Raw genomic sequence first — 56133 nt, forward strand, 5'->3', positions numbered from 1 at the left:
AGGGTGTGGTCACTGGTCACAGGGTGCTCCCTCGACGGTTCACGCGGATGATGAGAAAGATCAGATACGGGGCCCCGAGCACGCCGGTGACCACGCCGACCGGGTAGCGGGTACCGGTGGCGTACTGGCCCAGCAGATCCGCGACGAGCACCAGCAGTGCGCCCACCAGAGCGGCGGGGACGAGCGGGGAGGAGCCCGGACCGACCAGTCGGGCGGCAATCGGACCGGACAGGAACGCGACGAAGGCGATCGGCCCGCAGGCGGCGGTGGCGAAGGAGATGAGCCCCACGGCGGCGACCACGACGATCAGCCGGGTGCGGCCCACGCGTACGCCGAGGGCCTGGGCGGCGTCGTCCCCGAGCTGGGTGGCGCGCAGATCGCCGGTGCGGGAGAGGAGCACCGGGGCCAGCACCGCGAGCGCGACCAGGACCGGCACCGTCTGCTGCCAGGAGGTGTTGTTCAGGCTGCCGGTGAGCCAGCGCAGCGCCTCCTGCAGGTCCCACTGGCCGGCACCGGTGAGCACCCAGTCGGTCAGGCTCTGGAGCATCGCCGCGACTCCGATGCCCACCAGGATCAGCCGCATCCCGGCCATGCCGCCCCGCGCGGCCAGCAGGTAGATCAGCACGGCGACGCCGAGGCCCGCGAGGATGGCCAGCAGCGAGACCGCGGGGCCGGACAGGCCGAGGACCACGATCCCGAAGGCCGCCGCGGCGCTGGCGCCCGAGGAGATGCCGATGATGTCGGGGCTCGCCAGCGGGTTGCGCAGCATGGTCTGGAAGGTGACGCCGCCGAGACCGAAGCACGCCCCGGCCAGGACCGCGAGCACGGCGCGGGGCAGCCGCAGCCTGCCCACGGTGAAGCTCGCCCCGGGCACCTCCTGGCCGGCGATGACGGCCAGCACCTCGGCGGGGGTGTAGAACGTCCGCCCCACCATCAGCGAGAGGCAGAAGACCAGCAGGATCGCCGTGGCGAGGACGATGATGGTCACGGCGGCGCGGGTGCGGCGCCGGCGCCGGGCCGCGGTGACCCGTGCCAGGGTGCCGGTCGTGGGCGCAGCGGTGCTGCTCGGAGCGTGCGTTCGCGTGCTCAGCGTGGCGCTCATAGGGAGGCCAGCCTCTGGCGTCGGACGATGGCGATGAAGACCGGCGCTCCCAGCAGAGCGGTGACGATGCCGACGTCCAGCTCGGAGGGGCGTGCGACGATGCGACCGAGGACGTCGGCCGCCGTCAGCAGGGCCGCCCCGGCCACCGCGCTGAAGGGCAGCAGCCAGCGGTGGTCCACGCCGATCAGGAGCCGGCACGCGTGAGGGACCACCAGGCCGACGAAGCCGATGGGGCCGGTCACCGCGGTCGCCGCTCCGCACAGCACGACGGCGCCGAGCGCGGCCACCGCCCGGGTCACGGCGACGCGCTCGCCGAGTCCGGCCGCCAGCTCGTCCCCGAGCGCCAGGGTGTTCAGCCCCCGTGCGGACAGGAGGCTGAGTACGAGACCGCCGAGGAGGAACGGGGCGACCTGCTGCAGGGAGGCGTAGGTGCCGCCGCCCACCCCGCCGATCTGCCAGGAGCGCACGCTGTCGCCGATGTCGGAGCGGGGCAGCACGACAGCGCTGATGAAGGAGGTCAGCGCCGCACCGGTGGCCGCCCCGGCGAGGGCGAGCTTCAGCGGGGTGGCTCCGCCCCGGCCGAGCGAGCCGAGCGTGTGGACGAGCACCGCGGTGGCGCCGGCGCCGACGATCGCCACCCAGATGTAGCTCGAGGCGGCGGTGAGGCCGAAGTGGGCGATGCCGATCACCACGGCCAGCGACGCACCGGTGTTGATCCCCAGGATGCCGGGGTCGGCGAGCGGGTTGCGGGTCACGCCCTGCATCACGGCACCGGAGACGCCGAGCGCGGCGCCCGCGGCGATGGCGAGCAGCGTGCGGGGGATGCGCGTGGCGACCGCGGCCGGCCCGAATCCGTCGGTCGATCCGCCGAGAGCCGCGAGGATGTCGGCCGCACCGACCTCGCGCGACCCGATGGTGACCGAGAGCGCCATCAGTGCCGTCAGCACCGCGAGCGTGACCAGCAGCCAGAGAGTGCGCGTGCGCGCCGACCGCCGCAGCGTGGCGGCGGTGCCTGCTGTGGCCGGGGCCGAGCTCGGGGCGGTCGCGGTCACGAGACGGCGCGGTCCAGCTCGGCCAGGTAGTCCTCGAGGATGTAGGAGATCGCCAGCGGGGTGGGGTTCGCCGCGGTGCCCAGCGGGCTGTCGCTGGGCAGGTTCACCACGGCACCGCTCTGGACGGCGGGGATCTGGGAGAGCAGCGGGTCGGCCTCGAGGGCCTCGATCAGGGTCTCGTCGCCGTAGGTCACGATCATGTCGACGTCGTGGAACACGTCGGCCTGCTCGGCGCTGATCGTCGCGGAGAACTCCGTGGCGTCCTCGGAGGCGGCGACCACGCTGGGGGCGATCGCCATCCCGAGATCCTCGAAGAACATCGTGCGGGTGTCGTGGGCCGTGTAGAAGCTGACCTCGGAGAGGTCGGTGGTGTCCACGTGGGTCAGGAACATGGCGTTCTTGCCGGCGATCGCGGGGTGCCCGGCGGCGGCGTCCTCGATCTCGGTCTCCAGCTCGGCGATCAGCGCCTCGCCCTCGGAGGCCATCCCCATCGCGGTGGAATTGACGGTGATCATCTCGCGCCAGGGCGTGCCCCAGGCGATCTCCGGGAACGGCACGGTCGGGGCGATCGCGGTGAGGGTGTCGTAGTCCTCCTGGGTCAGGCCCGAATAGGCCGCGAGGATCACGTCGGGCGCGGTATCGGCGACGCCCTCGAAGTCGATGCCGTCGGACTCGTCGAACAGCTCCGGGGTCTCGGCCCCCAGCTCCTCGAGCTTCTCGGCGACCCAGGGGAGGACCCCGTCCCCGTCGTCGTCACCGAAGTTGGCCGCGGCCATCCCCGCGGGCACCACACCGAGGGCCAGCGGCACCTCGTGGTTGGCCCACGCCACGGTGGTGATGACCTCGGGGGCCGCCGGGATGGCGGTGGTCCCGAAGGCGTGCTCGATCGTGATCTCGCCACCTCCGCCGGCGTCGGAGGAGCCGCCCTCCTCGGCCTGGCCGGAGGAGGAGCAGCCGGCGAGGGCGGCGGCCAGGACGGCGGCGGAACCGGCGAATGCGCGGCGGGACAGACGGGTCATGAGAGGCCTTTCGTCAGTGGCCGCGCGCGGAGGCGGGCGCCGGTCGGGCATGACACGGCCCGGTGAAGAACAGCTAAGGCTTGCCTCATCAAAATACGCAACAGCAGTGTTGCGTGCAACTGGGTGTCACTGGTCGTGCGGATCCTCGAGCGGGACTCCCGCGCGGCGGGCGACGTCCCGCCAGGTCGCCGCCAGCGATTCCACGGTCGCGTGAGCGTTCAGGCCGCTGGGCTGGGGCACCACCCACAGCGCCACCTCCGCCGGCCACCCGGCCAGACCTGCGGTCTCCTGCGGGCCCAGCTGCGCCCGCGGCACCGCGAACGCGGCGCGGAAGGCCGTGATCCCGGCGATGGCCACCAGGGCCGGCCGCAGCTCGGCGGCACGGCGGCCGAGCACCTCACCGGCCTCGCGCAGCTCTGCCCGGCCGAGCTCGTCGGCGCGCGCGGTGGCCCGACCGATCAGGTTCGTGATGCCGATGCCGCGCTCGCGCAGTGCCTGCTCGTCCTCGGCCCTCAGCCCGCGGGAGGCGTCGATCAGGTGCGGGGTGAGACCCGCGCGGTGCAGGGAGGGCCAGAAGCGGTTGCCCGGCCGGGCGAAGGGAGCGTTGACCGCGGCGGTCCACAGCCCCGGGTTGATGCCGACGATCAGCAGCCGCAGCTGCTCGCCGCGCGATGGGTCCGGGAGGACATCGTCCATGGCATCGCCCTCGAGGGCGGCGAAGCGGGCGAGATCCTCGCGGGTGGGCCTGCGGCCGGCCAGGGGAGAGGGGAGGCGCGTGCTCATCCGGGCACTGTACGTCGGCTCGGTATCCTGAGCCGATGGAGCTGCGGATCGCCCCCGGAGACATCACCACGACCGCCGCGGACGCCATCGTCAACGCGGCGAACTCCTCCCTGCTCGGTGGCGGAGGCGTCGACGGCGCCATCCACCGCCGCGGCGGGCCCGAGATCCTCGCCGAGTGCAGACGGCTGCGGGAGGACGAGCTGCCCGACGGCCTGCCCGCCGGTCGGGCGGTCGCCACCACAGCCGGTGACCTGCCGGCCCGCTGGGTGATCCACACGGTCGGCCCGGTGCACGCGACGAACGAGGACCGCTCGGAGACCCTGGCCTCCTGCTACCGCGAATCACTGCGCGTCGCGGCCGCGATCGGCGCTCGCAGCGTCGCCTTCCCCACCATCTCCGCCGGCGTCTACGGCTGGCCGCTCCCGGATGCGGCCCGGATCGCCGTCGAGACGGTCCGGTCGATGGACGACGAGGTCGGCGCCGACATCGCCGAGGTGCTGTTCGTGCCCTACGGCGAGGCGGCCGAGGCGGCGTTCCGCGGCGTACTGTGACCTCCATGCGCCGCCCCGAAGCAGCTCGGCTGACCGTGATCGCCGGCCCCATGTTCGCCGGCAAGACGGAGGAGCTGCTGCGACGCGTCCACCGCTCGCGGCTCGCCGGCCTGCGCGTCGACGTCATCGGCCATCGCCTGGACGACCGTGCCGGGCCCGGTCGCCTGAGCACCCACATCGGGCGCTCCACACCGGCCAGGATGCTCGGCGAGGCCCGCGACGTGCTGGAGGTCCTCGACGGGGAGCGTCCGGACAAGCTCGCGATCGACGAGGCGCAGTTCTTCGGCCCCTCGATCGTGCCGGTGATCGAGCAGCTGCTGGAGGCCGGCATCGACGTGGAGGTCGCCGGGCTCTGCGTCACCTACGACGGGGAGCCGTTCGACCCGGTCCCCGCCCTGATGGCCGTCGCCGAGGAGGCCGTGAAGCTGACCGCGGTGTGCGCGGTCTGCGGAGCCGACGCAGCCTTCCACGTGCGCCTGGCCGGGGAGGCGGGCGATGCGCTGCGGCCGACGGCCGAGCAGGTCGGGGGCAGCGAGTCCTACCAGGCACGCTGCCGCAGCCACCGGCTCCAGCGGCCGGACGGGGCCCGGATCAGGTGATGGGGTCGTCCCCGGGCTCGACCAGGCGGATCCCGTCCAGATCCCACTGGCCGTCGGTGCGGCGCACGAAGTACTGCAGCTGGACCTCGGTGTCCCGGCCGTCGACGGTGTACGTCTCGGTCACGTCGAAGATCGCGTAGCCCTGGCGGTTGGTGCGCTCGGTGACCTCGTAGTCGATCCCGGACATGCCGCCGACGGTCTCCTCGAAGACCTCGCACGAGGTCAGCCCCGTCGACTCGCGGTACTCCTGCGTCGTCGAGTCCTCGAACAGCTCGCAGTCGCCGGACTGGAGCGAGGAGTAGAAGTCCTCGAGCGTCGACTGCGGATTCCCGCGGGTGAGGAGCTGCCAGGCGATGATCACCGCGAACAGGCCCACGATCACGAGGCCGACCGCAGCGATGCCCGCGGCCAGCAGCCAATGCCACAGCGGGCGCCTGCGCGCGCTGCGCGGAAACTGTGCGTCGACCATGTCTTCCCCCCGAGGACCGGCAGCCGTGTCGTGACGCAGTATTCCGCACCGCGAGGCGATGTGCGATGCGCGAGCCGGTATCGATAGCCTTACGGCCATGATCGTCACCGCAGACCCGGGCCCCGTCGGATCTCCCACCAGCAAGGACGGCGCCGGCCTCCTCGCCGCCTCTGCCCTGCGGTACACCGTCGAGCCGGGGGAGCGGGCCGAGTCCCTGCTGCCGTCACTCGACGAGGTCGACGAGCCCGTCGGGCGCATCGTGCAGGACGATGACGTGCTGCGCGTGTTCGTGCACCCGCAGCTGGACGCAGCGCTCACCTGGGGCGCGACCTACGTCGCGGTCGACCTGATCTTCACCGACGGCGCCCGGCTCTCCGAGCTGGAGCCGCGCGACCAGTACGGCACCGAGGCCACCGCCCGGGGGATGGGCGAGGGAAAGATCCTGTACGCGGACCAGTGGAATGACGTGCAGGTCGCCCTGGGGGCCGCGGCCGGACGCACGATCGCGGAGGTCGTGCTGGTCGCCGACGCCCCGGCCGATCCCGAGGCCGACCTCGTGGACGCCGCCGAGGGCGACCTCGAGGGCGCCGGTCCCGCGGAGCCCGAGCGGCTGACGGGGTGGATCGACGGCCCCTACATCGGTCCGAGGCCCGCGGACCCGCCGGCCGGTGACCCCGTGGCCTGGGTGGACACCCGGCGCGGCACGCACGCCTCCGGTGACTTCTCCCGGGGCAACAACGTCCCGGCCACCGCCATGCCCAACGGGTTCGCGATGTTCACGCCCCTCACCGACACCCGGACCCGGCGCTGGCTGTACGAGTACCACCGCCGCAACGGCGCAGACAACCGCCCGCGCCTGCAGGGCCTGGCGGTCTCGCACCAGCCGAGCCCCTGGATGGGCGACCGCAACCAGTTCGTCCTCATGCCGCTGGCCGGTGAGGAGCCAGACGCTGATCCGGAGGCCCGTGCCCTGGGCTTCGATCATGCCGCCGAGACGGCGCGCCCGGACCTGTACGAGGTGGCCCTCGACGGCGGCACCTCGCTGCGTCTGGCGCCGAGCGACCACGGCGCGGTCTGCGAGATCGACTTCCCGGCCGAGCCCTCCCCGCGGCACCTGCTGCTCGAGGGGACCGACGAGCACGCCCGGATCGACGCCGCCGGTGCGGTCTTCGACGGGAGGCTGCGCGCGTGGGTGGACCCGGTGGCCGGCGAGGGGGCGACCCGTATGTTCGTCCTCGCCGAGGTCGAGCCCGCGCCGGTGGCCGTCGGCCCCTCGCGCGGCGGTTCGCCCGGCGCCAGCGTGCTGACCTTCGAACCCGGCACGCAGCGGGTCACCGTGCGTCTGGTCACCAGCTTCATCGGGCTCGAGCAGGGCCGACGCACCTTCGCCCACGAGGTCGAGGGGCGCAGCATCGCCCAGGTGCGCGCGGAAGCCCACGCCGCCTGGACCGAGCGCCTGCGCGTGATCGAACCGGCCGGAGCCACCCCGCCCCAGCTGCGGACCCTGTACGGCAACCTGTACCGCCTGAACCTCTACCCCAGCTCGCACTGGGAGAACGCCGGCAGCCCGGAGCGGCCCGAACCGGTGCACGCCAGCCCCGTGCTCGCGATCAAGGGCGAGGCCACCGACACCCGCACCAACGCCCAGGTGCTGCCCGGCAGGATGTACGTCAACCACGGCTTCTGGGACACGTACCGCACGGCCTGGCCCGCCTACGCGCTGCTGTACCCGGATCTCGCCGCAGAGCTCGCCGACGGCTTCGTCCAGCAGTACCGCGAGGGCGGGTGGATCGCGCGCTGGTCCTCGCCCGGCTACGCCGACTGCATGACCGGCACCAGCAGCGACATCGCCATCGCCGACCTCGCCGTCAAGGGCGTTGCGCTGCCGGACCCGCTCGCTGCCTACGAGGCCGGCCTGCGCAACGCCACCGTCGCCCCCACGCAGCCCGAGGTGGGCCGCAAGGGCAACGAGCGGGCCGTGTTCACCGGCTATGTCGACACCGACACCCCCGAATCCGTCTCCTGGGCACTGGAGGCCCACATCAACGATGCCGGGCTCGCCGCGCAGGCCGAGCTGCTCGCCGAGGAGACGGAGGCCGACGACGCCCGCCTCGCCGCCCGGCTGCGCGAGGAGGCGGAGTACCTGCGAGCCCGAGCCCGGAACTATCTGCTGCTGTTCGACCCCGGCGTCGGGTTCTTCCAGGGCCGACGGGCCGACGGCGGCTTCGCCCGGAGCCCCGAGGAGTTCGACCCGCGGGTATGGGGCGGGGACTTCACCGAGACCGACGGCTGGAACTTCGCCTTCCACGTCCCCCATGACGGCGAGGGCCTGGCCGCGCTGTACGGAGGCCGCGCCGGGCTGCGCGCCAAGCTGGAGGAGTTCTTCCACACCCCCGAGCGTGCCGACCTCAAGGGCACCTACGGGCACGTCATCCACGAGATGCTCGAGGCCCGCGCGGTACGGATGGGCCAGTTCGGCGTCTCGAACCAGCCCAGCCACCACATCCCCTTCCTCTTCCACCACGCGGGCGAGCCGCACCGCGCCTCTCAGGTGGTGCGCGAGGTCCAGCGCCGCCTGTTCGTCGGTGAGGAGATCGGCCAGGGCTATCCCGGCGACGAGGACAACGGCGAGATGAGCGCCTGGTGGCTGCTGACGGCGCTGGGTCTGTACCCGCTGCAGCTGGGCACCGGCCGCTACCACCTGGTGGCACCGCTGTTCGAGCGGGCGACGGTGCGGCCGCTGGGCGGTGAGCCGTTCACGATCACCGCCGAGGGGCAGGCTCCGGCCCACGACGTCATCACGGGTCTCAGCGTGGACGGCCGCGAGCACCGGGACTCCTGGATCGAGCACGGGGACCTGCGCGGAACGCTCCGCTTCCGCCTCGGCGCCGAGCCGACGGGCTGGGGCGAGGTGCCGCCCTCACCGACTCCGGCGGGGCACCGGCCGCAGCCGCTGCGGGACCTCTTCGCGGCCGATCCCACGGATCCGGTGCGGGACGACGACTCCCGCACCGAGCGCTCCTGGGAGACGGCCGACGCGGTGATCGAGCTGCCCGAGCTGGGCGAGCCCCTCCAGGCGCGGTTCCTCACTGTGACCTCCTCGGCGCAGGAGGGCGGGGACCCGATCGCCTTCCGGGTCGAGGGCTCGGTCGACGGCGAGAACTGGACGGTGCTGGACGAGCGCTCGAGGGAGTCGTTCCGCTGGCGCCGCCAGACACGTCCGTTCCGGATCGCGACGCCGCGGGCGTGCACCCATCACCGCCTGGTGATCACCACCGCGCAGGGGCCTCTGCGCCTGGCCGAGCTGGAGCTGCTGGGCTGAGATCTCCTCGCCGTCGCCGCAGCAGCCCGCCACGTCCCGTGGCGGGAGTGCCGCGGCGCCGATCGACCGCGGTGAAGGGCCAGGTCATGAGCGCCCACACGAGAGCGATCGCGATCGCTTCGACCAGCAGGTACTGCGGCCAGGGGCCCATGACGTCCAGAATGCTCGCGCCGTCCGGGGCGCGGTTGAGATAGCCGTAGTTGGCGCCCGTGAGTGCATTGCCGGTGAAGGCGATGAGCGCCCACGCCACCGTGGCGGCATACGTGAGCAGATATCCCGGCCACGTGGGGCGATATCCGAGCCCCCACACCAGCACCACCGGGGCCAGCACCCCGGTCGCGTGGGCGACCCAGTACTCCGAGAACTCCAGCGGGACCGAGACGAAGTAGTTCAGGTCCGGGGTCAGCACCGACTGCATGTTCAGCGTCAGTCCCCAGAAGTACGTGATCACGATCGCCCAGCGGGCCTGCGTGATCAGCGCGAGCGGGATCAGGAATCGCAGGACGTCCGAGTAGTGCAGGGGCAGCGACTCGTCGATGTTCCAGGACCAGGGCATGAAGCCCCACGCCGTCCAGAACACCGAGTTCGCCAGCAGCACCCAGCCGGCAGCGCGCAGCACCCGGTCCGCCGTGGCGGGCTCGACGCGCCGCGCCCAGACCACGAGGGCGATCGCCGCCAGCACGATGATCACGAGCACTCCGAGGTGCGTGCTCCCGTAGGCGGGCATGTACCCGATCCGGTCCGACTCCGGCATCGCTGATCCTCCCCGTCGGTGCGGTCCCGGCTCCGCCCGGCGCGGATCCGTCGAAGCGTCCCAGCAGAGCATACGAGGATGCCTGCCCGTCGGGGCCGCTATCGGCCCTTCGTCATCCGAGAGTCGGGAGGCTCCGCCCCGTGGCGGTGCGATGCGGTGCGGTGTGGTGCGGTGCCTACGGTACGGCGCCCCCGGCCGAGGGCCGATAGCATCGGGGGTCCCCGCGCCGAACACCCGAGGAGATGCGATGTCCCAGGCCTTTCACGCCGATTCGTCCGAGCTGGTGACCAAGGAGGTCCTCAGCTGGGAGCTGTTCGGCACCGCGTCGCGGGAGCTGGCACGAACGGTGGCCGATTCCGACTTCGCGCCGGAGATCATCATCGCCGTCGCCCGTGGCGGCCTGGTGCCGGCCGGCGCACTCGCCTACGCCCTGGGGCTGAAGCTCGCCGACGCGATCAACGTCGAGTTCTACACCGACGTGCACGAGACGCTGCCGGACCCGGTCCTGCTCGCGCCGATGCTCGACACCGAGTCGATCAGCGGCAAGCGGCTGCTGGTGGTCGATGACGTCGCCGACTCCGGGCGCACCCTCGCACTCGTGCTGGACCTGCTGCGCGAGCAGGGGGCCGACGCGCGCAGCGCCGTGCTGTACGCGAAGTCCGGTTCGGTGGTCGCTCCCGACTTCGTCTGGCGCCGCACCGACGAGTGGATCGTCTTCCCCTGGTCGGCGGAGCCCCCGGTCACCGCACAGGCAGGCTGACCACGAGGTCGGCGCGGGAGCCGCGCCGCGAGGTCCCCGCGGGGCCGCCCCTCGCGATCTCCCCGGCGGTGCTCCCAGCGGCTCAGTGCTCCGTCCGGGGCTTCTCGGTGGGGGCCGCCGCGTCGTCGCCGGGCTGGTCACCGGCGCCGTGTCCCTCGTCCCCGCCGTGGTGACCGAAGGGCAGGAAGTGCATGATCACCGCGAGGACGGCGCCGACGAGCAGACCGATCAGGAACGAGAAGAACGTGTTGATCAGCCAGCCCAGAACTCCACCGACGGCGGCGATCCCGGCGGCGGCCTCCTCGAGGTGATGGACGAAGCCGTAGGGCTGAGCGAGTCCCAGATCGTGGGTGCCGACCAGCAGGATGTGGCCGCCGACCCACAGCATCGCCACCATGCCGACATAGCTGATGATGTCCATGACCACTGGCATGGCCCGGACCAGAGAGTTGCCGATGCGCTGCTTGGCCGCCGAGTTCTCCTCGGCGGCCATGGCCAGGCCCACGTCGTCCATCTTCACCAGGATCCCGACCGTTCCGTAGACCAGGACGGTGATACCGAGCGCGATCACCACGAGCACCGCGGCGCGGGTCCAGATGTCGGGTGCTTCGACGGAGTTCAGCGAGATCACCATGATCTCGGCCGAGAGGATGAGGTCGGTGCGGACGGCGCTGGAGACGATCTTCTTCTCCGCGTCGGCGCCCTTCGCGGCGGCCGGGGCCTTCTTCGGCGTGCCGCTGACCAGCTCCCAGATCTTCTCGGCGCCCTCGAAGCTCAGATACAGGCCGCCGAGCATGAGTATCGGGGTGAGCAGGAAGTCCGCGAACGTGCTGAGCAGCAGCAGGACCGGCAGGATGAACACGAGCTTGTTGACCAGCGAACCCTTGGTGATCCGCCAGATGATCGGGAGCTCGCGCTTGGGCTTGATGCCCTGGACGTACTGCGGGGTCACGGCCGTGTCATCGATCACCACGCCGACGGCCTTGGATCCGGCCTTGGCGGAGGCGGCGGCGATGTCGTCCGTGCTTGCCGCGGCCAGCCTCGCCAGGGCGGCCACGTCATCGAGCAGTGCGGCGAGTCCACCGGCCATGCTGGTTCCTTCCCTGAGGGCGCGGCCGCCCCGGTGGCGACCCGGGTCAGGATACCGGGGATCGCTCCTTTGTCTGCCCGCAGCGGAATGAAGCTCGGGGTATCTCGACGCGGTCGTCGTCGCGGTGCCACAGTTGGTGCATGGATATCGCACTCATCGGAGGACATGGCAAGGTCGCGCTCCTGGCGGAGCCGCTGCTGTCGACGGCAGGACACACCGTCAACGCGGTGATCCGCGACCCGGATCAGAGCGCTGACGTCGAGGCGGCCGGTGCCCGGCCGGTCGTGGCCGACATCGAGACCCTCGACGCCTACGGCTGGGACGAGCTGCTGCGCGGCAACGACGCAGTGGTGTGGGCCGCCGGCGCCGGGGGCGGCAACCCCGAGCGCACGTGGGCCGTGGACCGCGGGGCCGCGATCGCCTCGATGGAGTCCGCCCGGCGCGTCGGTGCGACGCGCTACGTGATGATCAGCTACTTCGGAGCCGGGCCGGATCACGGCGTTTCCGAGGACGACCCGTTCTTCGCCTACGCCGAGTCCAAGGCCCAGGCCGATGCCCACCTCCAGGGCACCGAGCTGGACTGGACGATCCTCGCCCCGTCGGGTCTCACCCTCGACGAGCCCACCGGGCGGATCGAGGTGGGCGTCCCCGAGGGCGGTCACGTCTCGCGCGGGAACGTCGCCCGCACCATCGTGGCCGCTCTCGAGCGGCCCGCCACCATCGGGAAGTTCCTCGCCTTCAACGACGGCGACCAGGAGATCGGCGCCGCGCTCGACGCGGCGATCTGACCCCGCTCCGGTTCCCCGGCCCACGGCCCCGGCATCGCCCGATGCCGGGGCCGTCGTGCGTCCATGGGCCCCGGCATGCCCTGTCCTGCGCTGACCTGACCTGACCTGCACGAGTGCCGTACCGTGAGGGGGTTTGCTCGCAGAAGGAGGATGTGTGGACGTCGTACGGCGGTGGGCGGCGGTTCTCTCGCTCGCGATGGGGATCTTCGTCCTGATCACGATCGAGGAGCTGCCGATCGGGGTGCTCAGCGTGATGGCACCGGACCTCGGGGTCAGTGAGGGCGTCGGCGGCCTGGCCGTGACCGTCCCCGGCATCCTCGCCGGCGTCGTCGCCGTCGTGACCCCGGTGGTCGTGGGCACCCTGGACAGGCGGATCGTACTGGTGATCGCCCTGGTCTCGGTGGTGGTCTCCTGCGCTCTCAGCGTCATCGCCCCGAGCTTCACCATGCTCCTGCTCGCCCGGCTCTTCGCGGGCATCGCGATCGGCCTGTACTGGGCCGTGATGGCGGTCGTGGCCGTCGGCCAGGTGCCGCGAGAGCAGACCGCCCGGGCGCTGACCGTCGCGTTCGCGGGCTCCGGGAGCGCGCTGGTGATGGGCGTGCCGGTGGCCACGTGGATCGGCACCCACCTGGGCTGGCGGGAGGCCTTCGGCGTGGTCGGCGGCGTGGCCGCCCTGGTCGCCGTGGCGATCGCGGTGCTGGTGCGGCCGGTGCACTCCGCGGTCAAGGTCACCCCGGCGATGATGCTGGTCGCCGCGCGCACCCGTGGCGTCCGGTACGCCGTCGCGCTGACCGGGCTGGTGGTCATCGCCCAGTTCATCACCTACAGCTACGTCAGCCCCATCCTGCTGGAGCGGGCAGGGATCGCCGTCACCGACATCGGCCCGATGCTGCTGACCTTCGGCCTCGCCGGCCTGCTCGGGAACTTCGCCGTGGCGCCGGTGCTCAGGCGCAGTGCACCGCTGGGCGTGCTCGCCGTCTCGGCCGGGCTCGGCCTGTCGCTGCTGGCCGTGGTGGCGCTGATGCAGGGAACAGTCTCGGCATTGGCGATCATGCCGGTGTGGGGACTGTTCGCCGGCGCCGCCCCCGTCGCCATCCAGGCATTCGTCGGCACCGAGGCGCAGGACGTCATGGAGGAGGGGACCGCCCTGAACAGCGCCGTGTTCAACACGGCGATCGCCCTCGGCGCCCTGATCGGCGGGCTGATCATCGACGCCGCCGGCCAGACCACCATGATCCTGACCTCGGCCGTGATGGTCGGAGCCGGGGTGGCAGTGGCGGTGCGGTACCTCGTCAGCCGATGATGCGCATCGTCTCCGCGCCGCGGGGAGCGTCCTCGCGGACCTCGACGTCGGAGACCCGAGCGGCGGGTGGGCCCTGACGCAGCCAGTCGACCATCGCCTCGACCGCGTCCCCGGTGCCCTCCACGTCGGCCTCCACCGTGCCGTCCAGCAGGTTGCGCACCGTGCCGCCGACCCCGAGACGCTCCGCCTCGGCGGCGGCCGACATCCGGAAGCCGACGCCCTGGACCCTGCCGCTGACCCGCACGATCCGGCGGACGTCGTCAGCGCCTGCCATCACGCGTTGTCCCCTCCCGTGTCGGAGGCCTGGGGCGGCGCCTCCTCGCCGGCTGCGTCGGCATTGTCGTCCCACTGCCAGCCCGCGATCTCGGGGACGTCCTCCCCGTGCTCGTACGCATACGCCCGGGCGCGCACGCGGAGGTCGGACATCTGCTGGCGCAGCCCGGCGTAGCGGGTGGCCAGGCCGGCCCGGTCGATCACGTCCATGACCAGGTGGTAGCGGTCGGCATCGTTGCGCATCAGCATGTCGAACGGCGTCGTGGTGGTGCCCTCCTCCTTGTAGCCGCGCACGTGGATGCGGCCGGTGCGGTCGTGACGGTAGGCCAGGCGATGGATGAGCCAGGGGTATCCGTGGTACGCGAAGATCACGGGCACGTCCTCGCCGAAGATGCCCTGGAAGTCGCGCTCGGAGAGCCCGTGGGGATGCTCGCTGTCGTCCTGCAGGCGCATCAGGTCCACCACGTTGACCACCCGCACCTTCAGCCCCGGCACCTGCTCCCGCAGGATCTTCGCGGCCGCGAGCGTCTCGATGGTGGGGATGTCCCCGGCGCAGGCGAGCACCACGTCGGGGTCCTCCCCGGTGACCTCCGTGCCGGCCCACTCCCAGATGCCCAGCCCGCGGGCGCAGTGGACGATCGCCTCGTCCATGCTCAGCCAGTTCGGGTTCGGCTGCTTGCCGGCGACGACCACGTTGACGTACTGGCGGGAGCGCAGGCAGTGGTCGTAGGTCGACAGCAGGGTGTTGGCATCCGGCGGCAGGTAGACCCGCACGATCTCGGCCTTCTTGTTGACCATGTGGTCGATGAAGCCCGGATCCTGATGGGAGAAGCCGTTGTGGTCCTGCCGCCACACGTGCGAGCTGAGCAGGTAGTTCAGGGAGGCCAGCGGCCGCCGCCACTCCAGCTCATTGGTGACCTTCAGCCACTTGGCGTGCTGATTGACCATCGAGTCGACGATGTGGATGAAGGCCTCGTACGAGGAGAACATGCCGTGGCGGCCCGTGAGCAGATACCCCTCCAGCCAGCCCTGGCACTGGTGCTCGGAGAGCATCTCCATCACCCGGCCCGTCGGCGCCAGGTGCTCCTCGCGGTCGTGCGGCTCGAACTCGGCGTTCCACTGCTTGTCGGTGACGTCGTAGACCCCCTGGAGCCGGTTCGAGGCGGTCTCGTCGGGCCCGAAGATCCGGAAGCTGTGTGGGTTCTGGGCGATGACATCGGTCAGCCAGGTGCCCAGGACCCGGGTCGCCTCAGCGGTGGAGGCGCCGGGATAGGGGACCTCCACCGCGTAGTCGCGGAAATCGGGCAGCCGCAGGTCCTTCAGCACGGAGCCGCCGTTGGTGGCCGGGTTGGCGGACATCCGCAGTTCACCCTCCGGGGCCGCGGCGGCGATCTCGGCGCGCAGGGCGCCGGACTCGTCGAACAGCTCCTCGGGGCGATACGAGCGCAACCAGGAATCCAGGTCGGCCAGGTGCTCCTCGGTGTCGCGGGCGTTGGGCAGGGGCACCTGGTGGGAGCGCCACGAGCCCTCGGTCACCTTGCCGTCGATGGTCTTCGGTCCGGTCCAGCCCTTCGGCGAGCGGAAGATGATCATCGGCCAGGCCGGTCGCGTCGTCTCCCGCCCGGCCTCGGCGTCCTCGCGGGCCTGCTGCTTGATCTGCGCGATCTGGTCCAGGGCCGTATCGAGCACCTCGGCGAAGCGGCGGTGCGCGGCCATCGGATCCTCGTCGTCGAAGCCGCCGCGGAACAGCAGCGGGGTGTGCCCGTAGCCCCGCATCAGGTCCTCGAGCTCCTCGTCGCCGATACGGGCCAGGACGGTGGGGTTGGCGATCTTGTACCCGTTCAGGTGCAGGATCGGCAGCACCACTCCGTCGGTCAGCGGATTGAGGAACTTGTTGGAGTGCCACGAGGTGGCCAGCGGACCGGTCTCCGCCTCTCCGTCCCCCACCACGGTGAAGGCGATCTCGTCGGGCCGGTCGAACATGGCGCCGTAGGCGTGGGAGAGGGCGTAGCCCAGTTCTCCGCCCTCATGGATCGATCCCGGGGTCTCCGGGGCCACGTGCGAGGGGATCCCGCCGGGGAAGGAGAACTGGGTGAACAGGCGAGCCAGTCCTCGCTCGTCCCGGCTGACGGCGGGGTAGACGTCGGAGTAGGTGCCCTCGAGGTAGCTCGCGGCGACCAGTCCCGGACCGCCGTGCCCGGGGCCGGTGATGTACATGGCCTTCAGGCCGCGCTGGGAGATCGCCCGATTGGCGTGGGCGTACAGGAACGTCAGGCCCGGAGTGGTGCCCCAGTGCCCGAGCAGACGCGGCTTGACGTGCTCGCGCTGCAACGGGCGGCGCAGCAGCGGATTGTCCTTGAGGTAGATCTGCCCGACCGAGAGGTAGTTCGCTGCCCGCCACCACCCGTGGAGCCGCTCGAGCTCCTCGTCGGTGGGGGTCTCGGCGGGGGAGTTCGGCCAGCTGGCAACGGTGGTCATGGCGCCTTCCTGCAGCTCGGGCAACAGAGATCCCGGAGGGGATACGTTCACGGTACGACCCGGACCGGGCCGGCGGAAGGGACCACCGGCCCGCTCGTGCGATGGACCGGCCTCGCTACTGTGGGCCGACAGCGACGGAGCCGAGGAAGCCGAGGAATCGAGGGGAGTGTCGCATGAGCGTCGAGCGGGTCACGGTCGTGATCGCCACCCGCAATCGCGGCGACGAGCTCGTGGAGCACCTCGGCCACCACGAGGCGCCCGTGATCGTCCTGGACAACGCCTCCACGGACGGCACCGTCGCGGCGGTGCGCGGCGCCCATCCCCACGTGCGCCTCGTGACGCTGCCCGAGAACATCGGCGCGCAGGCGCGCACCATCGGAGCCGAACTGGCCACCACCGATTACGTCGCCTTCGCCGACGATGACTCCTGGTGGGCGCCCGGGGCGCTGGCACGAGCCGTCGACGTCTTCGATGCCCACCCGCGGCTCGGGCTGATCGCCGGCTCCATCGCCGTGGGGCCCGAGGAGCGCCCGGACCCGCTGAACGCCGTGCTCGCAGCCTCCCCGCTGGGCACTGCGGACGACGCGCCCGGCCCGCTGCTGCTCGGCTTCGTCGGCTGCGGGGCGATCGTGCGTCGGGACGCGTTCTTGGAGGCGGGCGGCTTCGACGACGTGATCCGCTTCCCCGGGGAGGAGGATCGGGTGGCGCTGGACCTGTTCGACGCCGGCTGGCAGCTGAGCTACGTGCCCGAGATCCGCGCCCACCACCACCCCTCGCCCCATCGCGAGTCCGCCCGGCGCCGTCAGACCGAGGCGATCCGCAGCCGGATCCTCACCGCCCTGCTGCGCCGTCCGTGGTCGGGAGTGCGGGCCGAGGTCGTCACGGCGCTGCGCTCGGGGACGCGCGGCCGACGGGGCCTGCTGGGTGCCCTGCGCCGCGCCCCGGCCGCCCTGCGGCGGCGTCGCCCGGTCTCACCCTCGACCGAGGCCGCCCTCGCCCTGGTGCGCTCCGGACCCGCTGCGCGCCCGGCCCGCTCGGCGTCGGACGAGGAGCGGCGATGAGTCCCGACGAGCGGGTGGCGGTCGTGATGATCACCTACAACCGGCGCGACGAGGCACTGCTGGCGATCTCGCGATTGCGGGAGCTGCCCGAGCAGCCGCACGTGGTGGTCGTGGACAACGGCTCCGAGGACGGCACCGCCGAAGCCGTCCGGGAGCGGTTCCCCGAGGTGGACCTGGTGGCCAGTGCAGTGAACCTGGGAGCTGTCGGGCGCAACGTGGGCCTCGAGCGGGTCGGGACGCCGTTCGTCGCCTTCTGCGATGACGACACCTGGTGGGAGCCGGGCTCCCTGCGCCGGGCGGCCGACGCGCTCGCCGAGCATCCCCGCCTCGGGGTGGTCACCGGCAGGATCCTGGTCGAGCCGGGCGGACGCGAGGACCCGATCAACGCCGAACTGCTCCATTCGCCGGTCGAGGGCCCGCCGTGGATGCCCGGCCCGACCCTCGGCAGCTTCCTCGCCGGTGCCTCGATGGTCCGCCGCAGCGCCTTCCTCGCGGCCGGCGGGTTCAGCGAACGGCTGTGGCTCGGCGGGGAGGAGGAGCTGCTGGCGGCCGACCTGGCGACCGCCGGCTGGGAGCTGGTCCACCTGCCGGGCGTGATCGTCCATCACCAGGCCTCCACGCAGCGCGACCCCCGGCTGCGCCTCCGGCACGGGCTGCGCAACACCCTATGGTTCATCTGGCTGCGCCGGCCGCTCGGTGCGGCGCTGCGCCGGACCCGCGACGTGCTGGCCACGGCACCGCGCGATCGGCTGACCGCACTGGCGCTCTGGGACGCGCTGCGCGGAGCCGGCTGGGTGCTGCGGCAGCGGCGCCCCCTGCCGGCCAGGATCGAGCGCCGCTTCCGGGCGCTGGAGGAGGCTCAGCGCCGCAGCACCGCCCGGCGCTACGGCAGACCCAGCGGGCCCCGACAGCGCCGCGGCGACCGGTAGTGCCGACGCGGCGCGCGACCCGCCGGCGGACGCGCGGCCCCGCCGGCGGTGGACCCGGTTTGTGCCCTCCGCCGCTGACCGTGAGGATGGGGGCATGGTTTCGATCACCTTCAAGAACACTCCCGTGACCACCGTCGGCGAGCTGCCCGCCCAGGGCTCCCCGCTCCCGGCCTTCGAGCTCGTCGGCCAGGACCTCGGGCCCGTCTCCAGTGCGGACCTCGCCGGCAAGCGCATCGTGCTGAACATCTTCCCCTCGCTCGACACGGGAACCTGCGCGACCTCCGTGCGAAAGTTCAACGAGCTCGCCGCCTCGCTCAAGAACACCGTGGTCGTGTGCGTGTCCAAGGACCTCCCCTTCGCCCAGGCCCGCTTCTGCGGCGCCGAGGGCATCGAGAACGTCGTCACCGGCTCCGCGTTCCGCTCCAGCTTCGGCGAGGACTACGGCGTGACCATGAGCGACGGCCCGCTGGCCGGCCTGCTCTCCCGCGCCGTCGTCGTCGCCGACGCCGACGGGAACGTCGTGCACACGCAGCAGGTGGCCGAGGTCGCCGAGGAGCCGGACTACGACGCCGCGGTCGCCTCCCTGAGCTGACCGTCCTGGCCCCGACCGTCCCGGCCGAGCTCCCGCTCCTGACGCGACCCGCGCGCGGGGCCCGGGTGCCCGGACCATGCCCGCGCGGCAGTAGGCTCGGATGTCGTGGAACCCGTCTCGCTGATCGTCCTGCTGGTGATGGGCACCCTCGCCGGAGCGATCAACGCGGCGGTGGGCTCGGGGTCGCTCCTGACGCTGCCGGTGCTGCTCGCCCTCGGCATGCCACCGGGGACCGCCGTGCGCACCAACACGGTCGGCATCCTGTTCTCCACGATCGGCTCGACCCTCGGCTACCGCCGGGAGATCGCCGAGGAGAAGGGCAATCTGGCGCCGCTGGTCCTGGTCACGGCGCTGTGCGCGGGCCTCGGCTCGATCCTCCTGCTGCTCTCGCCCGCCGAGGCGCTGGACGTGGTCGTGCCGGTGCTGATCGTCGTCGCCCTCGCTCTGGTGATCTTCCAGAAGCGGCTCACCGCCGCGATCCGCGCGCGGCAGGATCGGCGGGCCGCGCGCGCGGCGTCGGCTCCGCAGCGCAGCCCGTACCGGTCACCCGGTCTCGTCGGCGCGATGGGCGCCGCCTCCGTCTACGGCGGGTACTTCACCGCTGCCCAGGGCATCCTCTACCTGGGGATCCTCGGTGCCCTGACGGGGCGCACGATGGGGTCGGTCAACAGCATCAAGAATCTGATGAGCCTGGTGGTCAACGTCGCGGCCGCGACCGTCTACGTGCTCGCGCACTTCCTGATCGGCTCCGAGATCGTGTGGCCGGCGACCGCGGCGATCGCCGTCGGCGCCCTGCTGGGCGGCTACTTCGGTGCGCACCTGGCCAAGAAGCTGCCCGACTGGCTGCTGCGCGGGATCATCGTGGTCGTCGCGCTGGTCGCGATCGTCCGCCAGATCACCGGCTGAGGAACGGCCGGACGCGTGCGAGCACGTCGTCGGGCGGGGACAGGGTCCCGCCGTGGTCCCGGCCGGGCAGGGGGACGAAGGCGGCGCCCGGCATCGTCTCCGCCGCGTGCCGGGACTCCTCGAACCGGGGATGGTCCTCGGTCCCGGTCATCCACAGCGTCGGGACCTCACAGGCGGCCAGCGCCGTCTCGGAGACGCCGGGGGTGGCGTCCGTGGCGGTCATCAGGGCCGCCATCGCCAGCGGGTCCGCGGCCAGGAACGCCTCGCGGGTGGCGCGGGCCCGGCGCGAGCTGACGTCCGGCCCCAGTCCCTGGCCGGCGCAGAACGCCTCCATCCCGCCCTCGCGCACCGCGTCGATGACGCCCGGGAAGAACACGGAGTCCACGGCCCCGCGCTGCGCTGCGGCGGAGCCGCCCAGGCACACCAGATGGGTGACCCGCTCGGGATGCTCGAGCGTCGCGGCGAGGGCCACGCGCGCCCCCAGCGAGTAGCCCATCAGGCCGGCCCGGTCCACGTCCTCCGCCTCCAGCACGGCCAGCAGGTCCGCGACGAACCGATCCTGGGCGTAGCTCGAGCTCTCGTGCGGCTTCTCGGAGCCTCCGTGACCGCGCAGGTCCACCCGGATCACGGTGTGCTCGGCCGCCAGCGGCGCGAGGTAGCCCAGCCCGCGCCAGATCGCCCGCGACAGCACCGACCCGTGCAGGAGCACCAGGGCCGGCCCGGACCCGGAGACGTCGTAGCGCAGCCGGACCCCGTCGGCAGGGGAGTGGACGAGGGGCACGGGATCCTTCCGGCGGTGAGAGTGTGCGGGGCCGGACTCCAGGACGCTCAGGGGAGAGGAGGCCTCACAGGGCCGCCGAGATCTCCTCGAGGATCCGGTTGAACGTCGGCGAGGGGCGCATCACCGATGCGGACTTCTCCAGATCCGGGCGGTAGTAGCCGCCGATGTCCGCCGGGGAGCCCTGCACCGCGATCAGCTCCTCGGTGATGGTGTCCTCGGCATCGACGAGCTCCGTGGCGATGGGCTCGAAGGCGGCCTTCAGCTCGGTGTCCTCGCTCTGCTGGGCCAGTTCCTGCGCCCAGTACAGGGCGAGGTAGAAGTGGCTGCCGCGGTTGTCGATGGTGCCGAGCTTGCGCTGCGGGGACTTGCCCTCGTGCAGCAGCGTCTCGGTGGCCCGATCCAGCGCGTCGGCCAGCACCCGCGCCCGGTCGTTGCCGGCGGTGCGGGCCAGGTGCCGCAGCGACTCGGCCAGGGCCAGGAACTCGCCGAGCGAGTCCCACCGCAGGTAGTTCTCCTCGACCAGCTGCTGGACGTGCTTGGGGGCGGAACCTCCGGCGCCCGTCTCGAACAGACCGCCGCCGTTCATCAGCGGCACCACCGAGAGCATCTTGGCGCTGGTGCCCAGCTCCAGGATCGGGAACAGGTCGGTGAGGTAGTCACGCAGCACGTTGCCGGTCACCGAGATGGTGTCCTCGCCGCGGCGCACGCGCGCCAGGGTGTGCCTGGTCGCCTCGATCGGAGCCATGATCCGGATGTCCAGGCCCTCGGTGTCCTCCTCGGCCAGGTACGCCTCGACCTTGCCGATGAGGTTGCGGTCGTGCGCCCGCGTCTCGTCGAGCCAGAACACGGCGGGCATCCCGGACTCGCTCGAGCGGCGCACGGCGAGCTGGACCCAGTCACGGATGGGGGCGTCCTTGGTCTGGCAGGCGCGGAAGATGTCGCCCGCGGCGACCCCGTGGCTCATGAGCACGGCGCCGGAGGAGTCGCGCACCTCGACCTGCCCATCGGCGGCGATCTCGAAGGTCTTGTCGTGCGAGCCGTACTCCTCGGCCTTCTGCGCCATCAGACCGACGTTGGGCACGGTGCCCATCGTGGTGGGATCGAAGGCGCCGTGGGCCTGGCAGTCCTCGATGGTGGCCTGGTAGACGCCCGCGTAGGACGAATCGGGGATCACCGCGAGGGTGTCCTGCTCCTGGTCGTCCTTGTTCCACATGTGGCCCGAGGTGCGGATCATCGCGGGCATCGACGCGTCGACGATGACGTCGGAGGGGACGTGGAGGTTGCTGATGCCCTTGTGGGAGTTGACCATCGCCAGATCCGGGCCGTCGGCCAGGTCCTGCTCGATGGCGGCCTTGATCCCGGCCCGCACCGACTCCTCGAGGTCCTCCGCACCGGCGAGGATGCCCCCGAGGCCGTTGTTCGGGGAGAGCCCCGCGGCCTCGAGCTGGTCGCCGAACTGGGTGAACAGCGTCGGGAAGAAGGCGCGCACGGCGTGGCCGAACAGGATCGGATCGGAGACCTTCATCATGGTCGCCTTCAGGTGCAGGGAGAACAGCACACCCTGCTCCTTGGCGGCGGCGATCTGCTCGCGCAGGAACGCATCGAGCGCCTCGGCGCTCATCACGGAGGAGTCGACGACCTCACCGGCCAGCACCGGCACGGAGGGCTTCAGCACGGTCTCGGTGCCGTCGGCGCCGACGTGCACGATCGAGAGGGTGTCCTCGCCCTCGAGCACGACGGACTGCTCACGGGAGCGGAAGTCGTCCTGGCCCATGGTCGCCACGGCGGTCTTGGAGTCCTCGCTCCACTGGCCCATCCGGTGCGGGTGGGCCTTGGCGAAGTTCTTGACCGCGGCGGGAGCGCGCCGGTCGGAGTTGCCCTCGCGCAGCACGGGGTTCACGGCCGAGCCCTTGACCGAGTCGTACCGGGCGCGGATGTCCTTCTCCTCATCCGTGGAGGGGGACTCGGGATAGTCCGGCAGGGCGACGCCCTGATCCTGCAGCTCCTTCACGGCGGCCTTCAGCTGGGGGACCGAGGCGGAGATGTTGGGCAGCTTGATGATGTTCGCCTCGGGCGTCTTGGCCAGCTCGCCCAGCTCGGCCAGGGAGTCGGGGACCCGCTGGTCCTCGGGCAGCAGATCCGAGAAGGCGGCGATGATGCGGCCGGCCAGGGAGATGTCACGCGTGGTGACGTCGATCCCGGCGGTGTCCGAGAAGGCGTCGAGGATGGGCAGGAACGATGCGGTGGCCAGCATCGGTGCCTCGTCGGTGTGGGTGTAGATGATGCGCGCCATGTGTCGCGGGGCTCCCTCGGGTCGGTGCGTCATGTGTCTTGACGTCAAGACTAATCGACGGCGGAACGGGGCCGGCGGCGTCGATCCGGTCGCCTCCACGGTACGGGACGCACCCGCCGGCACGCTCCTGGGGAGGACGGTCAGGACCCTGCGTCCGCCTCGGCCACCTCGACCGTCCACGGGTCGGAGAGGACGACGTGGGTGGCGCCCTCCTCATCCACCGTGACCGCGAAGGCGTGCGCGTCGTACGGGCCGGCCTGCAGGGCGGAGCGGGTGCAGGTCATGCGCGTGGTCCAGGCCGTCTCGGACGTGGTCACGCCCTCCTCGCCGATCCATTGCAGGCCGATGTCGCCGGCGTTGCGTGCGCCGGCGACGACCGTGCCGGACTCGGGGGCGGTGAGCACCACTCCCTGGAGCAGGGCGCGGGTGCCGAGGTCCTCGGACCTGACCGTGACCTCGGCGTCGACCCCCGCGCCGAGCTGATCCTCGGGGACGGCAGCAGGGACGCTGGTCTCCTGGTCGCTCACGGTGACGCTGAGCCCGTCCCCGTCGCCGACGGGCTCCAGCGGGGAACGGCAGCCCAGAGAGGAGAGATCGGCGGGGATCTCGCCCTCGGGAGCGGTGGCCGCCCCGGGGACCGGCTGCGGCGAGCCGTCGACGACGTCGAACAGGACGTCATCGGACGTGCTCCAGCCGGCGTCGTCCTCGCCGCGGTCGGGCCCGTCGATCCCGCCGCCCGAGAGGGCGAGCAGATACTGCCCGTCCGGCAGCGGGGCGTCGTCGCAGGTGCCCAGTGTCAGCCGGGCCGTCACGGCCGACGGTGCCGCGCCCTCGCCCGGGATCTCGACGCGCTCGCGCGCCACGATCGGCGGAGTCGGGGCTCCGTCGGTCCCCATCTCGTCGTACCCCTCGGCCGGCGCACCCCGGTTCGCCGGGTCGGCGGGGACGACGACGGCCTCGGGGACGAACCCGCCATAGCTGTAGCCGTCCTGGAGCTGGAACGGGCCGCTGACCACGATGTCGTTGCCGTCGGTCCGGACCGACTCCGCGGAGAGCACTCCGGGGCCGGCGGCGTGCTCGGGTGCGTCGGACTCCCCGCCCGGGTCGCACAGCCAGGAAGGGTCCACCGCGGTGGTCTCGGCCTCGGCCACCGCGGTGGGATCTATCGGCTCCGCGGAGGGGGCGGGCTCGGCGGCCCGGTCTCCCGGCAGGGCGTCGCAGGCACCGAGCGCGAGCACCACAGCGGCGGCCGCCATCAGTCGCGCCGCTCGGGTCCCGACCCGGTGCGCACTATGCCCGGTCCTCTCGTGCCGGATCCCCACGTTCTCGTCCATCTCGCCCCTTCTCCGTCCTCCGGCTCGCTCCCCGGATTCCCCGCGCCTGCCCGCGTGCCGCTCACAGCACCAGCAGCGTCACCGCCATGATCGCCATACCCGCGATCAGCGAGTAGATCACCGTGTGGTGCTCGCCGGTCTCCTCGGCCGCGGGGAGCAGTTCATCCAGCGAGACGAAGACCATCACCCCGGCCACGCCGGCGAGTATCGCTCCCATCGCGCCGCCGGTCAGCAGCGGGGCCAGCAGCAGGAACCCGATGACCGCGCCCGCGGGTTCCGCCAGGCCCGTCATCGTCGCCAACCAGAACGCCGTCCTCCGGGACCCGGTCGCACGGCGCACGGGCACCGCGACCGCGAGACCCTCGGGAATATTGTGCAGCGCGATCGCGGCGACCACGGGGATGGCGACCTCCGGGGCCTGCAGGGCGGCGACGAAGGTCGCGAAGCCCTCGGGCACGTTGTGCAGGGCCAGCGCGGCGGCGGTCACCACGCCGGTGCGCATCAGCCGTGCCTTCAGCGCCCGGTCAGCGACCTGCTCCTCGGGCTCGCGCACCTCGGCCCGCCCGGCGGTGCCGGCCATGCGGCCGGAGAACTCGTGCGGATTGACGGGCTGCGGCACCAGCCGGTCCAGCACGGCGATCAGGCCGATGCCGACGAAGAAGGAGAGCACGGCCACGCTGGTGCCGCGCCCCGTGACCTCTCCGCCGGCCGGCTCGCCGGAGAGGATCCGGGCTCCCTCGGGCATGAGCTCGACGAAGGAGACGTAGAGCATCACGCCCGCGGACAGCCCCAGCCCGCCGGCCAGCATCTTCGGGCTCGTCCCGCGCCCCATCACCCCGAGCGCCGCCCCGATGCTGGTGGCCGCGCCCGCGACGAGGGTGAGCAGGAGGGCGACGAGCACGACTCGACCTTAACCGCCCGCGGCGCCCGTGCCGTGGCGCCGAGCCGTCAGCGCGGTGGGACCGGCGCGCCGTCGTCCCGCCGCTCTTCGTAGACTGCTCCCATGCCTGATCCCGCCCCCTTCCTCGCCGTGACCGATCTCCGCGGGCGCACGCTCACCGCCTCGGAGCTGACGGCGGCCCTGCCGCGCGCCGAGCTGGACGTCGAGTCCGCGGCCCGGGCCGTCCGCCCCGTGGTCGAGGACGTCGCCGCGCGGGGCGCCGATGCCGTCCTGGACGCATCCGAGCGGTTCGACGGGGTGCGTCCCGAGCATCTCCGCGTGCCGCAGGCCGAGCTGGACAGAGCTCTCGATGAGCTCGATCCGCAGATCCGGGACGCGCTGGAGCAGTCCGCGGCCCGGGTGCGGGCCGTCGACGGTGCGCAGCAGCGCCCCGAGGAGACCGTGCAGGTCGTGCCCGGGGGCACCGTCTCCCAGCGGTGGGTGCCGGTGCGGCGCGTGGGCCTGTACGTGCCCGGTGGTCGTGCCGTGCTGCCCAGCTCCGTGGTGATGAACGTCGTTCCCGCCCAGGTCGCGGGTGTCGGCGAGATCGTGCTGGCCTCGCCGCCGCAGAAGGAGTTCGGGGGCCTGCCGCACCCGACGATCCTCGCGGCCTGCGCTCTGCTCGGCGTCACCGAGGTGATCGCCGCCGGCGGCGCCCAGGCGGTCGCACTGCTGGCCCACGGCGCCGAGGACGTCGACGGCGACGGCCCGCTCGAGCCGGTCGACCTGGTCACCGGCCCCGGCAACGTGTACGTCGTCGCCGCCAAGCGCCTGGTGCGGGGCACGGTGGGGATCGACGCCGAGGCCGGTCCCACCGAGATCGCGATCCTCGCGGACCGAGCCGCCGAGCCCGCCTACCTCGCCGCCGATCTCATCTCCCAGGCGGAGCACGATCCGGCGGCCGCGAGCATCCTGGTCACCGACGCGCCCGAGCTCGTGGGCGAGGTCGAGGCGGAGCTCGCCCGGCAGGTGCCGCTCGCGCTCCACCGCGAGCGCATCGAGCAGGCACTGCGAGGGCCCCAGAGCGGGGCCGTCCTGGTCGAGGACATCGGTCGCGGGCTCGAGGTCGTCGACGCCTATGGCGCGGAGCACCTGGAGATCCACACCGCCGACGCCGCAGAGGTCGCCGCGCGCGTCACCAACGCCGGCGCGGTCTTCGTCGGCCCGCACAGCCCGGTCAGCCTCGGCGACTACGCCGCGGGCTCGAACCATGTCCTGCCCACCGGCGGCAGCTCTCGCTACAGCGGCGGCCTCGGCGTGCAGACGTTCCTGCGCGGGATCCACGTCGTGGACTACGACCGCGATGCCCTCGCCACGGCCCGCCCGGCGGCGACCACGCTCGCCGCCGCCGAAGGGCTGCCCGCGCACGGCACGGCGATCGACATCCGCTTCGAGCGCTGAACCGGGCGGCGGCCCCGCCCGGCAGGTGATCGCCATGCGGTGGACGTCAGCGCCGAGTCATCCCCTCCTGAGGGCGTGAGAGCGCGCCTGCGTCCCGATTCCTGCGCTGCCGCGGTCCCGGACGGGCTCAGGGCGAAGAGCGCCGGCTTCCGTCGTCCTCGGTGTCGACGGCGGCGGGGGAGGCCTCCTCGGAGTCGGCGTTCGCCGACGCCGCGGCGCTCGCGGCGCCGGCCGCGACGACCTCGACCCGTTCGCCGCGGGTGAGGTAGAGAGCCACGGCTCGCCAGCCGAGCATGCCGATCGCGGTGACCACGCCGGTGACGATGACGAAGGATGTCTCCGTGCCACCGCCGAAGAGGGTGCGGATCGCCATGGCCGTCGCGAGCATGATCGCCCACACGAACAGCCCGTGCGGCCACAGCCGGAACGGTGCACGCCAGGCACGGATCGCCAGGTGGCCCAGCAGCACGCCGACGGCGAACGGCCACCCCACCAGGAAGAGGTTCTGCGAGGTCAGCGGCGTGCCGTGCTGCACGAAACCGATCGCGACGAAGAGGATCACGACCAGCAGGTCACCGACCAGAGCACCCAGGGAGCGGAACATGCCCCCAGGGTAAGGGCGGCTCCCGCAGGGTCCTGACCGAGGAGAGGGCACGCGTGAGGCGGGCCACGACGGCCCTCGCAGCCCGGACGGCAGGCTCGCCCCCGCCGCCGGCGTTCTACCATGGAGACCATGCCTGCGAACTCCGCTCCGACCACCGCCACCGCCGCGCTGCCCGTGCCGCGCGACGGGATCGTGGGCGCCGCACCCTACGGCGCCCCGCAGCTCCCGGTCGAGCACGCGCTCAACGTCAACGAGAACCCGTACGGGCCCTCGCCGGAGCTGGCCGAGCACATCGGCCGTGCCGCTGCAGAGGCCGCGCGGGGCCTGAACAGGTACCCGGACCGCGAGGCGCTCGCCCTGCGCGGCGAGCTCGGCGAGTACCTCGCCGCCGAATCCGGCATCCCGGCACCGGCTCCCGAGGCGGTGTGGGCCGCCAACGGGTCCAACGAGGTCATGCACCAGCTGCTGCTGGCCTACGGCGGCCCCGGCCGCACCGCGCTCGGGTTCACCCCGCACTACTCGATGTACCCGGAGTACGCGCGCGACACCTACACCGGGTGGGTCACCGTCGAGCGCGGGCCGGCTCCGGAGTTCGCCCTGACCCCGCAGGCCGTGCAAGAGGCCATCGCCGTGCACCAGCCCAGCATCGTGGTGCTGACCAGCCCGAACAACCCCACCGGCACCGCGCTGACGCTCGACGTCGTCGAGGCGGCGGCCGCGGCGCTCGCCCCCGCGCGAGGTCTGCTCGTGGTCGACGAGGCCTACGGCGAGTTCCGCCGCGACGGGGTGGCCAGTGCCCTCACCGTGCTCGAGGACCACCCGAACCTGGTCGTCACCCGCACCATGTCCAAAGCGTTCGCCCTGGCCGGAGCACGCCTGGGATACTTCGTCGCCGACCCGGCAATCGTGGACGCCGTGCGGGTGGTGCGCCTGCCCTACCACCTCTCCGCCGTCACGCAGGCAGTGGCCCGCGCCGCCCTCGCCCACCGTGAGGAGCTGCTGGGCAAGGTCGCGCTGCTGCGCACCGAGCGCGACGCCTTGGCCGAGCACCTGATCGCCCGGGGCCACAGCGTGGCTCCGTCGGACGCGAACTTCCTCCTCATGCGCACCTTCGCCGACCGCGACGACGTGTTCGAGGCGCTGCTGCGGCGCGGCGTGCTCGTGCGCGCCGTCGGCCCCGCCGGCTGGCTGCGCGTCTCGGTCGGCACGCCCGAGAACAACGCCGCATTCCGCACCGCCCTCGAGGAGGCCGACCCCCGATGACCGACACCGCCGCTCCCCGCTCGCCCCGCACCGCGAGCATCTCGCGCACCACCCGCGAGTCCTCCGTCGAGGTCACGCTCGACGTCGACGGAACCGGTCAGGTCGACGTCTCGACCACCGTCCCCTTCTTCGACCACATGCTGACCGCACTGGGCACCCACGCCCGCTTCGACCTCACCGTCCAGGCGAGCGGGGATACCGACATCGACGCCCATCACACCGTCGAGGACACCGCGATCGTGCTCGGTCGCGCGCTGCGCGAAGCCCTCGGCGACAAGCAGGGCATCTCCCGTTTCGGAGACGCCCTGGTCCCGCTGGACGAGGCGCTCGCACAGGCCGTGGTCGACCTCTCCGGCCGCCCGTACTGCGTCCACAGCGGTGAGAGCGAGGCCCAGGCCCACCACCTGATCGGCGGGCACTTCACCGGCTCGCTGACCCGGCACGTCTTCGAGTCCATCGCCCATCACGCCGCGATCTGCCTGCACATCCGTGTGCTCGACGGCCGCGACCCCCACCACATCGTCGAGGCTCAGTTCAAGGCGCTCGCCCGCGCGCTGCGCACCGCCTGCGCCCGCGACGAGCGCGTCCTCGACGTGCCCTCCACGAAGGGAGCCCTGTGAGCACTCCTGACCGCCCCGACCCCACCGAGGACCCGGGCGGCTCCGGCGACATCGACGCCGAGTTCGCCCGCCTGACCGAAGGCCTCTCCCTCGACGAGGAGGCGCCCCTGACCGTCGACGACGTGCTGTCCGACGGTGAGGACGACCAGGAGCCGACCCTCGCCGTCGTCGCCACGTCCGTGGCGTCGGCGAAGGCCCTGGCCGGTGCGATCCGCCTGGGCCGAGAGGCACGCACCGACGGGATCGACATCCCCGCCGCCACCCGCACCCTGGACACCCGCACGGGGGCCATCGCCGTGGGCGCCCTGCCCGAGAACACCGCCCACGATCTCGCGGCGATCGCCTCGACGGCACTGCAGCGCAACGGCATCGTGCTGTTCTGGCGCCGCGGCGACCGCATGACCGCCACTCGCTACCGCAACGGCGAGCGCGGCGAGGACGTCTCCCCGGCGATCGTGCTCGGCGCGGTCGACGACATCGTCGAGCAGCTCCTGCTGGGCGCGACGGGCCTGGACGAGCTGGACGAGGGGATCGACCCCGCGACGATCACCCGCACCGAGGCCCTGAAGTGGATCGCCTCCGGGAAGAAGCGCTCATGAGCGCGACCGGAGCCGAGTCCGCGGGGAGCGGTGCGGCGCAGCAGGACGCACCCCACGTGGTCGTCCTCGATCACGGCTCGGGCAACGTGCGCTCCGTGGTGCGCGCCCTCGAGGCGGCCGGTGCCCAGGTCGAGCTGACCGCCGAGCGGGACCGGGCCCTCGCGGCCGACGGACTCGTCGTCCCCGGCGTCGGCGCCTTCGAGGCGACCGTCGAGCAGATCCTCGGCGTCGGCGGCGACCGCATCATCGAGCAGCGTCTGGCCGGGGGCCGCCCCGTGCTCGGCATCTGCGTCGGTCTCCAGGTCATGTTCGACGCCGGCACCGAGCACGGCCGGCGCAGCACCGGCCTGGGCCAGTGGCCCGGCGAGGTGACCCGTCTGGAGGCGCCGGTGGTGCCCCACATGGGCTGGAACACCGTTAAGGCGGCAGAGGGGACGCAGCTGTTCGACGGCATCGGCGACGAGCGCTTCTACTTCGTCCACTCCTACGCGGCCCGGAGCTGGGTGATGGAGCAGATCGGCTCCCTCCCCGCACCGAAGGTGACCTGGGCCGAGCACCATGGCGACCGGTTCATCGCCGCGGTCGAGAACGGCGCCCTGGCGGCCACCCAGTTCCACCCCGAGAAGTCCGGCGAGGCAGGGGCCAGGATGCTGGCGAACTGGCTGCGGACCCTGCCGCGCCGGGCGGCGGCGGGCAGCGGCGATGAGCACGCGCGATGATCGGCGCGTTCCTCATGCTGTTCGCCGGCGGCATGCTGCTCGGCGGCGCCTGGTCCTTCTTCCGGGCCAGGAAACCGTGGTGGGCGACCGTGGGATTCGCTCTGGCCGGTCTGGTCTGCTTCGCGGTCTCGATCTGGAGGATCCAGACCGGCTGAGCCGGCTCCATCCCCTCTCCCACAGCTCGACCCCCACCCCGCGGCACCGACCCCGGGACCACCCCGCCCCTCAGGAGGCCACTATGACCGCTCCCGTGCTCGAGCTGCTCCCTGCCGTCGACGTGCAGGGCGGCCAGGCCGTCCGCCTCGTCCAGGGTGAGGCAGGCACCGAGACCGCCTACGGCGCACCCCAGGACGCCGCGCTCTCGTTCCAGGCAGGTGGGGCGAGCTGGCTGCACCTCGTCGACCTCGATGCCGCCTTCGGACGCGGCAGCAACGCGTCCCTGCTGGCCGAGGTCGTGGCCGCCGTCGATCTGAACGTCGAACTCTCCGGCGGGATCCGCGACGACGAGACCCTGGCCGCTGCGCTCGCCACCGGCTGCCGGCGGGTCAACCTCGGCACCGCCGCCCTGGAGAACCCGGAATGGACCGCCGAGGTGCTCGCCGAGCACGGGGACCGCATCGCCGTCGGCCTCGACGTGCGCGGCACCACGCTGGCGGCGCGGGGCTGGACGCGCGAGGGCGGCGACCTCTGGGAGACGCTCGAGCATCTCGACGAGGCCGGCTGCCAGCGCTATGTGGTCACCGACGTCGCCAAGGACGGCACCCTGCGCGGCCCCAACGTCGACCTGCTGCGCCAGGTGTGCTCGCGCACCGACGCGGCCGTGGTCGCCTCCGGTGGGGTCTCCTCCCTGGAGGACCTGCGGGTGCTGCGCGAGCTGGTTCCCGAGGGCATCGAGGGCGCCATCGTCGGCAAGGCCCTGTACGCCGGGGCATTCACCATGGGCGAGGCACTGGACGTCGCGGGGCGTGCATGAGCAGTGCCGCCTCCGGGACCGGTGAGCAGGACTCGAGCGGGGACCGGGCACGGCGCGTGCTGCCGTCCCATTTCCGCGAGAAGTCCGCACTGACCGACACCGCCGGGGTGCCGTGGGCCGGGCGCGACCATACGGCCAGCCCCTTCCCGGGCGATGACGGCACGACTCCGCCGGAGCTCGCCCGGGCGCTGGCCGCCCATCGCGCGGGATCGGACCCGCATCGTCAGGCCCTGGTCGCCGCTCTCGCCGCCGCCCGCGTGCTGGTGCCGATCATGGCGGTCGCCGCCGGCACGGAGACCACCGCGCACGGCGTCCACGGCGACAACGGGGCGGATATGGCGATGGTCTCCCTCACCGCCCCCGACGGTGCCCGCGTGCTGCCGGTGTTCACCTCGGTCGCGGCGCTGTCCGCCTGGCGCACCGATGCCCGCCCGGTGCCCGTGATCGCTCCTCAGGCCGCCCAGGCGGCAGTGCAGGAGGGCTGCACCTCCCTGCTGCTGGATGCTGCGGCCCCGGCCGACGAGGGCGGCCCGATCCTGCTGCCGCGCTCGGTGCTGTGGGCCCTGGCCCAGGGCCGCACCTGGATCCCCCCGCACGCCGACCCGGAGGTCACCGCGGCCCTGACGCGCATCGCCGGAGCGACCGAGCACGTCAGGGCGCTGGACGCCCACGCGGGGGAGCGCAGCGAGGTCGACCTCCGGCTGCGGCTGCGACCCGGCCTGACCGAGACCCAGGTGCGCGCGGTCGTCGACGAGGTCTCCGCTCGCCTGGGCGCCGAGGAGCTCGTCGCCGAGCGCATCAGCTCATTGCGGCTCGTCCTCGGCTCCTGAGCTGCCGAGCTCCGCCTTCCCCGGTCCCTCCGGGCCCGGCCCGCCCGGTCCGGGCCGCGAGGTCAGGAGACGCGGCCCGTGTACTTCTCCCCGGGAGCTTCACCGGGAGCGTCGGGGAACGGCAGCGCCTCGGCGAAGGCCAGCTGCAGCGACCGCAGCCCGTCGCGCAGCGACCGGGCGTGCTCGTTGCCGATCTCGGGCGCTGCCGCGGTGACCAGACCGGCCAGCGCGGTGATCAGCTTCCGGGCCTCGGAGAGGTCCTGGTACTGCCCGGTCTCCTCGTCCTCGGCGAGTCCGACCTTCACCGCGGCGGCGCTCATCAGATGCACGCAGGCGGAGGTGATGATCTCCACCGCCGCCACCTCGGAGATGTCGCGCAGCGCCTCCGCGGAGAGGTCCTCGTCCAGTGGCGCGGGCGCGAGGGCGGCGTTGTGGTTCTGGGTCTCGTTCTGGTTCTCGTTCACGATGTCCTTCGGGGGTCGGGAGATGCGATGCCCTCATCCTCCCAGGGGGAGGGTCCCGGTTCCGGCATCGGTGTTCATGGACAGGTCGAATTGCACACCGGCCGGTTCGGCACCGACGGGCACGTCGTAGACGGCGTGCATCGTGGCCCTCTGCTCGGGACCGACGAGCCCGAGAGCATCCGTATCGGCCACGTACTCCCGGGAGGCCTCCTCGTCCACGGGGACGACCGTCCCGTCGGCGGTCTGCAGGGCGGCATTGTCGACGAGGTACAGGGCCTGGGTCGACGCATTCACGATCTCGAACGTGACGATGACGAACTCGCCATCGGGTTCCACGGTCTCGGCCCTGTCCCCGACCTGGCGCACTCCGACCTCGGTCCCCAGCTCCCGCACGGTGACGTCGCCGATCGCGACCTCACCGGTCGCCGATGCCCCGCCGGGCGCCGGGTCGGCCGGATCGGCATCCGAGGCCGCGGGGGCCACCGGCGTCTCGGGAGCCAGCGCGCGGTAGGCGAGGATGCTGCCGCCTACGGCCACCACCAGGACGAGCACTGCCACGACGGCGAGCGAGGCGATCAGCGGGCCGCGCCGCGGGCCACCGGGCGCCGCGTCGCCCGGAGCCGGCGACGGCGCCGGACGGCGATTGGGCCGGGCGGGACGCGGGGGAGGGGTCGGGAAACCCTCCGGGACCGGGCGCAGCACGGCCCGGGGAGCAGTTCCCTCGCGCAGGGCCGTCACCGGCTGCATCCCGGTGGCAGGCTGCACGCCGGTGTCCTCGCCGGCGGACCCGGCCTCGGGGGCACCGGACTCCTCGGGGGCGCCGGACTCCTCGGCGGCGCCGGACTCGTCGGACCCGGTAGTGACCGGGCCCGCCTCCGTCTCGGAGGATGACGACGGATCCGACGGATCCGACGGAGCAGAGTCGGCCGGTGCGCCGTATCCGTACTCCTGCGCCGCGGAGCCGGGACCCTGCTGCGGGGGCGACCCACCGACCTCGGTGGGCTCCTCGGGGGTCTCGCGGTCGATCTCCACCACAACTCCTCGCTGGTCGCAGGTCGCGGACGCGACGGACATCACCTGGACTGCCCGGATGGCCCTGCTAGAATAGACGACTGGAACAGGTCGAAAACCCTCGTCAGTCGTTCCTCAAGTGGAGTCCCTTCCCACCTCGTGGCACTCAGCCCCGGGCCTGCCGGTCCTGGGCGAACAGTCACCAGGTCAGTATCGCAGTCGGGCAGCAATGTCCGATCGGCGCCGCGGCGCCGCGCACCTTGGGGCCTCCGCATGAAGCGGGGGCCTTTCGTCGTGTTCGAGTCGAACCAAGGTGAGGAGCCAACATCAGCGAACAGCGCATCAATGGTCAGATCAGGGTCCCCAAGGTCCTCCTGGTCGGGCCCGCCGGCGAGCAGGTCGGTGAGGTCCGCGTCGAGGACGCCCTGCGTCTCGCCGCAGAAGCCGATCTCGACCTCGTCGAGGTCGCCCCCGGCGCGAACCCGCCGGTCGCCCGTCTCATGGACTACGGCAAGTACAAGTACGAAGCCAACCTGAAGGCGCGCGAGTCGCGGAAGAATCAGGCCAATACGGTCCAGAAGGAAATCCGTATGGGTCTGAAGATCGACACCCATGACTACGAGACCAAGCGCCGCAACGTTGAGAAGTTCCTGGCCGGCGGTGACAAGGTCAAGGTCATCATCCGTTTCCGTGGTCGTGAGCAGTCCCGCCCCGAGATGGGTGTGCGACTGCTCAGCCGGATGGCCGAGGACGTCTCCGAGTACGGTTTCGTCGAGTCGCACCCGCGGCAGGACGGCCGCAACATGGTGATGGTCTTCGGGCCTCACAAGAAGAAGGCCCAGGCCATGGCCGAGGCCCGCAAGCGCAAGACCGATGCCGAGAAGGCCGCTGCCCGCGGTGGGGACGACTCGTCCTCGGCCGGGGCGGACGCCGAGTCCGGCTCCGAGTCCTGAGAACGTACGAAGGAGAACAGGCACCATGCCCAAGAACAAGACCCATTCGGGGACCAAGAAGCGCGTCCGTACGACCGGCTCCGGCAAGCTCATGCGCGAGAAGGCCAACGCCCGCCACCTGCTGGAGCACAAGTCCTCCACGCGCAAGCGCCGCCTGGGCACCGACACCAACGTCGCCAAGTCCGACGTCAAGCGCATCAAGAAGCTGCTGGGCCGCTGATCGCCCGCGCGGGAGCCCGCCTCCCGCCCCCTGAACATCACGATCGAAGGAGTATCACGTGGCACGCGTGAAGCGGGCGGTCAACGCCCAGAAGAAGCGTCGGGAGATCCTCGAGCAGGCCAGCGGCTACCGCGGTCAGCGCTCCCGTCTGTACCGCAAGGCCAAGGAGCAGGTGCTCCACTCGGCCACCTACAACTACCGCGACCGCAAGGCGCGCAAGGGCGACTTCCGTCGCCTGTGGATCCAGCGCATCAACGCTGCGGCCCGCGCCAACGGCCTGACCTACAACCGCTTCGTCCAGGGCCTCGGCCTCGCGGGCGTCGAGGTCGACCGCCGCATGCTCGCCGAGCTCGCGGTCAACGATGCCCCGGCATTCGCCGCCCTGGTCGAGGTCGCCAAGAACGCCCTGCCCAAGGACGTCAACGCGCCGGCAGCCTGACATCGCTCCCTCTGCGATGACCGAGCGCTCGGATCAGTCCCCGATCACCTCGCCCCGCTCCGAGCGAGTGCGGAAGGTGGCGGCACTGACCGGGCGCTCTGCACGTCGCAAGCAGGGCCGCTTTCGCATCGAAGGACCGCAGGCGATCCGCTCCCTGCTCGTCCACCGCCCGGACCTCGCTCTCGAGCTCTTCGTGACCCCGCGGGCACTGACCGCTCATCCGGAGCTCGCCGACCTCGCGCAGGACGCCGGTGTGGCGGCGCGCGAGGTCCCGGGCGAGGTCATCCGTGCCATGGTCCGCGACCCCGGCCCCGGCCACGACGGCGAGCTCGACACGGAGGCGGCCACCGGCTCCCGCGCCGGGGCGCTGATGAGTCCTCAGGGCGTCGTCGCGATCGGTCGGCTGCCCGCCGAGGAGTCGTCGGCCGCGCCTGCCGCGATCCAGGCCCTTCCTGGCACCGCGCCGGTCACCGTCGTCGTGCTCCATGAGGTGCGCGACCCCGGCAACGTCGGCACCCTGATCCGCACAGCCGACGCCGCCGGCGCCGACCTCGTGGTCCTGACCCGCACCAGCGCCGACCCCTTCTCCCCGAAGGCGGTGCGAGCCGCCGCAGGCAGCCTCTTCCACCTCCCCGTGGTCGCCGGAGCGGACATCGACGAGACGCTCGGGAGCCTGGCCCCCGCTGGCATCACGGCGGCGGCCACCAGCGGCCGCGCCGAACAGGACCTGTTCGCTGCGGACCTGCCCGCGCGCGTGGCCTGGATACTGGGCAACGAGGCCCACGGACTGGACGAGAGCACGCTCGCCGCCGCACCGTTGGCCGTGCGCATCCCGCTCGCCGGCCACGCCGAATCCCTGAACGTCCACACCGCGGCGACCGTCTGCCTGTTCGAGACCCTCCGCCGCAGGCAGGCAGGGGTATGACGCGCCGATCCGTGAAGCTCGGTGCCCTCGCCGTCCCGGCCCTGCTGGCCCTGACCATCGCCTCCGCACTGGCCGGCCTGTTCGCCACCGGCGCCGCCGCACCGGCCACCCTGGTCCCGGCCTCACCGCTGGTCACCTGGGGGATCCCGGTGGTGCGGGCCCTTCACCACCTCGGGCTGCTGCTCGCCGTCGGCGCCGGGGGAACCGCCGTGCTCCTGCTCCCGGGGCCGTCCCGGCGGGAGGTCACCACGCTCGACCCGGTCCGGCGCCGCACAGTCCGGATCGGCGCCGCCGGAGCCGCGCTGTGGGCCGTGGCCTCCGCAGCTCTGGTCCCGCTCGGGGGGCTCGAGGCCGCCGGGGCCGATTCGGGGCTCGACGTCTGGGATATCGCACTGGCCAGCGATCTCGGCAGGCTGCAGCTGACCGTCGCCGTCGCCGCTGCGCTGTCCGCGCTCGCCTATGCGCGGGCGCGCTCCACGGTCCTGGCGTGCTGGGCGCTGGCCTTCTTCGGGATCGGAGTCGGCGCGCTGGGTCTCGCCGGCCACGCCGGAGCCAGCCTGGACCACGTCAACGCCGTCAACGCCATGGCCCTGCACCTGATCTCGGTCTCGGTGTGGGCCGGAGGTCTGCTGGTGATCGGCCTGATCGCCCCCTGGCTCGAGGACGACCGGCTGGCCACGACGGTGCGGCGGTTCTCGCCCTGGGCGCTGACCGCGATCATCGCTCTGGCGATCAGCGGCCTGGTCAGCGCCACGATCCGCATGTCCGGCTGGGGGCAGCTGGTGACCACCGGGTACGGCCGCATCGTGCTGCTGAAGGCCACCGGTCTCGTGGTCCTCGCCGGCATCGGCGCGCTGCAGCGTCGCCGGCTGGGGGAGCGGCTGCGCTTCCGGCACCTGGTCGTCACCGAGGGTGTGGTGATGGCCGGCGTGATCGGGGCCTCGATCGCTCTGGGACGCTCCGCGCCACCGGTGCCGCAGGAGATTCCGGCAGTGGGTGACCTGCGGGTCCTCTCGCTCGTGGGGTACCTGCCGCCCGAGCAGGAGTTCAGCCCCACCTCGATGTTCACACTGTTCGAGCCGGACTGGATCGCGCTGCTCCTGGCCGTGGTCATGGCCGGGGTCTACGTGGCCGGCGTGGCCCGGCTGCGGCGTCGGGGCGACGCCTGGCCGTGGCACCGCACCGTCGTGTTCGTGCTGGGCTGCCTGGCCTTCGCCTGGGTCATGAACGGCGGCGCCTCCGCGTGGGGGAAGATGCGCTTCGACGCCCACATGGTCCAGCACATGGCGATGATGATGATCGTGCCACCGCTGTGGGTCCTCGGAGCCCCGGTCACGCTGCTCTCACGCGCCGTCCCCCCGCGCACCGACGGGTCGCGCGGCATCCGCGAATGGGTCCTGGCCGCACTGCACTCCGGCTTCGCGCGGCTGGTCTCCTCGCCGCCTCTGGCCGGAGCCCTGTTCGCGGGGTCGCTGGTGGTCTTCTACTTCACGCCGCTGTTCGAGCTGGCGATGTACACCCACCTCGGCCACGTGCTGATGACCGTGCACTTCCTGGCCTCGGGCTACCTGTTCGCGTGGGTCCTGATCGGCATCGACCCGGCGCCGAGGCCGATCAACCCCATCCTGAAGCTGATCACCCTGCTGGTCACCTTGGCCTTCCACGCCTTCTTCGGCGTCGCCCTGGTCTCGGCGACCTGGCTCATCGCGGAGCACTGGTACACCGACCTCGGCATGTACTCCCTCCAGCGCCTGGAGCTGATCCAGGTCCGCGGAGGCACCATCATGTGGGCCATCTCGGAACTGCCCACCGTGGGCTACGCGATCCTCGTCGCCGTGCTGTGGATGAAGTCCGAGGACCGGCGGGCACGGCAGTTCGACCGCAAGGCCGACCGCGACGGCGGCGCGGAGCTGGCCGCCTACAACGCCTACCTCGCCAGGCTGCGGGGAGAGCCGACGGGGCCGGCGGAGGCTGCGGCATCCAGTCAGGAGCCCGCGAGGCACGAGGCCCCGGCCGCCCGCGACGACGCCGCCCGCGACGACGACGCCCGCGACGACGACGCCGTCGCCGACGACGCCGTCGCCGAGGACGATGTCCCGGGCGGCCCGGCGCAGCGGTAGCCCGACCGCCGGCCCCGGCTCACAGCCACTCGCCGCGGGCAGCCTCCTTCTCGGCACCGATGGTCGTGTCCGGGCCGTGCCCGGTGTGGACCACCGTCTCGTCGGGCAGAGCGAACAGACGCTCCCGGATCGACTCCTCGATCGTCTCCCGCGAGGAGAAGGAACGACCCGTCGCCCCGGGGCCGCCCTGGAACAGGGTGTCACCGCTGAAGAGAGCTCCCAGCGCCTCGGCGTAGTAGCAGGTCGCCCCGGGGGAGTGGCCAGGGGTGTGCAGAGCTTCGAGATCCACGCCGGCGATGGTGAACATGTCCCCGTCGCTGACGTCGTCGTCCCAGGGCAGGTCGCCGTGGGTCAGCTGCCACACCTCCCGATCGGCGGGATTCAGCAGGACCGGCGCCTCGAGCTCCTCGGACAGCTCCGGCGCCATCCGCGCGTGGTCGTCGTGGGAGTGCGTGAGGAGGATGCCGACGCATTCGCGATCCCCGACGAGCTCGAGGACCGTCTTGACGTCGTGCGGGGCGTCGACGACGACGCACTGCTGGTCGTCGCCGAGGACCCACACGTTGTTCTCGACGTCGAAGGTCTCCCCGTCCAGGCTGAACGTGCCGGAGGTGACGGCGTGAGCAAGTCGCGCGTTCATCGGCCGATCACCGCCACGGTGCGCAGGGTGTTTCCCTCGTGCAGGGCGTCCAGTGCCTCGTCGACGCCGGCCAGATCGGTGCGGCCGGTCACGAAGCGGTCCAGCGGCAGCCGCCCCTGCAGGAACAGGTCCGTGAGGTAGGGGAAGTCCCGCTCGGGCAGGCAGTCGCCGTACCAGGACGACTTCAGCGAGCCGCCGCGGCCGAACACGTCCAGCAGCGGCAGGGTGAGCGTCGCGTCCGGATGCGGAACGCCGACGAGGACGACGCGGCCGGCCAGGTCCCGCGAGTAGAAGGCCGTCTCGTACGTCTGCGGGATGCCGACCGCGTCGATGACGACGTCGGCCCCGAAGCTGTCGGTGAGCTCCTGGACCTTCTCGGCCACCTGCTGCGGCGAGAGGCCCCCGGTGTTCACCGTGTGGGTCGCCCCGAGCTCCTCGGCCGCGGGGAGCTTCTTCTCGTCCACGTCCAGGCCGATGATGGTCGTGGCCCCGGCGAGCTTCGCCCCGGCGATCGCGGCGCATCCCACGCCGCCCAGCCCGATCACGGCCACGGATTCGCCGCGCTGGATGGCACCGGTGTTCACGGCAGCGCCGATCCCGGCCATCACGCCGCAGCCGAGCAGGCCTGCGACCTCGGCCGGGGCCTCCTCGGAGACCTTCGTGCACTGGCCCTCGTGCACCAGCGTCTGCTCGGCGAACGCGCCGATGCCGAGCGCGGGCTCGAGCTCGGTGCCATCGGTCAGCGTCATGGACTGCGAAGCATTGTGGGTGTCGAAGCAGTACTGCAGGGCGCCCTTGGTGCAGGCGCGGCACTGCCCGCACACGGCGCGCCAGTTCAGGACGACGAAATCGCCGACGGCGACGTGGGTGACGGAATCGCCGATCTCCACGACCCTGCCGGCGGCCTCATGCCCCAGCAGGAAGGGGAACTGGTCGTTGATCCCGCCGTCGCGGTAGGCGAGATCGGTGTGGCAGACGCCGCAGGCCTCGATGTCGACGACGACGTCATGCGGTCCGGGGTCCGGGATGACGATGTCGACCAGCTCGGCCGGCTGTTTCTCGGTGCGGGCGATGACGCCCTTGACGGTCCGGGGCATGAGCTGCTCCTGACTTCCGGTGACGGGGATGTTCCTGCCCCCAGCCTAAGCGGTCGGTGCTGGTCGCACCGCCGATCCGGCGGACGGGCGAGGCCGCGCGCCCGCCGGGTCAGCCGACGACCATCCCCGGGCCCTCGATCTCCGGGTGGACGCGCTCGGCGCTGTGCCAGTTGCCGGCCTCGACGGGGCGGTAGTTGTAGTCGCGCACCATCTCCTCGACGGTCTGGCGCGGACCGTGATGGCTGTCCGAGGCGACGACACCGGTGAGGTAGTCCGTCTCGTTCTGGTACTGCTCCGGGTTGCCGTGCCACGCGGCGCGGTTGTCCGCCATGACCGACAGCTCCTCCTTGGACATCGAGATCGAGAGGTCGTCGCCGCGCTGGAACTGGCCGTACGTCTGGCCGAGCAGATCCGTCATGGCCGGCGTGCGCTCGACGTCGCCGAGCGTCATGGTGTACGAGGTCTGCTTGCCGGTCCCACCCTCGACCATCACGGAGTTGTTCTCGGCCTCCCCGTGCGGAAGGATCTGCTGGGCGAACTCCTGCGACCCGTCGGGGTAGTCGCGCACGATGAGCTCGTCCGAGAATCCCTCGTGCTTGCGGCCGAGCGTCAGCACGTCCTCGTGACCGATCTCGAAGCCGCTCTCGATCACGGTGGACGTGTGCGTCTGCCGGTAGCGGTCCTCGACCCCGGCGCCCGACGCATCCTCGGGCATCCCCTGGTTCATCGCCCGCATGTACGCCTCGGTGCCCGCGGCGTCGTCGCTGAACTCCGAGTACTCCAGGACCTTCGTCTTCTCGATGGTCTCCTGGCCCATGGAGAGCTTCAGGTCACCGTGGCCGAGATCCACGGTGGAGCCGTGGGCGGTCATCTCGGTGGGGCCCTCGAGCATCGAGAGGTGGCCGGTGTCCTCGTCCCGGGAGATCTTCAGCGACTGGGAGTTGCCCTCCTTGACCGATCCGCCGAGACCGAGCTCGAAGCCGCGGTACTCGCCGCTGACCGACAGCGAGCTCTTCTCCTCCACGCCCGTGCCGGTGGTCACGGAGGCGCCGGGCGGGATCGACGAGGGGTCGAAGGGATTGATCTTCATCGCCTCGGCGGCGTCCGTGCCCTTGGGGACCTCGACGCTGTAGACCTGCTCGACCTTGCTGCTGGTGCTTCCCTCGGCCCCGATGACCTTGCCGTCGAACTCGCCCGAGCCGCTGAATTCCGCCAGGCCGGTGAAGGTGTACTTGAGCTTGCCGTCGGCGGTCTCGGTGACCTCCATCGTGTCGCCCACCCGCACCGATGTCGTCACCGTACCGTTCGGCGTCTGGACCTCGGTCTCCACCGTCGTCGTCCCGTCGAGCTTGACCGTCTGGGACCCGTCATCGCCCAGCGTGATCTTCGAGCCGTCGGGCAGCGTGATCGTGGTCTTCGACCCCTCGCCGCGCTTCTGGTCGAAGTCGTCCTCGGCGATCCGGGCACCCATGAGCGTCGAGCTGTCGCCGCCGTGGCCCAGCAGATCGCTCCACCACGTCCCGGTGCCCAGCTGATCGCCGCCCTGACCGAGCAGAGCGGCCAGGGTCCGGCCGATGCTCGAGCCCAGCAGCGCGGTCAGGCCCTCGGGCGCGGAGGCCCGGTCCTGCTGGTCCGCCTCCTCGGTCAGGGTCGTGGACGCCTCGCTCAGGCGGTTCCCGGCCGAGCTCATCAGCCCGGCAGTGCGATGCCAGTCCGTGCGGAACGTCTCCGCGTCGCGGCCCTCCCACGAGCACGAGGCGACCAGCGGTGTCAGGGTCGCGAGGAGATCGTCGAGCCGGCGGGCGCCACGGGCAGTGGCCAGGGCGTGGGCTCGCAGCGCTTCGGTGTCGGCGCCATGGGTGATCGCGTCGGCCATCGTTCTCCTCGTCGTCCGCTCGGTCCCTCGTCCGGGCATCGTCGGATCGGTCGCTATCGGTCGCTATCGGTCGCTATCGGTCGCTCCGGGAGGTCGGTCCCGACGCTACGGGAACCGGGCGGCCGCTTCCATGGGGAGAACTCCCCGTCCTGCCCTCCCCGCCGGCGACGGCCGGACGGGCGGGGAAGGGCTCGGCCCGTCGTCCGTAGAATGGCCCGGGCCGCCGCCATGGCGCCGCCCCGATCAGCCCGCCGGACGAAAGCGAATCCTGTGTCCGATTCATCCCCCGCGCCCGAGCCGCCCGTCATCGACGAGGCGAGCATCGGCGCCGCCGTGGACGCCGCCCTGGCCGCGATCGCCGCGGCCGCGACCACCGACGAGCTCAAGCAGGTGCGCATCGAGCATGTCGGCGACCACAGTGTCCTGACCAGTGCGAACCGCTCCCTCAAGGAACTGCCCAAGGATCAGCGCGCTGCGGCCGGCAAGCTGGTCGGTCAGGGCAAGGGCCGGGTGCAGAAGGAACTCGCCGCCCGGCAGCAGGAGCTGGCCGCCGCCGAGGAGGAGGCGGCGCTCGCCGCCGAGACGGTCGACGTCACCCTGCCCACCGACCGTCGCCCGCGCGGCGCCGCGCACCCCCTGACCACGCTGACCGATCGCATCAACGACTTCTTCATCGGGATCGGCTGGGAGATCGCCGAGGGCCCCGAGATCGACGCGGAGTGGCTGAACTTCGACGCCCTGAACGCGGACCCGGAGCACCCCTCGCGCTCGCTGCAGGACACGCTGTACGTCGCGCCCGAGGGGTCCGGGATGCTGCTGCGCACCCAGACCTCCCCGGTCCAGATCCGCGCGATGCTCGAGCGCGGCGCCCCCCTGTACGTCGCGTGCCCCGGCACCGTGTACCGCGCCGACGAGATGGACGCGACGCACTCGCCGATGTTCCATCAGGTCGAAGGCCTCGCAGTCGACAAGGACCTCACCATGGCCAACCTGGTGGGCACGCTGGACGCCTTCGCGGCGCACCTGTTCGGTGGCCGGCCCATCACGCGGCTGCGTCCCAACCACTTCCCCTTCACCGAGCCCAGTGCGGAGATGGACTTCCGCTGCTTCCGGTGCGAGGCCCGCCTCGGGCTGGACCATGACGCGGACCCTGCCTGCCGCGTGTGCGGCGGCACGGGGTGGATCGAGATGGGCGGCTGCGGCATGGTCCATCCGAACGTGCTGCGTGCGGCCGGGGTGGATCCGGAGGAGTACCAGGGCTTCGCCTTCGGCCTGGGGATCGAGCGCATTCTGATGCTCCGCAACGGAGTGGCCGACATGCGCGACATGGTGGAGGGCGATGTCCGCTTCTCCCAGCACTACGGGACGGAGATCTGAGATGCCTCGCATTCCCCTGACCTGGCTCGCCGAGCACGTCACCCTACCCGAGGACGCCTCGGCGCTGCAGGTGGCCACCGACCTCTCCCGCGTCGGCCTCGAGGAGGAGGCGATCCACGGTGCCCAGGTGACCGGCCCGCTGGTCGTCGGCCGTGTGCTCGAGCTCGTCGGCGAGCCGCAGAAGAACGGCAAGACCATCAACTGGGTGCGGGTGGACGTCGGGCCCGAGCACAATGAGGCCGCCGACGACCCGAAGGATCCGCAGCCCGGCGAGGAACGGCCCAGCCGCGGCATCGTCTGCGGCGCCCACAACTTCGTCGCGGGTGACCTCGTCATCGTCTCGCTGCCCGGCACCGTGCTGCCCGGGGACTTCGCCATCGCCGCCCGGCGCACCTACGGCCACACCTCCGACGGCATGATCTGCTCCGGCGAGGAGCTGGGTCTCGGCCCGGACCCCGCGGGGGAGGACGGCATCATCGTCCTGGGCCGCGGCCACGCCGAAGGGCTGAGCGCCGAGCCCGGGGACGACGCGATCTCCCTGCTGGGCCTGGCCGACGAGGTCGTCGAGATCAACGTGACCCCGGACCGCGGCTACTGCTTCTCGATGCGGGGCGTGGCCCGCGAGTACTCCCACGCCACCGGCGCCGCGTTCACCGACCCGGCCGCCACCGTCGAGGTGCCCGAGCCCGCCGGGGAGGGGCCCGCGGTGCAGCTGCGCGACGACGCCCCGATCCGCGGCGGCCAGGGCTACTCCCGGTTCGTCGCGCTCGAGGTCAGCGGCGTGGATCCCACGGCGCAGACCCCGCGCTGGATGGCGCGCCGGCTCACCCAGGCGGGCATGCGCCCGATCTCCCTGATCGTGGACGTCACCAACTACGTGATGCTCGACCTCGGCCAGCCGCTGCACGCCTACGACGCCGAGAAGGTCGTCGCCCCGATCGTGGTCCGCCGCGCTCGGGCCGGGGAGCAGCTCACCACTCTCGATGACGTCACGCGGACGCTCGATGGCGAGGACCTCCTGATCACCGACAGCGAAGGCGGCGAGGGCGAGCGCGTGCTCGGGATTGCCGGGGTGATGGGCGGTGCCGACACCGAGGTCGGTGAGGGCACGAGCAGCATCGTGCTCGAGGCGGCGACGTTCCAGCCGGTCACGGTGGCGCGCTCCGCGCGCCGGCACCGCCTGCCCTCGGAAGCCTCCAAACGCTTCGAGCGCGGTGTGGATCCGCACCTGCCTGTGGTGGCGGCACGCCGCGCCGCCGAACTCATCACCCGCTTCGGCGGCGGACGGATCAGCGACCGCCTCACGGATGTGGGCGGCGTCGGCGAACCGGTCCAGATCAGTCTGCCCGTGGATCATCCCGAGCGCGTCGTCGGGATCCCGTACACCCCGCAGCAGGTGCGCGGCACGCTGGAGATGATCGGCTGCACCGTCGAGGACGGCGCCCAGGGCGCCTTCGGTGTGAGGCCGCCCAGCTGGCGCGGCGATCTCACCCTCAAGGAGGATCTGGTCGAGGAGGTGGCGCGGCTCGTCGGCTACGAGAAGATCCCCTCCGTCCTGCCGACGGCGCCCGGCGGGCGCGGGCTCACCGTCGCCCAGCGCGCCCGTCGCAGCGCCAACCGGGCGCTGGTCGAGGCCGGTCTCACCGAGGTCGCCTCCTCGCCGTTCGTCGGCGAAGGCATCTTCGACCAGCTGCGCTACGGGGCCGACGACGAGCGCCGCGGCGCCGTGCGGCTGCTGAACCCGCTGGCCGAGGACGAGCCGCTGATGCGTTCCGAGCTGCTGCAGACTCTGCTGCCGGTGGCTCGCCGCAATCTCGGCCGCGGCGAGGAGTCCGTGGCGATCTTCCAGCTCGGCACCGTCTCCCGCTCCCGCGGGGAGGGGGTCCGCTCCCCGGTCCCGGCACCTGCGCAGCGACCCACCGACGCGGAGCTCGAGGAGATCCTCGGTGCCCTGCCCGCCCAGACCCGTGCGCTGGCCGCCGTCGTCGGCGGTGCCTCCGGGCCCGGCTCGTGGCAGGGGGATCCCGCGCCGTGGGGATGGGGCGATGCCTTCGACCTGGCCCGCCGGGTCGCCGCCGCCGTCGGTGGCGAGCTCGAGGTGCGCCAGGTCGAGCGTGCGCCCTTCCACCCCGGACGGGCGGGGCAGCTGCGTGTGACCACGGCCGACGGGGAGTCCGCGGTGGTCGGCTACGCGGGCGAGCTGCACCCGGCGGTGGTCACGGAGTTCGGGCTCCCGGCCCGCACCAGCGCCTTCGAACTGGATCTGGAGGCCGTGATCGCCTCCGCCCCGGCCGTCGTGCGGGCGGCCCCGGTCCCGACGTTCCCCCCGGCCAAGGAGGACTTCGCCTTCGTGGTCGACGAGAACGTCCCCGCCAGCGCCGTCGAGGCCGCGATCGTGGTCGGCATGGGCGACCTCGCCGAACGGGTCCGCCTCTTCGACGTCTTCACCGGTGAGCAGATCGGCCACGGCAAGAAGTCCCTCGCCTTCGCGGTCCGGCTGCGATCGGCGGAAGGCACCCTGACCGCCGAGCAGATCGGGCAGGCGCGTCAGCGCTGCATCACCGCCGTGGAGAACGCGGTCGGGGGAGTGCTCAGGGCGTGAGCCCGCCGCTCTCGGAGGCCTGCCGGCACGAGGCCCCGAGCGAGCTCGCCGAGCCATGACAGGGAAGGCCCCGGTCCCGGAGATGATCCGGAGACCGGGGCCTTCCGATGTGCGAGGGCCCGGACTGCTGCCCGCTCACCGGCGCCGACTGGCTGATCATGCATTCGTCTGTATATACTTCCGGCATGATGTCGGTCCCGGATCCTTCGGCCACCCCAGCCCTCGCCTCGGACGCCGCCCTGTCGCCGGATCGCGGCGGTCGGCCGCGTGTCGCCGTGGTCGGCGCCTCCGGGTACGCCGGCGGCGAGGCACTGCGCCTGCTCGCCTCCCATCCCGGGCTCGAGGTCGCCACCGTCACCGCGCACAGCAGCGCCGGGAAGCGGCTGAGCGAGGTCGCCCCGCACATCGACCTGGGCCGCGACCCCGTGCTCGAGGAGACGACGGCAGAGGTGCTGCATGGTCACGACGTCGTGGTCCTGGCGCTCCCGCACGGGCAGTCCGGCGAGCTCGCCGCCCAGCTGCGCGCGGAGGACCCGAATGTGCTGGTCGTCGATCTCGGTGCCGACCACCGGCTCGAGAGCGCCGAGGACTGGTCCGAGTACTACGGCAGCGCGCACTCGGGCACCTGGAGCTACGGCATGCCCGAGCTGCCGCTGGCCGACGGCACCCGGCAGCGCGACCAGCTGGCCGGCGCGCGCGAGATCGCGGTCCCGGGGTGCAACGCCACTGCCGTCACCTTCGCCGCGGTCCCGCTGGTGCGGGCCGGCCTGATCGAGTCGGGCGCCCTCAGCGCGGTGCTCCCCGTCGGGTACACCGGCGCCGGCCGCACCCCCAAGCAGCATCTGCTGTTCGGCGAGGCCTCCGGCTCGGCAGCCCCGTACGGGATCGGCGGCAGCCACCGGCACATCCCCGAGGTCCTCCAGAACCTCCGGCGAGCCACCGGGCAGGACGGCGCACGGCTGACCTTCACGCCCGTGCTGGTGCCGATGAGCCGCGGCATCCTCGCCGTGCTCACCGCGCCGCTGACCGGATCGGCGAGCTCCGCCGACCTGCTCGATGCCCTCCGCGCCGACTACGCCGATGAGCCCTTCGTCAGCGTGCTCGAGGAGGGCTCGGCACCGACCACCGGGCAGGTGACCGGGTCGAACGTGGTGCGGATCGGAGCGGCCGCGGACCGCCGCAGCGGCCAGGCCACCGTGATCGCGGCGATCGACAACCTCGTCAAGGGCACCGCCGGCGCCGCGATCCAGTCGCTGAACCTGGCGCTCGGCCTCCCGGAGACCACCGGGCTCACCCGCACCGCTCTCGTTCCCTGACCCGCTCGCCCGCCACCGCGGAGCCGGATCCGCTGCTCCGTGCCCGTCGCTCCGTGTCCCTGTAGAGGAGATCCCGTGTCGATCACCCGCCCCCGCGGCTTCCGTGCGGCCGGCCTGGCAGCCGGCCTCAAGTCCACCGGCGCCGCGGACCTCGCCCTGGTGGTCAACGACGGCCCGCGCGATGCCGCCGCCGCCGTCTTCACCGCCAACCGGGTCCAGGCCGCCCCGGTGCTCTGGTCCCGTCAGGCCGTGGCCGACGGTCGCGCCCGCGCCGTGGTGCTGAACTCCGGCGGGGCCAATGCCTGCACCGGCCCGGAGGGCTTCGCCGACACCCACCGCACCGCGGAGCACCTGGCCGACCTCCTCGACGTCTCCGCGCAGGACGTGCTGGTGTGCTCGACGGGCCTGATCGGCGAGCGGCTGGCGATGCAGCCGCTGCTGGGCGGCCTGGACGCCGCGGCCGGGGAGCTCGAGCGGGGGGAGCAGAGCGACGCCGCCGCGGCGCGAGCGATCATGACCACCGACTCGGTGCCCAAGACCGCCGAGGCGACCACACCCTCGGGAGCCGTGGTCGGAGGCATCGCCAAGGGAGCCGGCATGCTCGCGCCCCAGCTGGCGACCATGCTCGTCGTGCTCACCACCGATGCCGACGTGGATGCCGAGGTCGCCGACGCCGCGCTGCGGGATGCCACCCGCACCACGTTCGACCGGGTCGACTCCGACGCCTGCATGTCCACGAACGACACCGTCATCCTGCTCGCCTCCGGCGCCAGCGGCGTGCGCGTCTCCGTCGAGGAGCTCACCGAGGCGGTGCGCACGGTCAGCGCCGACCTGGCACGACAGCTGGTCGCCGACGCCGAGGGCGCCAGCCACGACGTCCACGTCATCGTCCGCTCCGCCGGCACCGAGGACGCCGCCCTCGCCGTGGCACGGGAGATCGCCCGCTCCAACCTGGTCAAGGCCGCGATCTTCGGCAACGACCCCAACTGGGGCCGGATCGTCGCCGCCGCCGGCTGCGTCCCCGAGCACATCGCACCCTTCGACGTCGCGGACCTCTCCGTCACGGTCAACGGGGTCCAGGTATGCCGAGCCGGCGGCGCCCATCGCGACCGCTCCGAGGTCGACATGACCAGCCGCGAGACCCTCATCGAGGTGGACCTCGGCGCCGGTGAGGCGGCCGCGGACATCTGGACCAACGACCTCACCCACGACTACGTCGAAGAGAACAGCGCCTACTCCTCATGAACCGGACGAGCCAGCATCCAGGCGGCGAGCCCGAGCTCGTCGGCAAGAACCCCCTCGATCAGCTCGACGCCGCCCGCACCGTGGCGCGCGAGAAGTCCGAGGTGCTCATCGAGGCGATGCCGTGGATGCAGCGCTTCCGCGGCAAGATCGTCGTGGTCAAGTACGGCGGCAACGCCATGATCGACGACGAGCTGCGCCGCGCCTTCGCCGCCGACATGGTCTTCATGCGCCTGGCCGGCATCCACGTCGTCGTCGTCCACGGCGGCGGGCCGCAGATCAATACGATGCTCGATCGCGTCGGCATCGACTCCACCTTCCGCGGCGGCCTGCGCGTGACCGACGCCGACACCATGGACGTCGTGCGGATGGTGCTGGTCGGCCAGGTGGGACGCCAGCTGGTCGGGCTCATCAACTATCACGGGCCCTTCGCCGTCGGCATGTCCGGAGAGGACGCCCGCCTGTTCACCGCCCAGCGCCGCAGCACCGTCGTCGACGGCGAGGACGTCGACCTGGGCCACGTCGGTGCCGTCAGCGGGGTCGACATCGAGGCGATCAGCGACCTGCTCGCCGGTGGTCGGATCCCCGTCATCTCCTCGATCGCCCCGGAGGTCGACGCCGACGGCACGCCCACCGGCGAGGTCCTCAACATCAACGCCGATCTCGCCGCCGCCGCGCTCGCCGAGGGCCTGGATGCCGAGAAGCTGGTGATGCTCACCGACGTCGAGGGGCTCTACCGTGACTGGCCCGACCGCGGCTCCCTGATCCCGGAGATCTCGGCCACCGAGCTGCGCGGCATGCTGGAGACCCTGACCGCGGGGATGATCCCCAAGGCGGAGGCGCTGCTGGGCGCGGTCGACGCCGGCGTGCGCACCGCCGCCATGATCGACGGCCGGATCGAGCACGCCGCACTGCTGGAGGTCTTCACCACCAAGGGTGTGGGCACGATGGTCAGGAGGGACGACTATGTCTGAGCAATCCGAGGCGACCACGCACTCCGCCGGAGCGGGCGAGCCCTCCGGCGACCTCGCCACCCGCTACCGCGAGGCGCTGCTGCCCGTCTTCGGCTCCCCGCAGCGGATCCTCGCCCGTGGCGAGGGCGTGCGGGTCTGGGACACCGAGGGCACGGAGTACCTCGACCTGCTGGCCGGGATCGCCGTCAACGCCCTCGGTCACGCCCACCCGGCGATCCTCGCGGCGCTGACCAAGCAGGCCCACACCCTCGGTCACGTCTCGAACTTCTTCGCCAGCGCGCCGCAGATCGAGCTCGCCGAGAAGCTGCTGACCCTCGCCGCCGCCCCCGCCGGCTCCGGGGTCTTCTTCGCCAACTCCGGCACCGAGGCGAACGAGGCGGCCTTCAAGCTCGCCCGTCGCACCGGCAGACCCCGGATCCTGGCGCTGACCAGCTCCTTCCACGGCCGCACCATGGGCGCCCTGGCGCTCACCGCGAAAGAGTCCTACCGCGCTCCCTTCGAGCCGCTCCCCGGCGGCGTCGAGTTCGTCCCGGCCGGCGATGAGGACGCCCTCGCGGCAGCCCTCGCGCCGGGTGACGTGGCCGCCGTGTTCGCCGAGCCCATCCAGGGCGAGGCCGGCGTGCGTCCTCTGTCCGTGCCGTACCTGCAGGCGCTGCGCCGGCTCACCCGCGAGCACGGAACCCTGCTGATCCTCGACGAGGTCCAGACCGGGATGGGCCGCACCGGCCACTGGTTCGCCCACCAGGCGGTCGACGGGCTCCAGCCCGATGTGATGACGCTGGCCAAGGGCCTCGGCGGCGGCTTCCCGATCGGGGCCATGGTCACCTTCGGCCAGCAGGTCCACGATCTCCTCCAGCCCGGCCAGCACGGCACCACCTTCGGGGGCAACCCTCTGGCCTCCGCCGCCGGCCTCGCCGTCATCGGCACGCTCCTGGAGGACGGACTGCTCGAACACGTCCGCGAGACCGGAGAGCACGTCAGGGCCGAGGTCGCGGCGCTGCAGCACCCGCTGATCACCGAGGTGCGCGGCGCAGGACTGCTGCTCGGGATCGGGCTCGCCCGGCCGCTGGCCAAGGAGGTCGCCGCCGCCGCACTGGAGGCCGGGTTCATCGTCAACGCCCCGGACGAGTCCACCCTTCGCCTCGCCCCGCCGCTGATCATCACAGCGGCAGATCTGGACACCTTCATCGCCGCGCTGCCCGGGCTGCTCGAGCAGGCGGCGCCCGGCGCCGCGACATCCGCCGCCGCGCCGTCCGGCGTTGCCCCCACGCAAGGAGAGCACTGACATGCCCCGCCATTTCCTGCGCGACGACGATCTCAGCCCCGCCGAGCAGAAGGACGTCCTCGCTCTCGCTCTCGATCTCGCCGGCGACCGCTTCGCCAAGCGCCCGCTCGAGGGGCCGCGCACCGTGGCGATCCTGTTCGACAAGTCTTCGACCCGCACCCGCATCTCCTTCGCCACCGGCGTGGCCGACCTCGGGGGGAACCCGCTGGTGATCGAGGCCGGATCGAGCCAGCTCGGTCGCGGCGAGTCCATCGCCGACACCACCGAGGTCCTCACCCGGCAGGTCTCCGCCATCGTCTGGCGCACCTTCGGTCAGGAACGGCTCGAGGAGATGGCGGCCCACGCCACCGTGCCCGTCGTCAACGCGCTCACCGACCAGTTCCACCCGTGCCAGATCCTCGCGGACCTGCAGACCATCGCCCAGCACACCGGGGGACTGGCTGACGGCGAGGTCGCCCTGGCCGGTCGCTCCCTGGCCTACCTCGGGGACGGCGCGAACAATATGGCCCACTCCTACCTCCTGGGCGGGGTGACCGCCGGGATGGACGTCCGCATCGCCGCACCCGCCTCCCATCGACCCGATCCCGGGATCCTCGCCAGGGCCCGGGAGATCGCCGAGCGCACCGGGGGCGCTGTCACCGTGACCGCGAACCCTCACGAGGCCGTGACCGGCGCGACCGCCGTCATCACCGACACCTGGGTGTCGATGGGCCAGGAGGGAGAGGACGGACGGGACGCCGCCACCTTCGCCCCCTTCCAGGTCACCGACGAGCTGATGGAGCTCTCCGGCGGCATCTTCCTGCACTGCCTGCCCGCCTACCGCGGCAAGGAGGTCACCGCCTCCGTGCTCGATGGGCCGGCCTCGGTGGTGTGGGATGAGGCGGAGAACCGCCTGCATGCCCAGAAGGCACTGCTGACCTGGCTGCTCGAGCATCCCGATGAGGCGAGCGCCGCGCACGCACGTCCCGTGGGGCAGCGACGATGAGTGATCCCCGTCGGGCCCTCGCGCAGACCAAGACCTCACGCCAGCAGCGGATCGTCCAGCTGCTGACCCACCAGGAGGTCTCCTCCCAGTCCCAGCTCGCCCAACTGCTGACGGCCGAGGGCATCGAGGTCACCCAGGCGACCCTCTCGCGCGACCTCGTCGAGCTGCAGGCCGAGAAGGTGCGCGGCTCGGCGGGGGTGCTGGTCTACCGTCTGCCGCCGGAGGGCGGATCCCCCCGGCCGACGAGCCCCTTCCCGGAGAACGAACTGCTCGAGGCGCGTCTGCCGCGGCTCGCCGAGGGGCTGCTCGTCTCCGCGGAAGCCAGCGGCAACCTCGTGGTGGTGCGGACCCCGCCCGGCGGTGCGCAGTATCTCGCCTCGGCCATGGACAGATCGGTGATGCCCGACGTCCTCGGTACGATCGCCGGGGACGACACCGTGCTGCTGGTCGCCCGGGACCCGGCCGGCGGCGACCGTCTCGCCGCCCGGCTGCTCGATCTGGCCGACGGCCGGCGGGAGAGCGCCGACCCGGCCGGGAGCCCCGCCCCCGAGGACCCGCCTCGCCCCCCGCCCGCGCACGACCCGGACGCCGGCCCCGCCGCCGGCGACTGCCCCCAGAACCCGACAGAACTCGACCAGGAGCTCCCGTGACCGAACGCATCGTCCTCGCCTACTCCGGCGGCCTCGACACCTCCGTGGCCATCGGCTGGATCCACGACGCCACCGGCGCCGACGTCATCGCCTGCGCGGTGGATGTCGGCCAGGGCGGTGAGGATCTCGAGGTGATCCGCCAGCGCGCCCTGGACTGCGGCGCCGTCGAGGCCTACGTCGCCGACGCCCGCGACGAGTTCGCCGACGACTACTGCATGCCGGCGCTCAAGGCCAACGCGCTGTACATGGACGCCTACCCCGTGGTCTCCGCGATCTCCCGCCCCGTGATCACCAAGCACCTGGTCAAGGCCGCCAAGAAGTACGGCGCCTCGACGGTCGCCCATGGCTGCACCGGCAAGGGCAACGACCAGGTCCGCTTCGAGGTCTCGATCACCTCCCTCGCGCCGGAGCTGCAGTGCATCGCGCCGGTGCGCGACCTGGCGCTGACCCGCGACAAGGCGATCCAGTACGCCGAGCGCAAGGGCCTGCCGATCGCGACCACCAAGCACAACCCGTTCTCGATCGACCAGAACGTGTGGGGCCGCGCCATCGAGACCGGCTTCCTCGAGGACATCTGGAACGAGCCCACCAAGGACGTCTTCAGCTACACCGACGACCCGGCCTTCCCGCCCGTGGCGGACGAGGTCGTCATCACCTTCGAGCGCGGCGTGCCGGTGGCCCTGGACGGCCGCCCCGTCACCCCGCTGCAGGCGATCGAGCAGCTCAACCGCCGTGCCGGCGCCCAGGGCATCGGCCGGATCGACATCGTCGAGGACCGACTGGTGGGCATCAAGTCCCGCGAGGTCTACGAGGCGCCCGGCGCCATGGCGCTGATCGAGGCCCACCAGGAGCTCGAGCGCGTCACCCTCGAGCGCGAGCAGGCACGATTCAAGCGCACCGTCGGCGACCGCTGGACCGAGCTGGTCTACGACGGCCAGTGGTTCTCCCCGCTGAAGAAGTCTCTGGACTCGTTCATCGAGGACACCCAGCGCTACGTCAACGGCGATATCCGCATGGTCCTGCACGGAGGCCGCGCCACCGTCACCGGCCGCCGCTCGGAGAGCGGGCTGTACGACTTCAACCTCGCCACCTACGACGAGGGCGACGCCTTCGACCAGTCCAACGCCCGCGGCTTCATCGAGATCTACGGGCTGGCGGCCAAGCAGGCCGCGGCCCGCGACGTCGCCTTCGGCCACGGCGAGGACCTCTCGGCCCCCGGCGAGGGACAGGCATGAGCAGCGACGGGCACGGGCACCCCGGTGCGGCGGGCGATCCGACCGCCGCCCAGGAGCGTGCCTCGCTGTGGGGCGGCCGCTTCGGCTCCGGCCCCGCCGCGGCGCTGGCGGCGCTGTCGGTCTCCACGCACTTCGACTGGCGCCTGGCCGAGTACGACCTGCGCGGCTCGAAGGCCCACGCCAATGTGCTGCACGCCGCCGGACTCCTGAGCGACGACGAGCTCGGCCGGATGCAGGCCGCCCTGGACCGGCTCGCGGCCGACGTCGCCTCGGGGGAGTTCACCGCGGCACCGGAGGACGAGGACGTGCACACGGCCCTGGAGCGTGGGCTGCTGGAGCGGGCAGGGGACGAGCTGGGCGGGAAGCTCCGTGCCGGCCGTTCCCGCAATGACCAGATCGCGACGCTGATCCGTCTGTTCATCCGCGATCAGGGCCGGGCCGTCGGCGACCAGGTGCTCGACCTCGTCGACGTGCTGCTGGCCCGTGCGCTCGAGGTGCACGGGGCGCCGATGCCGGGGCGCACCCATCTCCAGCATGCCCAGCCGGTCCTGCTGAGCCACCACCTGCTCGCCCATGCGTGGCCGCTGATGCGTGACGTGGAGCGCCTGCGCGACCTCGACCGTCGCGCCGCACAGTCGCCGTACGGGTCCGGTGCGCTCGCCGGCTCCAGCCTCGGCCTCGATCCGCAGGCCGTGGCGAGCGAGCTCGGCTTCGAGGACTCGGTATGGAACTCGATCGACGGCACCGCCTCGCGGGACCTCACCGCGGAGTTCTCCTTCGTGCTCGCGATGATCGGCATCGACCTCTCGCGCCTGGCGGAGGAGGTCATCCTGTGGAACACCAAGGAGTTCTCGTTCATCACCCTGGACGACTCCTTCTCCACCGGCTCCTCGATCATGCCGCAGAAGAAGAACCCGGACATCGCCGAGCTCGCCCGTGGCAAGGCAGGGCGGGTCGTCGGTGATCTCGTCGGCCTGCTGACCACCCTCAAGGCCCTGCCGCTCGCGTACAACCGCGACCTCCAGGAGGACAAGGAGCCCGTCTTCGACCAGGTCGACTCGCTGACCCTGGTGCTGCCAGCCTTCACGGGGATGATGGCCACCCTGGTCTTCCACACCGAGCGGATGGCCGACCTCGCCCCGCAGGGCTTCTCCCTGGCCACCGACATCGCCGACCATCTCGTGCGCCGCGGAGTGCCCTTCCGCAGCGCGCACGAGATCTCGGGAGAGTGCGTGAAGGTGGCAGAGTCCCAGGGCAAGGAGCTGTGGGATCTCACCGACGAGGAGCTCTCCTCGATCTCCCAGCACCTGGACGGCTCCGTGCGGTCCGTGCTCTCGGTCCAGGGCTCCATCGCCTCGCGCGATGCCAAGGGCGGGACCGCACCCGAGCGGGTGGCGGAGCAGGAGGACGCTCTGGCGCGTGCGATCACGGAGCTGAGGGCCTTCACGCGCGAATGAACCGCAGCGCACCCCGTCGCAGCGATCTGTGACAATGGCGCTGGATACCCGGCACACCGCGCCCGACCGGCCGGCGCACCGTGCCCCTGCAGAGAGGAAACGATCGATGCATTCCGTCCTGGACGAGCTCGCCTGGCGAGGACTCGTCGTGCAGACCACCGGGCGCGAGGCGCTCGGCAACGCTCTGGCGGACGGACCGATCAGCCTGTATTGCGGTTTCGACCCGACCGCGGCCTCCCTGCACGTCGGCCACCTGACCCAGGTGCTCACCATGCGACGCCTGCAGCTGGCCGGGCACAAGCCCTACGCCCTGGTCGGGGGAGCCACCGGCCTGATCGGCGATCCCCGGATGTCCGGGGAGCGTGTCCTGAACGATTCCGAGCTCGTGGAGACCTGGGTCGAGACCCTGCGCGGCCAGATCTCCCGCTTCCTCGACCCGGAGGGGGAGTTCGCCGTGACCATGGTGAACAACCTCGACTGGATCGGGCAGATGAGCGCGCTCGACTTCCTGCGGGACATGGGCAAGCACTTCCGCATGGGCACGATGCTCGGCAAGGAGACCGTCTCGCGCCGGCTCCAGAGCGACGAGGGGATCAGCTACACCGAGTTCAGCTACCAGGTGCTGCAGGGCATCGACTACCTCGAGCTCTACCGCCGGCACGGGGTGAGCCTCCAGTACGGCGGGAACGACCAGTGGGGGAATCTGCTCTCCGGCGTCGAGCTGGTGCACAAGGTGGAGGGCGAGGAGGTCCACGCGCTGACCACCCCGCTGGTCACCAAGGCCGACGGCACCAAGTTCGGCAAGAGCGAGGGCGGTGCCGTGTGGCTGGACCCGGAGCTGACCAGCCCCTACGCGTTCCACCAGTTCTGGCTCAATGTGGCCGACGCCGATGTGCTCGACTACCTGCGGTACTTCACGTTCCGCTCGCAGGAGGAGATCGGCGAGCTGGAGCGCGCGACCGAGGAAGCCTCCCATCGCCGTGCCGCGCAGAGAGCACTCGCAGATGACCTGACCACGCTGGTCCACGGCGAGCAGGCGACCGCCCAGGCCACTGCCGCCGCCTCCGTGCTGTTCGG

General features: G+C 72.1%; 53 protein-coding genes and 1 pseudogene (2 of these 54 running past the window's edge). 34 read left to right on the forward strand and 20 right to left on the reverse strand.

What is annotated here, in order from left to right; all coding sequences use genetic code 11:
• The 5 genes from AC5020_RS06750 to AC5020_RS06770 form a co-directional block, all read right to left on the reverse strand.
• On the reverse strand, positions 1 to 20 hold the 5' portion of the coding sequence (locus tag AC5020_RS06750) for an ABC transporter ATP-binding protein (protein WP_377019374.1). The gene continues 811 nt to the left of window position 1, outside the view; only the first 20 of its 831 coding nucleotides appear in the window; the start codon lies at positions 18 to 20; its stop codon lies off the left edge, out of view.
• Positions 17 to 1102, reverse strand: coding sequence for a FecCD family ABC transporter permease (locus AC5020_RS06755; protein WP_464987683.1), 1086 nt, complete (start codon positions 1100 to 1102; stop codon positions 17 to 19). The genes AC5020_RS06750 and AC5020_RS06755 overlap by 4 nt, the downstream gene beginning before the upstream one ends.
• A complete protein-coding gene (locus AC5020_RS06760; protein WP_464987684.1) occupies positions 1099 to 2154 on the reverse strand; it encodes a FecCD family ABC transporter permease in 1056 nt (351 codons plus the stop codon). Before AC5020_RS06760 ends, AC5020_RS06755 begins: the two co-directional genes overlap by 4 nt.
• Positions 2151 to 3173: an iron-siderophore ABC transporter substrate-binding protein gene (locus tag AC5020_RS06765; protein ID WP_464987685.1), complete on the reverse strand. Its 1023-nt coding sequence runs from the start codon at positions 3171 to 3173 to the stop codon at positions 2151 to 2153. The genes AC5020_RS06760 and AC5020_RS06765 overlap by 4 nt, the downstream gene beginning before the upstream one ends.
• A gap of 126 nt (positions 3174 to 3299) precedes the next feature.
• Complete coding sequence (locus AC5020_RS06770) at positions 3300 to 3956, reverse strand: mismatch-specific DNA-glycosylase (protein ID WP_464987686.1); 657 nt, start codon at positions 3954 to 3956, stop codon at positions 3300 to 3302.
• A 35-nt stretch (positions 3957 to 3991) separates the two neighbouring features.
• Between AC5020_RS06770 and AC5020_RS06775 the strand changes: the two genes are divergently transcribed.
• Together AC5020_RS06775 and AC5020_RS06780 are read left to right on the forward strand one after the other, a co-directional pair.
• On the forward strand, positions 3992 to 4507 hold the full coding sequence (locus AC5020_RS06775; RefSeq protein ID WP_377793295.1) for an O-acetyl-ADP-ribose deacetylase: 516 nt from the start codon (positions 3992 to 3994) through the stop codon (positions 4505 to 4507).
• Positions 4508 to 4512: 5 nt separating this feature from the next.
• Positions 4513 to 5106, forward strand: a complete 594-nt coding sequence (locus AC5020_RS06780) for a thymidine kinase (protein WP_464987687.1) — start codon at positions 4513 to 4515, stop codon at positions 5104 to 5106.
• Here the strand turns inward: AC5020_RS06780 and AC5020_RS06785 are convergent.
• A complete protein-coding gene (locus AC5020_RS06785) occupies positions 5099 to 5575 on the reverse strand; it encodes a hypothetical protein (protein WP_464987688.1) in 477 nt (158 codons plus the stop codon). The genes AC5020_RS06780 and AC5020_RS06785 overlap by 8 nt on opposite strands.
• 97 nt (positions 5576 to 5672) lie before the next feature.
• Between AC5020_RS06785 and AC5020_RS06790 the strand changes: the two genes are divergently transcribed.
• The gene (locus AC5020_RS06790; protein WP_464987689.1) at positions 5673 to 8897 is read left to right on the forward strand and encodes a GH92 family glycosyl hydrolase; all 3225 of its coding nucleotides are present in this window, start codon (positions 5673 to 5675) and stop codon (positions 8895 to 8897) included.
• Here AC5020_RS06790 and AC5020_RS06795 read toward each other — a convergent pair.
• Positions 8845 to 9651 (reverse strand): YwaF family protein, encoded by an 807-nt coding sequence (locus AC5020_RS06795; RefSeq protein ID WP_464987690.1) that lies wholly within the window; start codon positions 9649 to 9651, stop codon positions 8845 to 8847. The genes AC5020_RS06790 and AC5020_RS06795 overlap by 53 nt on opposite strands.
• 247 nt (positions 9652 to 9898) lie before the next feature.
• On the opposite strand from AC5020_RS06795, the gene AC5020_RS06800 reads away from it, so the two are divergent.
• Positions 9899 to 10411 carry a phosphoribosyltransferase gene (locus tag AC5020_RS06800; RefSeq protein WP_464987691.1) on the forward strand — a complete coding sequence of 171 codons (513 nt, stop codon included), beginning with the start codon at positions 9899 to 9901 and terminating at the stop codon, positions 10409 to 10411.
• 82 nt (positions 10412 to 10493) lie between these two features.
• Here AC5020_RS06800 and AC5020_RS06805 read toward each other — a convergent pair whose 3' ends face one another.
• Positions 10494 to 11501 (reverse strand): DUF808 domain-containing protein, encoded by a 1008-nt coding sequence (locus tag AC5020_RS06805; RefSeq protein WP_464987692.1) that lies wholly within the window; start codon positions 11499 to 11501, stop codon positions 10494 to 10496.
• Between the two features lie 140 nt (positions 11502 to 11641).
• Between AC5020_RS06805 and AC5020_RS06810 the strand changes: the two genes are divergently transcribed.
• Both AC5020_RS06810 and AC5020_RS06815 read left to right on the forward strand, forming a co-directional pair.
• Positions 11642 to 12289 (forward strand): SDR family oxidoreductase, encoded by a 648-nt coding sequence (locus AC5020_RS06810; RefSeq protein WP_464987693.1) that lies wholly within the window; start codon positions 11642 to 11644, stop codon positions 12287 to 12289.
• Between the two features lie 154 nt (positions 12290 to 12443).
• Complete coding sequence (locus tag AC5020_RS06815) at positions 12444 to 13592, forward strand: MFS transporter (RefSeq protein ID WP_464987694.1); 1149 nt, start codon at positions 12444 to 12446, stop codon at positions 13590 to 13592.
• Here AC5020_RS06815 and AC5020_RS06820 read toward each other — a convergent pair.
• Both AC5020_RS06820 and AC5020_RS06825 read right to left on the reverse strand, forming a co-directional pair.
• On the reverse strand, positions 13582 to 13866 hold the full coding sequence (locus tag AC5020_RS06820; protein ID WP_464987695.1) for an acylphosphatase: 285 nt from the start codon (positions 13864 to 13866) through the stop codon (positions 13582 to 13584). The two genes, AC5020_RS06815 and AC5020_RS06820, sit on opposite strands and share 11 nt — an antisense overlap.
• Positions 13866 to 16343, reverse strand: coding sequence for a phosphoketolase family protein (locus tag AC5020_RS06825; protein WP_377019358.1), 2478 nt, complete (start codon positions 16341 to 16343; stop codon positions 13866 to 13868). The genes AC5020_RS06820 and AC5020_RS06825 overlap by 1 nt, the downstream gene beginning before the upstream one ends.
• 173 nt (positions 16344 to 16516) lie before the next feature.
• On the opposite strand from AC5020_RS06825, the gene AC5020_RS06830 reads away from it, so the two are divergent.
• From AC5020_RS06830 to AC5020_RS06845, 4 genes are all read left to right on the forward strand, one after another.
• Positions 16517 to 17404: a glycosyltransferase family 2 protein gene (locus tag AC5020_RS06830; RefSeq protein ID WP_464987696.1), complete on the forward strand. Its 888-nt coding sequence runs from the start codon at positions 16517 to 16519 to the stop codon at positions 17402 to 17404.
• On the forward strand, positions 17401 to 18333 hold the full coding sequence (locus AC5020_RS06835; protein WP_377019356.1) for a glycosyltransferase family 2 protein: 933 nt from the start codon (positions 17401 to 17403) through the stop codon (positions 18331 to 18333). Before AC5020_RS06830 ends, AC5020_RS06835 begins: the two co-directional genes overlap by 4 nt.
• Positions 18334 to 18427: 94 nt before the next feature.
• The gene (tpx, locus tag AC5020_RS06840) at positions 18428 to 18925 is read left to right on the forward strand and encodes a thiol peroxidase (protein WP_464987697.1); all 498 of its coding nucleotides are present in this window, start codon (positions 18428 to 18430) and stop codon (positions 18923 to 18925) included.
• Positions 18926 to 19030: 105 nt separating this feature from the next.
• Positions 19031 to 19831 (forward strand): sulfite exporter TauE/SafE family protein, encoded by an 801-nt coding sequence (locus tag AC5020_RS06845; protein ID WP_464987698.1) that lies wholly within the window; start codon positions 19031 to 19033, stop codon positions 19829 to 19831.
• Here AC5020_RS06845 and AC5020_RS06850 read toward each other — a convergent pair.
• The 4 genes from AC5020_RS06850 to zupT all read right to left on the reverse strand — a co-directional run bounded on the left by AC5020_RS06850 (position 19821) and on the right by zupT (position 25140).
• A complete protein-coding gene (locus AC5020_RS06850; RefSeq protein ID WP_464987699.1) occupies positions 19821 to 20612 on the reverse strand; it encodes an alpha/beta fold hydrolase in 792 nt (263 codons plus the stop codon). The two genes, AC5020_RS06845 and AC5020_RS06850, sit on opposite strands and share 11 nt — an antisense overlap.
• A gap of 64 nt (positions 20613 to 20676) precedes the next feature.
• A complete protein-coding gene (locus tag AC5020_RS06855) occupies positions 20677 to 22905 on the reverse strand; it encodes an NADP-dependent isocitrate dehydrogenase (protein ID WP_464987700.1) in 2229 nt (742 codons plus the stop codon).
• A gap of 140 nt (positions 22906 to 23045) precedes the next feature.
• Positions 23046 to 24239 (reverse strand): hypothetical protein, encoded by a 1194-nt coding sequence (locus AC5020_RS06860; protein ID WP_464987701.1) that lies wholly within the window; start codon positions 24237 to 24239, stop codon positions 23046 to 23048.
• Between the two features lie 61 nt (positions 24240 to 24300).
• Positions 24301 to 25140: a zinc transporter ZupT gene (gene zupT, locus AC5020_RS06865; protein WP_377019350.1), complete on the reverse strand. Its 840-nt coding sequence runs from the start codon at positions 25138 to 25140 to the stop codon at positions 24301 to 24303.
• A 102-nt stretch (positions 25141 to 25242) separates the two neighbouring features.
• Here zupT and hisD point away from each other — a divergent pair, with 102 nt between their 5' ends.
• Positions 25243 to 26580, forward strand: a complete 1338-nt coding sequence (gene hisD / locus AC5020_RS06870) for a histidinol dehydrogenase (protein ID WP_464987702.1) — start codon at positions 25243 to 25245, stop codon at positions 26578 to 26580.
• A gap of 127 nt (positions 26581 to 26707) precedes the next feature.
• Here the strand turns inward: hisD and AC5020_RS06875 are convergent, their stop codons facing one another.
• Positions 26708 to 27184, reverse strand: coding sequence for a DUF3054 domain-containing protein (locus AC5020_RS06875; protein ID WP_464987703.1), 477 nt, complete (start codon positions 27182 to 27184; stop codon positions 26708 to 26710).
• 129 nt (positions 27185 to 27313) lie between these two features.
• Between AC5020_RS06875 and AC5020_RS06880 the strand changes: the two genes are divergently transcribed.
• The 7 genes from AC5020_RS06880 to AC5020_RS06910 all read left to right on the forward strand — a co-directional run bounded on the left by AC5020_RS06880 (position 27314) and on the right by AC5020_RS06910 (position 32188).
• Positions 27314 to 28447 (forward strand): histidinol-phosphate transaminase, encoded by a 1134-nt coding sequence (locus AC5020_RS06880; protein ID WP_494564406.1) that lies wholly within the window; start codon positions 27314 to 27316, stop codon positions 28445 to 28447.
• Positions 28444 to 29067 carry an imidazoleglycerol-phosphate dehydratase HisB gene (gene hisB / locus AC5020_RS06885; RefSeq protein WP_464987705.1) on the forward strand — a complete coding sequence of 208 codons (624 nt, stop codon included), beginning with the start codon at positions 28444 to 28446 and terminating at the stop codon, positions 29065 to 29067. Before AC5020_RS06880 ends, hisB begins: the two co-directional genes overlap by 4 nt.
• Positions 29064 to 29666: a hypothetical protein gene (locus AC5020_RS06890; protein WP_377019345.1), complete on the forward strand. Its 603-nt coding sequence runs from the start codon at positions 29064 to 29066 to the stop codon at positions 29664 to 29666. Before hisB ends, AC5020_RS06890 begins: the two co-directional genes overlap by 4 nt.
• Positions 29663 to 30385 (forward strand): imidazole glycerol phosphate synthase subunit HisH, encoded by a 723-nt coding sequence (gene hisH / locus AC5020_RS06895; protein ID WP_464987706.1) that lies wholly within the window; start codon positions 29663 to 29665, stop codon positions 30383 to 30385. The genes AC5020_RS06890 and hisH overlap by 4 nt, the downstream gene beginning before the upstream one ends.
• Positions 30382 to 30540: a CG2302 family histidine operon protein gene (locus AC5020_RS06900; RefSeq protein ID WP_377019343.1), complete on the forward strand. Its 159-nt coding sequence runs from the start codon at positions 30382 to 30384 to the stop codon at positions 30538 to 30540. The genes hisH and AC5020_RS06900 overlap by 4 nt, the downstream gene beginning before the upstream one ends.
• A gap of 83 nt (positions 30541 to 30623) precedes the next feature.
• Positions 30624 to 31358, forward strand: a complete 735-nt coding sequence (priA, locus tag AC5020_RS06905; protein WP_464987707.1) for a bifunctional 1-(5-phosphoribosyl)-5-((5-phosphoribosylamino)methylideneamino)imidazole-4-carboxamide isomerase/phosphoribosylanthranilate isomerase PriA — start codon at positions 30624 to 30626, stop codon at positions 31356 to 31358.
• Positions 31355 to 32188 carry an SseB family protein gene (locus AC5020_RS06910; protein WP_464987708.1) on the forward strand — a complete coding sequence of 278 codons (834 nt, stop codon included), beginning with the start codon at positions 31355 to 31357 and terminating at the stop codon, positions 32186 to 32188. The genes priA and AC5020_RS06910 overlap by 4 nt, the downstream gene beginning before the upstream one ends.
• A 62-nt stretch (positions 32189 to 32250) precedes the next feature.
• Here the strand turns inward: AC5020_RS06910 and AC5020_RS06915 are convergent, their stop codons facing one another.
• Together AC5020_RS06915 and AC5020_RS06920 are read right to left on the reverse strand one after the other, a co-directional pair.
• Complete coding sequence (locus AC5020_RS06915; RefSeq protein WP_377019480.1) at positions 32251 to 32595, reverse strand: DUF1844 domain-containing protein; 345 nt, start codon at positions 32593 to 32595, stop codon at positions 32251 to 32253.
• 90 nt (positions 32596 to 32685) lie between these two features.
• Positions 32686 to 33684: a DUF4352 domain-containing protein gene (locus tag AC5020_RS06920; RefSeq protein WP_464987710.1), complete on the reverse strand. Its 999-nt coding sequence runs from the start codon at positions 33682 to 33684 to the stop codon at positions 32686 to 32688.
• Positions 33685 to 34037: 353 nt separating this feature from the next.
• Between AC5020_RS06920 and infC the strand changes: the two genes are divergently transcribed.
• The 5 genes from infC to AC5020_RS06945 are packed head-to-tail and all read left to right on the forward strand — an operon-like array spanning position 34038 to position 38320.
• A complete protein-coding gene (infC, locus tag AC5020_RS06925; RefSeq protein WP_377793323.1) occupies positions 34038 to 34616 on the forward strand; it encodes a translation initiation factor IF-3 in 579 nt (192 codons plus the stop codon).
• A 25-nt stretch (positions 34617 to 34641) separates the two neighbouring features.
• Complete coding sequence (gene rpmI, locus AC5020_RS06930) at positions 34642 to 34836, forward strand: 50S ribosomal protein L35 (RefSeq protein WP_377019339.1); 195 nt, start codon at positions 34642 to 34644, stop codon at positions 34834 to 34836.
• A 58-nt stretch (positions 34837 to 34894) separates the two neighbouring features.
• Positions 34895 to 35275, forward strand: a complete 381-nt coding sequence (gene rplT / locus AC5020_RS06935; protein WP_377019337.1) for a 50S ribosomal protein L20 — start codon at positions 34895 to 34897, stop codon at positions 35273 to 35275.
• A 16-nt stretch (positions 35276 to 35291) separates the two neighbouring features.
• The gene (locus AC5020_RS06940; protein WP_464987711.1) at positions 35292 to 36200 is read left to right on the forward strand and encodes a TrmH family RNA methyltransferase; all 909 of its coding nucleotides are present in this window, start codon (positions 35292 to 35294) and stop codon (positions 36198 to 36200) included.
• Positions 36197 to 38320, forward strand: coding sequence for a bifunctional copper resistance protein CopD/cytochrome c oxidase assembly protein (locus AC5020_RS06945; RefSeq protein WP_464987712.1), 2124 nt, complete (start codon positions 36197 to 36199; stop codon positions 38318 to 38320). The genes AC5020_RS06940 and AC5020_RS06945 overlap by 4 nt, the downstream gene beginning before the upstream one ends.
• A 19-nt stretch (positions 38321 to 38339) precedes the next feature.
• Here the strand turns inward: AC5020_RS06945 and AC5020_RS06950 are convergent, their stop codons facing one another.
• The 3 genes from AC5020_RS06950 to AC5020_RS06960 form a co-directional block, all read right to left on the reverse strand.
• Entirely contained in the window at positions 38340 to 38960 is a 621-nt protein-coding gene (locus AC5020_RS06950) for an MBL fold metallo-hydrolase (protein WP_377804562.1), read from the reverse strand.
• Entirely contained in the window at positions 38957 to 40057 is a 1101-nt protein-coding gene (locus tag AC5020_RS06955) for an S-(hydroxymethyl)mycothiol dehydrogenase (RefSeq protein ID WP_464987713.1), read from the reverse strand. Before AC5020_RS06955 ends, AC5020_RS06950 begins: the two co-directional genes overlap by 4 nt.
• Before the next feature lie 109 nt (positions 40058 to 40166).
• Entirely contained in the window at positions 40167 to 41933 is a 1767-nt protein-coding gene (locus tag AC5020_RS06960; RefSeq protein WP_464987714.1) for a WXG100 family type VII secretion target, read from the reverse strand.
• Positions 41934 to 42203: 270 nt separating this feature from the next.
• Between AC5020_RS06960 and pheS the strand changes: the two genes are divergently transcribed.
• The 11 genes and pseudogenes from pheS to tyrS all read left to right on the forward strand — a co-directional run.
• Entirely contained in the window at positions 42204 to 43310 is a 1107-nt protein-coding gene (pheS, locus tag AC5020_RS06965) for a phenylalanine--tRNA ligase subunit alpha (RefSeq protein ID WP_464987715.1), read from the forward strand.
• A 1-nt stretch (position 43311) separates the two neighbouring features.
• Positions 43312 to 45912: a phenylalanine--tRNA ligase subunit beta gene (gene pheT, locus AC5020_RS06970; protein ID WP_464987716.1), complete on the forward strand. Its 2601-nt coding sequence runs from the start codon at positions 43312 to 43314 to the stop codon at positions 45910 to 45912.
• A gap of 185 nt (positions 45913 to 46097) precedes the next feature.
• Entirely contained in the window at positions 46098 to 47228 is a 1131-nt protein-coding gene (gene argC / locus AC5020_RS06975) for an N-acetyl-gamma-glutamyl-phosphate reductase (RefSeq protein WP_464987717.1), read from the forward strand.
• A 75-nt stretch (positions 47229 to 47303) separates the two neighbouring features.
• Positions 47304 to 48473, forward strand: a complete 1170-nt coding sequence (gene argJ / locus AC5020_RS06980) for a bifunctional glutamate N-acetyltransferase/amino-acid acetyltransferase ArgJ (protein ID WP_464987718.1) — start codon at positions 47304 to 47306, stop codon at positions 48471 to 48473.
• Entirely contained in the window at positions 48470 to 49444 is a 975-nt protein-coding gene (argB, locus tag AC5020_RS06985) for an acetylglutamate kinase (RefSeq protein WP_377019327.1), read from the forward strand. Before argJ ends, argB begins: the two co-directional genes overlap by 4 nt.
• On the forward strand, positions 49437 to 50729 hold the full coding sequence (locus AC5020_RS06990; RefSeq protein ID WP_464987719.1) for an acetylornithine transaminase: 1293 nt from the start codon (positions 49437 to 49439) through the stop codon (positions 50727 to 50729). Before argB ends, AC5020_RS06990 begins: the two co-directional genes overlap by 8 nt.
• 1 nt (position 50730) lies before the next feature.
• The gene (gene argF / locus AC5020_RS06995; protein WP_464987720.1) at positions 50731 to 51714 is read left to right on the forward strand and encodes an ornithine carbamoyltransferase; all 984 of its coding nucleotides are present in this window, start codon (positions 50731 to 50733) and stop codon (positions 51712 to 51714) included.
• Positions 51711 to 52220 (forward strand): annotated as a pseudogene (locus AC5020_RS07000) (arginine repressor); the annotation flags it as partial. The gene argF and the pseudogene AC5020_RS07000, both read left to right, overlap by 4 nt.
• 140 nt (positions 52221 to 52360) lie before the next feature.
• Positions 52361 to 53599, forward strand: a complete 1239-nt coding sequence (locus tag AC5020_RS07005) for an argininosuccinate synthase (RefSeq protein ID WP_377019324.1) — start codon at positions 52361 to 52363, stop codon at positions 53597 to 53599.
• Entirely contained in the window at positions 53596 to 55056 is a 1461-nt protein-coding gene (argH, locus tag AC5020_RS07010) for an argininosuccinate lyase (protein ID WP_377793321.1), read from the forward strand. The genes AC5020_RS07005 and argH overlap by 4 nt, the downstream gene beginning before the upstream one ends.
• A gap of 106 nt (positions 55057 to 55162) precedes the next feature.
• A protein-coding gene (gene tyrS, locus AC5020_RS07015) for a tyrosine--tRNA ligase (RefSeq protein ID WP_377793322.1) crosses the window boundary here: on the forward strand, positions 55163 to 56133 show its 5' portion. It continues 298 nt past the right edge of the window; 971 of the gene's 1269 nt are visible here — the first part of the coding sequence; the start codon lies at positions 55163 to 55165; its stop codon lies beyond the right edge, outside the window.

This window comes from Brachybacterium sp. SYSU DS0246 (assembly GCF_059391765.1).

Coding starts and splice junctions, on each gene's coding strand:
- AC5020_RS06755 (WP_464987683.1), bottom strand. CDS start 1,102: ATGAGCGCCACGCTGAGCACGCGAACGCACGCTCCGAGCAGCACCGCT.
- AC5020_RS06765 (WP_464987685.1), bottom strand. CDS start 3,173: ATGACCCGTCTGTCCCGCCGCGCATTCGCCGGTTCCGCCGCCGTCCTG.
- AC5020_RS06770 (WP_464987686.1), bottom strand. CDS start 3,956: ATGAGCACGCGCCTCCCCTCTCCCCTGGCCGGCCGCAGGCCCACCCGC.
- AC5020_RS06775 (WP_377793295.1), top strand. CDS start 3,992: ATGGAGCTGCGGATCGCCCCCGGAGACATCACCACGACCGCCGCGGAC.
- AC5020_RS06780 (WP_464987687.1), top strand. CDS start 4,513: ATGCGCCGCCCCGAAGCAGCTCGGCTGACCGTGATCGCCGGCCCCATG.
- AC5020_RS06785 (WP_464987688.1), bottom strand. CDS start 5,575: ATGGTCGACGCACAGTTTCCGCGCAGCGCGCGCAGGCGCCCGCTGTGG.
- AC5020_RS06790 (WP_464987689.1), top strand. CDS start 5,673: ATGATCGTCACCGCAGACCCGGGCCCCGTCGGATCTCCCACCAGCAAG.
- AC5020_RS06795 (WP_464987690.1), bottom strand. CDS start 9,651: ATGCCGGAGTCGGACCGGATCGGGTACATGCCCGCCTACGGGAGCACG.
- AC5020_RS06800 (WP_464987691.1), top strand. CDS start 9,899: ATGTCCCAGGCCTTTCACGCCGATTCGTCCGAGCTGGTGACCAAGGAG.
- AC5020_RS06805 (WP_464987692.1), bottom strand. CDS start 11,501: ATGGCCGGTGGACTCGCCGCACTGCTCGATGACGTGGCCGCCCTGGCG.
- AC5020_RS06810 (WP_464987693.1), top strand. CDS start 11,642: ATGGATATCGCACTCATCGGAGGACATGGCAAGGTCGCGCTCCTGGCG.
- AC5020_RS06820 (WP_464987695.1), bottom strand. CDS start 13,866: ATGGCAGGCGCTGACGACGTCCGCCGGATCGTGCGGGTCAGCGGCAGG.
- AC5020_RS06825 (WP_377019358.1), bottom strand. CDS start 16,343: ATGACCACCGTTGCCAGCTGGCCGAACTCCCCCGCCGAGACCCCCACC.
- AC5020_RS06830 (WP_464987696.1), top strand. CDS start 16,517: ATGAGCGTCGAGCGGGTCACGGTCGTGATCGCCACCCGCAATCGCGGC.
- AC5020_RS06835 (WP_377019356.1), top strand. CDS start 17,401: ATGAGTCCCGACGAGCGGGTGGCGGTCGTGATGATCACCTACAACCGG.
- tpx (WP_464987697.1), top strand. CDS start 18,428: ATGGTTTCGATCACCTTCAAGAACACTCCCGTGACCACCGTCGGCGAG.
- AC5020_RS06855 (WP_464987700.1), bottom strand. CDS start 22,905: ATGGCGCGCATCATCTACACCCACACCGACGAGGCACCGATGCTGGCC.
- AC5020_RS06860 (WP_464987701.1), bottom strand. CDS start 24,239: ATGGACGAGAACGTGGGGATCCGGCACGAGAGGACCGGGCATAGTGCG.
- hisD (WP_464987702.1), top strand. CDS start 25,243: ATGCCTGATCCCGCCCCCTTCCTCGCCGTGACCGATCTCCGCGGGCGC.
- AC5020_RS06875 (WP_464987703.1), bottom strand. CDS start 27,184: ATGTTCCGCTCCCTGGGTGCTCTGGTCGGTGACCTGCTGGTCGTGATC.
- AC5020_RS06880 (WP_494564406.1), top strand. CDS start 27,314: ATGCCTGCGAACTCCGCTCCGACCACCGCCACCGCCGCGCTGCCCGTG.
- hisB (WP_464987705.1), top strand. CDS start 28,444: ATGACCGACACCGCCGCTCCCCGCTCGCCCCGCACCGCGAGCATCTCG.
- hisH (WP_464987706.1), top strand. CDS start 29,663: ATGAGCGCGACCGGAGCCGAGTCCGCGGGGAGCGGTGCGGCGCAGCAG.
- AC5020_RS06900 (WP_377019343.1), top strand. CDS start 30,382: ATGATCGGCGCGTTCCTCATGCTGTTCGCCGGCGGCATGCTGCTCGGC.
- priA (WP_464987707.1), top strand. CDS start 30,624: ATGACCGCTCCCGTGCTCGAGCTGCTCCCTGCCGTCGACGTGCAGGGC.
- AC5020_RS06910 (WP_464987708.1), top strand. CDS start 31,355: ATGAGCAGTGCCGCCTCCGGGACCGGTGAGCAGGACTCGAGCGGGGAC.
- rpmI (WP_377019339.1), top strand. CDS start 34,642: ATGCCCAAGAACAAGACCCATTCGGGGACCAAGAAGCGCGTCCGTACG.
- AC5020_RS06940 (WP_464987711.1), top strand. CDS start 35,292: ATGACCGAGCGCTCGGATCAGTCCCCGATCACCTCGCCCCGCTCCGAG.
- AC5020_RS06945 (WP_464987712.1), top strand. CDS start 36,197: ATGACGCGCCGATCCGTGAAGCTCGGTGCCCTCGCCGTCCCGGCCCTG.
- AC5020_RS06950 (WP_377804562.1), bottom strand. CDS start 38,960: ATGAACGCGCGACTTGCTCACGCCGTCACCTCCGGCACGTTCAGCCTG.
- AC5020_RS06955 (WP_464987713.1), bottom strand. CDS start 40,057: ATGCCCCGGACCGTCAAGGGCGTCATCGCCCGCACCGAGAAACAGCCG.
- AC5020_RS06960 (WP_464987714.1), bottom strand. CDS start 41,933: ATGGCCGACGCGATCACCCATGGCGCCGACACCGAAGCGCTGCGAGCC.
- pheT (WP_464987716.1), top strand. CDS start 43,312: ATGCCTCGCATTCCCCTGACCTGGCTCGCCGAGCACGTCACCCTACCC.
- argC (WP_464987717.1), top strand. CDS start 46,098: ATGATGTCGGTCCCGGATCCTTCGGCCACCCCAGCCCTCGCCTCGGAC.
- argB (WP_377019327.1), top strand. CDS start 48,470: ATGAACCGGACGAGCCAGCATCCAGGCGGCGAGCCCGAGCTCGTCGGC.
- AC5020_RS06990 (WP_464987719.1), top strand. CDS start 49,437: ATGTCTGAGCAATCCGAGGCGACCACGCACTCCGCCGGAGCGGGCGAG.
- argF (WP_464987720.1), top strand. CDS start 50,731: ATGCCCCGCCATTTCCTGCGCGACGACGATCTCAGCCCCGCCGAGCAG.
- argH (WP_377793321.1), top strand. CDS start 53,596: ATGAGCAGCGACGGGCACGGGCACCCCGGTGCGGCGGGCGATCCGACC.